This window comes from Microbacterium sp. B19(2022), assembly GCF_012030385.1.
GTDB lineage: Bacteria > Actinomycetota > Actinomycetes > Actinomycetales > Microbacteriaceae > Microbacterium > Microbacterium oxydans_B.
In genome coordinates this window covers 1-51,660 of record NZ_JAAUVO010000025.1, presented here as the reverse complement: position 1 = coordinate 51,660, position 51,660 = coordinate 1, and the positions used below count along the sequence as shown (strand labels likewise).

The window sequence follows — 51,660 nt, the reverse complement described above, 5'->3', positions numbered from 1 at the left end:
GCGGAAGGGTGGGAGCGGATTTCGGTTACGGGATCTGACGCTGCTGCCACACCGTCGGGTAGCCGGGGAGGTTCTCCCCGCCGAACTTGGCGTAGTGGCCGTCGGGCATGCCCTCGTTGGCCTTCAGGTAGTCGTCGAGCTCGGGCTCCGTGATCGGCTTCTGCGGGAGGACCCATTCCTTCGGAACCTCTTCGCCGGCGAAGATCATCTGCGCCGCGAGCAGCGGAGTGCGCCACTGGAAGTTGGAGTACACCGGCGCGAGGCCCGTGAGACCCGTGTCCTTCCACTTGCGCAGGAAGCTCATCTCGTCCTCACCGGTCATGACCGGGTAGTCCGCTCCGGCGTCCTCGAACGCCTCGATGGCCGCGACCGCGCCGTCACCGGCATCCATCCAGATGCCGTGCACGTCGCCCTTGGCGAGCTCGTCGCTGATGATGCTCTTGATCTCGGCGGGGTCGGCACCCGTGAAGTGATCCACGGCCTCGATGCCGGCCTCGTCGAAGAGCTTCTCGGCGGCGGCCCAGCGGTGCTCGAGCACGTCGACACCCGGGAGGATGCGCAGTGCCACGACCTTGTCGCCCTCTTCGAGGTTGTCGATGAGGAACTCGGCGGTGTCGATGCCCCAGGCGAAGCCGCCGATCGGGTGGATGAACGTGACCGGGCAGTCGGTGTTCACACCGCGGTCGAACACGACGACCGGCTTGCCCGTCTCGCAGGCCCGCTCGACGGCCGGGGTCATGGCCGCCGTGCTGTTCGGCGAGATCAGGAAGACGTCACATTCGCCCTCGGCGATGAAGTAGTCGATGTCCGCGATCTGCGTGTCATCGGAGTCCTGCGCGTCGCGGGTCTCCATCTCGCTGATGGCGCCCGCATCCTGCAGCGACTTCAGCTGCTCGTTCATCGTGATCCAGCCGGTCTGGCGCCACGGGTTGGAGATCGACGCGTTGGCGAAGCAGGCCTTCTTGGCTCCCTCGCTCGCGAACTCCGCCGTGTCGACCATCTCGGCGTTGATGTGCTGCAGGTAGGGCTCGTCCTCCGGCCCCTGCGGGGTGACGCCGCGCTCCTCGTCCTGCTTGTCGAAGAGCTCCTGGTCGAACCACTCTGTCGTCTCTGCCGTCTCCTCGGGGTTCTCCGACTCCGCCGGCGCCACGGACGGGTCGGTCGTACACCCGGCGAGCGCGATGAGGCCGAAGAGAGCCACCCCTGCGGTGGCGATCTTCATCGATCGTCGCATTGCTAATCTCCTCTGGTTTCTGTGTTGATGGTGCTGGTGGAACTGGTGGTTTCAGGGATTCTGGGTTCTTCGGGAGGGATGTCCGAGGGCAGCGGCCCGCGCTTGCGCCGCGCCCGGAAGGCGACGGCGGAGTAGGCGACCGCGGCGATGATGATGACGCCCTGCACGGCATCGCGCAGTGTCGAGGGGATGCCCGCGATGTTCAGCAGCATGAACAGGGCCTCGAGGGCGAAGGCACCGGCGACCGCGCCGACGATCCACCCTCGGCCACCTCCCAGCACCACGCCTCCGAGCACCACGGCGGTGATCGCCGTGAACTCGTATCCGCGGCCGACCGAGGGATGCACGCCGGCGTATCCGACGAGGAGCACGGCCGACAGGGACGCGGAGAGCGACGAGATGACGAACGCGCGCGTCGTCACCCAGGCGCGGCGGGCCCCGGCGTAGTCGACCGCACCGGCGTTGTCGCCGACCGCGATCAGCGTCTTGCCCAGCGGGCGCTTGGTGATCCAGATGCCGAGTCCCAGCCACACGATCAGCAGCAGCACCGCCCAGGGGATGAACTCGAGGAACGGCACGTCGCGGATGCCGCCGCGGCCGATCTCGCGGAAGCTGTCGGCCGGGTTCCCGGTGGCCGCTCCCCCGGTCCACCACATCACTCCACCCAGGAGGGCGAGCATCATGCCGAGCGTGACGATGAACGACGGCACCTTCAACAGTGTCGTGATCACCCCGTTCACGAGCCCGACGGCCACAGCGAAGACGATCATGAGCAGCAGGACCGGCACCGTGCGGGCGTCGTCCTGACCGACCAGGTTGCCGGCGATGATCACCTGCGCCGTGATGAGCGAGCCCTGCGAGAGGTCGAACTCCCCCGCGATGATCACGAAGTACTGCCCGATCGCGACGATCGCGATGGGCGCCACCCGCTGGATGAAGCGCATGAACTGACCGGGCTCGGCGAAGCTCGGGTTGAGGATCGTGACGGCCACCAACAGCAGCACGAGCAGCAGGAACACGGCCCCACGGGGACTCACGAGAGTGCGCAGCGCGTTCATGAGCGTCCTCCTTCCGTGGCGGTGCCGATATCGGATGCGGTGTCGGTGTCGGTGCTGACGGCGGCGAGCTGCGATGCGGCGGCGGCCATCTCGGGCGCCGCGGCCTTCGCGGCATCGTCCCCACCGGTGCGTGTGCCTCCGGCACCGAAGCGCGGACGGCGGCGAATGATCGACCGGCGGCTGTAGACGGCCACCGCGGCGACGATGACGACGCCGCGCACGACGTCCTTGAGGAACGGGTTGACCTGCATGACGCTCATGACGTTGTCGACGACCGCGAGGATCGCCACGCCGCCGATCGTGCCCCAGATGGAGCCGCGTCCGCCGAGCAGCAGCGTTCCGCCGAGCACGACCGCCGCGATCGAGAGCAGCGCATAGCCGCCCTGCTGCCCGACGGTCGGGCTGCCGACGCCGAGGCGGCTGGCGAGCAGCAGACCCGCGAGACCCGCGAACACCGAGCAGAGCACGTGCGCCCAGATGAGCGGCATCCGTGTGCGCACGCCGGAGAGCCGGGCGATCTCGGGATCGCCGCCGACGGCGTAGAGGTGGGCGCCGGTGCGGGTGCGGTTGAGGAGCACCCAGATCACGACGGCCAGCACGATCATGATGAGCGTGGAGACCGGGATGGGGCCGACGCCGGTGGCGCCGATGAGCTGGAACGCCCAGGGCACCTTCCCCGCGGATCCCTCGAAGTTCGTGTTGAGGATGCCCTGCAGGATGAGTCCGACGCCGAGTGTGGCGATGAAGCCGTTGACCTTGAGCACCGTGACGATGAGCCCGTTCACGAGACCCACGCCGGCGCACACGAGCAGCGTGACGATCACGGCCACCGGGATGTTCGCCGCGTTGTCGTTCATCATCGTGGCCGCCAGCAGACTCGACAGGCTGATCACGTAGGTGACCGAGAGGTCGAGCGAGGCGCCGAGCACCACGAGCGTCTGCCCGATCGCGACGAGGCCGAGCACGCTCATGCCGGTCAGGATGTCGCGGATGTTGCCGGCGCTGAGGAAGTTACGTCCCACCGTACCGACCAGGATCGCGCCGATGACGAGCACCAGGAGCAGGATGCCGAGCACGATGACCGTGGAGTCGATCTTCAGACGCTTCATCGCACACCTCCGTCCGCCGCGGTGTTCGGATCGTGGGTGCCCGGATGGGCGGCGCCGGTCGCGGCCCCGAGGATCTCGTGCTCGGCGGAGCCCGCCGACAGTTCGGCGACGAGTTCGCCGTCGTGCATGACCAGGATCCGGTCGCTCATGCCGATCACCTCCGGCAATTCGCTCGACACCATCAGCACGGCCTTCCCTTGCGCTGCGAGCTCGCGCATCAGCTCATAGACGGCGTACTTGGCACCGACGTCGATGCCGCGGGTGGGCTCGTCGAAGAGCACGATCTGCGGCTGGGTGAGCAGCCACTTGGCCAGCACCACCTTCTGCTGGTTGCCGCCGGAGAGGAAGCGCACCTCCTGGTCCAGGCCCCGCGAGCTGACCTCGAGCGAGCTCAGGATGCCAGGCACCTCCCGTCGGGATGCGGCGGTACGACCGGCGAAGACACTGCGGACGACGAGGAGCGCGTTGTCGAGGACGGATTGCCCGAGGGCGAGGCCCTGCGCCTTGCGGTCCTCCGAGACGAGGGCGAGGCCGGCACGGACGGCGGCGCGGGCGGTGCCGATCCGCACGGGCGCCCCGTCGATGCGCATCGATCCGCGGGTGAAGGCCTGGATGCCGAACACCCCTTCCACCAGCTCGGTGCGTCCGGAACCCTGCAGCCCGGCGATGCCGACGATCTCCCCGGCGCGGAGCGTGAGGGAAACCCCGTCGACGTAGGCGTTGCCGCAGCCGTCGAGTTCGAGCCGCGCCTTCCCGACCGTCGTGCCCTCGACCGCATCCGGGAAGTACGACTGGATGGAGCGGCCGACCATGCGCCGCACGAGCTCATCCGTGGTCAGGGCGGCGGTCTCGTCGGTCGAGACGAGCGCGCCGTCCTTGAGGATCGTAATGCGATCGCACAGGTCGAAGATCTCCTTCAACCGGTGCGAGACATAGATCACGGCGACGCCGCGGGAGGTGAGCCGGCGGATGATCGCGTAGAGCAGCTCGACCTCGCGGTCGCTGAGGGCGGCGGTCGGCTCGTCCATCGAGATGACCCGAGCATCGAAGGAGAGCGCCTTGACGATCTCGACGATCTGCTGCTCGGCGACCGTGAGCGAACCGACGCGCGCGGTCGGCTCGATGAAGGAGACCCCGAGGTCGGTCAGCAGGTCGGCGGTCCGCGAGTTCATGGCGCGCTGGTCGACGAATCCCCGCCGACGCGGCTCGCGGCCGAGGTAGACGTTCTGCGCCACCGTGCGCTCCGGCAGCAGGGTGAACTCCTGGAAGACCGTGACGATGCCGGCATCCATCGCCTGCCGCGGGTGCGCGTGGTGCACCTCTTCACCGCGATACGAGATGGTGCCCTCGTCGGCCGGCTGCACGCCGGCGATGATCTTCATCAGCGTGGACTTGCCCGCGCCGTTCTCGCCGACGAGACCGTGCACCTCGCCGGGCCGCACGTCGAAGTCGATGCCCTTGAGCACCTCGACGCCGAAGAACGACTTGCGGATGCCGGCCACCTGCAGCACGGGCTCGGTCGTGGTCGTGATCATGCCGTCACCTCCACCCATCGTCCGCCATCGGCCGCCGAGGCGAGCACGGCCTCCGTGAGCACGGCCGAGCGGTATCCGTCGGCGAAAGTCGGGAGCCCATCGGGTTCCGCACCGGCGATCGCCGCATAGACGTCGGCGATGAAGCTGTTGAAGGCATCCTGGTACCCCATCGGGTGTCCCGCCGGAACCCGCTGCAGCCGCGCGGAATCCGGGTCGGCGGTGGCGGGGTCGCGCAGCAGCAGCCGGGATTCCTCGCGCATGCCGATCCACAGCTCCTCGGGGCGCTCCTGCTCGAAGCGCAGGCTCTGCCGCGAACCGTGCAGCTCGAGGGTGAGGGCGTTCTTGCGGCCGGCGGCCATCTGCGAGATGAGCAGCGTGCCGAGGGCGCCCGACTCGGTCTCGACGAGCACCGCGACGATGTCCTCCGTATCGACCGACTGCCCCGAGCGCTCCGAGAAGACCCGACGGGTGCGGGCGCTCAGCGCGTGGATCCGCTCACCGATCACGAACTCGATCAGGTCGCACAGGTGCGAGCCGATGTCGGCGAAGGCGCGGGATGCACCGCCGGACTCGGAGCGCACCCGCCAGTCGTCGTCGCTCGACAGCAGCATCCAGTCCTGCAGATAGGAGCAGTCGAGGGTGAGCAGGTCGCCGGCCTCGCCACGGGCGATCCGTGCCCTGGCCTCGCGCACCATCGGGTGGTAGCGGTAGATGAACGGCACGGCCGCCACCAGTCCGCGGGCCTCGGCCGTCTCGGCGAGAACCCTCGCGTCCGGGGCCGTCGTCGCGAGCGGCTTCTCGCATACGACGTGCTTGCCGGCGTTCAGAGCCTGGAGCGCCAGTTCGGCGTGCGTGGCGTTCGGCGTGCAGATGTGCACGACGTCGATGTCGCCCGCTTCCAGCAGACCGGCCGCATCGCTCTCGGCGCGACCGGCGCCGAGCGCCAGTGCGGCATCGCGGCTTCCTTCGCGAGAGCGGGTGGCGACGGCGCGCAGTTCGCCGCCGGCGTCGCGGGCCGCGGTGCGATGCACGCGGGCCATGAATCCTCCGCCGAGGATGCCGGCTCGGATCGTTCCGAGACCGGTGTCAGTGACATCCGTTGTCATGCGGCGATTCTGACACAGACCTGCAGACTTTTGCTATACCTTCGTCAAAAGTTATCTGACGGAAATCGGAAGTCGATCGGCGAGACGCCGAAGTGCTGTGGTTTACTGACGCAATGGTTGACGTTCTCAGGCCGACTCCGGCGATCGCATCGGGGATCGGAGAGATCTTCCAGATCCTCCGCGACGGCCACGCCAGAACGAAGGCGGAACTCGCCGTCCTCACCGGCCTCGCCCGGTCGACCGTCGCCCTGCGGGTCGACGCGCTCCTCGCCGCCGACCTCGTCCGCCCCGCCGGAGAAGCCGTCTCCACGGGTGGCCGACCGCCCGCACGCGTGGCCTTCAACCCGCGCGCCGGGCTCGTGCTGGCGGTCGACCTCGGCGCCACGCACGCGACGGTCGCGGTCGCCGACCTGGCCGCCGTCATCCTCGATGCCCGCACGCGCACGATCGACATCGGCGACGGGCCGGAGAGCCTGCTCGACACGATCCTCGCCGACGCCGCCGACCTGCTCGACTCGACCGCCGGCGGCCTCCCGCTCGTCGGCGTCGGCATCGGCGTCCCCGGCCCCGTCGAGCACTCCACCGGCCGACCCACCAATCCGCCGATCATGCCCGGCTGGGACCGGTTCGACGTGCCCGCCTACGTGCAGAAGACCTTCGACGTGCCCGTTCTCGTAGACAACGACGTCAACATCCTCGCCCTCGGCGAGCAGGCGATGAGCTGGCCACAGGTCGAAGACCTCGTCTTCGTCAAGGTCTCGACCGGCATCGGCGCCGGCATCATCGCGGGCGGCCAGCTGCAGCGCGGCGCGCAGGGATCCGCGGGAGACATGGGCCACGTGCAGGTGCCCGCGGGCGCGGGGTCGACCCGCGAGCCGGGAGATGAGCGCGATCTCGAGGCTCTCGCCAGCGGCTCCGCTCTCGCGATCGCGCTCCGCGAGGAAGGTCTCGACGTGCACGGCCCGTCGGATGTCGTCGATCTGGTCCGCGCCGGGAACGCCGCCGCGATCGAGGCGACTCGTCAGGCGGGGCGTGACGTCGGCGAGGTCCTCGCGACCGTCGTCAACCTCCTGAACCCGTCGATCATCGTGCTGGGCGGCAGCATCGCCCGTGCCGGTGAGCACCTGCTCGCGGGCGTGCGCGAAGTCGTCTACCGACGCTCGATCCCGCTCGCGACGCAGCATCTGGCGATCGTGCAGTCTCAGGCGGGCGACCGCGCGGCCGTGCTGGGGGCCGCGATCATGGTCGCGCGCGAGGTGCTCTCCCCCGCGAGCGTCGACCGCTACGTGGCGGCGAAGGCGCGCTGATCCGCACCCCCGCCGCCCCGAGCGGCGACCGTCAGAGCGTGCCCTCGAACGGATCGAAGTCGGCGGCGATCGCGCCCACCTGATCCAGCGTGCTCTCGACCGGGACGAAGCTCCGCGACTCGGCCGCCTCCTCGATCGACAAGAGCGTGTCGAGCACGTGGTAGCCGAACTCCCCCGTGGCGACGTGCGGCCGGCCGGCGGCGATCGAGCGCGCCATGTCGAGCAGCCCGACGCCGCGCCCGGAGAGCACACCCTCCTGCGCGATGTCGACGATCTCCTGCGTCATCGGCTCCGGCGGAACGAACTGACGGGTGAGCGGACGCGTGATGGTGATCGGACCGCCGAAGGTATTCGGGTCGGGGATCACGATCGTGCCCTCGGTGCCGGTGATCTCGACGATCCCCTGCCGCAGCAAGGGTGAGTCGGTGCTGTACAGGCTCTGCGCCTGACCGCCCTCCTCGAAGTCCATCAGCACGCTGAGCGTGGAGGGGATCTCGACCGGGAACTCCTGGCCCGCCAGCTCGCCGACCTGCACACGGCGCGTCGGCGTCCCCTGCAGCCCGAGGGCGGCGACCGCGGCGACCGGTCCGAACACGTGCACAAGGGTCGACACGTAGTACGGGCCCATGTCGAGCAGCGGCCCGGCGCCCTTGGCGTAGAGGAACGCGGGATTCGGGTGGAAGATCTCGGGCCCCTGCCACTGGAAGGTGGTCTGCCCGAACAGCGGGCGCCCGATGTCGCCGCGCGCGATCGCCCGCTTGGCGGTCTGCACGCCCGGTCCGAGCACGGTGTCCGGGGCCACGCCGACGCGGAGGCCGGCGGCATCCGCCGTCTCCAGCAGCCGACGCGACTCCTCGCGGCTGACGCCGATCGGCTTCTCGGTCCAGACATGCTTGCCCGCGGCGATGATCGCCTCGGAGACCTCGACATGCACGGCCGGGATCGTCAGGTTCACGACGATGTCGATCTCGGGGTCGTCGAGCACCACGTCGACGCCGCCGGCACGCGGAACGCCGTACTTGGCGGCCTGCGCCTTCGCACGCTCCTCGATGACGTCGGCGACCGCGATCACACGGACGTCCGGGAAGGTGGTGAGATTCGACAGGTACTGGTCGCTGATGTTCCCGGCGCCGATGATGCCGACGCCTACTGGACCCGCCATCAGCCGGCGACCTTCTCGTCGAGGAAGACACGGCTGCGCTCGATCGCGTCGAACAGGTCGCCTTCATAGTGGTCGAACTCGACGATCGCGAGCTCGAGCGCCGGGGCGGCGGCGATGGCTTCGACCAGCGGAACAGTTCCCTCGCCCGCGGCCACCTGGTCGGCGGGCGGGTAGGCGCCGGCGAGCGCCGGGTCGAGCGTGCCGTCCTTCGCATGCACGGCGATCACGCGGTCGCCCAGGCGCTGCAGCAGCGCGACGGGGTCGACGCCGCCGCGAGCCACCCAGTACAGGTCGACCTCGAGCACGACGCGCTCGTCGAGCAGTCCGGCGAGGACCTCGAGCCCGGTCACCCCGTCGAAGACGGCCTCCAGCTCATGGGCGTGGTTGTGATATCCGACGCGGACGCCGACGGTCGCGCCGATCTCGGCGGCCGCGTTCAGCAGGCGGGCCGTCTCCTCGATCTGCGCGATCGATTCCCAGCGTGCGGGCTCGGTGTACGGGTCGATGACCGTGTCCATCCCCAGCACCTTGGCGGCGGCGAAGACGACATCGGGCGTGGGGACGGGGATGGTCGTGCCGCTGCCGTCGGGGTTCACGAACGACTCCGAAGCGAGGAAGGCGTGCCCGGACGGGGCGGTGAGCCCGGCGGCCGAGAGCGCGGCGGCGAGTGGCTCGGCACGGCGGACGAAGTCGTAGGGCTCCACGGCGGTGAAGCCGCGTGCGGCGACCGCCGAGAGCGTGCCCTCGAGGTCGGCCTCCAACTGCTCCTTGATCGTGAACAGCTGCAGGGAGGTCTGAATCGTCATCGGTCGTGCTCCTTCGGTCTTCGGTGACATGTGGGGGTCACTACCCCGTGCAGGCACGCTACCACCAAATACCTCCACGTGGAAGTTTTGATTCGCTAGACTCCCCCCATGCCCGCCGACACGCCAGAGCCTGCCGAGCAGCCCCGCCCGCGGGGCACCTACGCCAAGGGGATCGCTCGCCGACAGGAGATCCTCGATCGCGCCATCGAGGTCTTCGCCGAACGCGGTTCCGACCGCACGAGCCTGCGAGCGATCGCGCGCGAAGTGGGCGTCACGCACGCCGCCCTCACCCACTACTTCGGGTCTCTCGAAGAGCTGCTCGTCGCCGTCTACGAAGAGAGCAACGCCCCGGGACGGCAGCCGGATCCTCCGTCGGCCGACGCGACGCCGGTCGAGATGATGATCGAGTCGGCACGCTTCAACCGCGCGATCCCCGGTCTCGTGCAGTTGTATTCCACGCTCGTCGCATCGGCGCTCGAGGAGGGCCACCCGGCGGCGCGCACGTTCGCCACCGGCCGTTTCGCACGTCTGCGCGAACGGCTCGCCGAGACCGTTCGACGACAGCAGGAAGACGGGCAGATCCGGAAAGACGTCGACGCGGATGCCGTCGCGGCTCTCGTCGTCGCGGCGTCGGACGGCCTCCAGACGCAGTGGCTGCTCGATGAGACCGCACCACAGCACGAGGCGCTCGCGCTGCTCGATCGGCTCCTGCGCCCACCCGCCTGAGCGGCGGCGGACCGGCCGGGCGCACCCACCGTCGAGCTAGGCTCGAAACGTGACGCCCGTGCCGCAATCCCCCTACGCCCGGGCACTCGGCGAGCGCATCGACGAGCTGCACCCTCGGCTGCGCGCCTACTTCTCGGCGGTCCCCGACGGCGCCGTCGGCATCGGCGAGGGCGTGTTCCACGTCGTCGGTACGCCGCGGCGGTGGCTCTGGCTCGTCCTCCGCGTCCTCGAACGTCGCGGCGTCGTCGCCGCCGTCTGGGAGCGCGACGTACCGTTCCGCGTCGAGAACCGCACGATCGCGTCCCGAGCCATCGGCGAGCGCACGTTCCATTTCGCCCGCGGCCCGTGGGTCATGCGCGATGCGGTCGCACTCACCCGGCACGGCCGCGTGCTCGACGAACTCGGTGAACCCGGACTCATCGCGGCCTGCTTCGACGTCGATGTGCGCGACGGCGCGCTCCGGCTCACCAGCCGGGCCGTCGGTGTGCGACTGGGGCGGCTCCGAATGCGCATCCCCCGCCTGATCGCACCCGTCGTCCGCCTCACGGAGCGCTTCGACGACGACATCGACCGGCAGCAGGTGGCGCTCACGATCGACGCGCCTCTCCTCGGCCGCGTGTATGAATACCGCGGCGATTTCGAGTACCGCGTCCCGCCCCTCGCGGAGGTCCCCCGCATCGCAGATAAGGAGCAGTCCGCATGAGCGCAGGCCGAGTCGTGATCGGTGGATCCACGGGCTTCATGGGCAGCCACCTCGTCTCCCGGTTCCGCGCCGAGGGCCGCGAGGTCGTCACGATCTCCCGCTCCGGCGCCGACATCCGCTGGGGCGATCAGGTCGAGATCGACCGCGCGGTCGACGGCGCATCCCTGGTCATCGGCCTCGCCGGCAAGAGCGTCAACTGCCGGTACACGCCGGAGAACCGCGCGGAGATCTTCCGGTCGCGGCTCGACACCACCACCTCGCTGAGCACGGCGATCGCCCGCGCGTCGGCACCCCCGGCGCTGTGGGTGAACTCCTCGACGGCCACGATCTACCGGCACGCCGAAGACCGTCCGATGACCGAGTCGACCGGCGAGCTCGGCACCGGCTTCTCGGTCGAGGTCGCGAAGGCCTGGGAGAAGGCACTGTTCGCCGACGAGCTGCCCGCCACCCGTCGCGTCGCCCTTCGCAGCGCGATCGTGCTCGGCCACGGCGGCGTGCTCGGGCCCCTGAAGAACCTCGCCAGGCTCGGGCTCGGCGGCCCGCAGTACGACGGCCGGTGGCCCGCGAGTGCGGCGCGACGCCGGGCCGGTACCGTTCACCACTTCCGCGCGCGCCGCGGGAGTCAGCAGTTCAGCTGGGTGCACATCGACGACGTCGCGCGCATCATCGACTTCATCGAGCAGACGCCGTCACTCGACGGTCCCGTCAACGTCGCATCCCTGAATCCGGTCGACAACGTCGAGTTCATGGCGACGATCAGGCGAGTGCTGGGTGCTCGCATCGGCCCGCCGCTGCCCCGCTGGATGCTGGAGCTCGGGGCCATCGGCATCCGCACCGAGACCGAACTCGTGCTGAAGAGCCGATGGGTGCTGCCGGAGAAGCTCACCACCGCGGGCTTCGAGTTCCGTCACCCGCAGCTGGAAGAGGCGATCCGCGAGTCGTTCGACCGCGGCGAGGTCTCCGTCTAGGAGGCGGCGCCGGCGGAACCGGAGGGGGCGTCCCCCTCGCGGCGACGCCTCTCGACCTCTTCGCGGAGCCGCCATTCCTCGATCTCGCGGTCGAGATCGGCGATCTGCTGCTCGGTCGTTCGGGTGTCCGCCGGCGGCGAGGGGCGCACGTCGGTGCGGGTGGCGGTCGGTCGCTCGGCGCGGCGCACGCGAGGGATGGAGATGCCGGCCTCGCCGTACTCGCGTCCGATGGCGAACCACAGCACACTGCCGACGAACGGCAGCAGGATCACGATGATGATCCACACCATCTTCGGCAGGTGCTTCACCAGGGCGCTGTCGCGGGTGATGATGTCGATCAGTGCGCCGATCATCAACGCGATGACGAGGAGCGAGAACAGGAACGGCATGAGTTCAGGGTAGACGACGGTGTGACGTGGCGCGCGGGCCGAGCCGGTTCTACGGCAGCAGGTGTCCGGCGGCGCGGAACAGTTCGTACCACTCGGGCCGGGTGAGCTCGAGGTCGGCGCCCATCGCGGCCTCGTGCACGCGCTGAGGTGTGGTCGTGCCCAGGACCACCTGCATGCCGGCGGGGTGACGGGTGATCCAGGCGGTCGCGATGGCGATCGGAGTCACGCCGTACGACGCCGCGAGGCGATCGATCACCGCGTTCAGCTCGGGGTACTCGGGATTGCCGAGGAACACCCCGTGACCGCGGCCGTCCTGGAACGGCGACCAGGCCTGGATCGTGATGCCGTTGATGCGGCAGTGCTCCACGATGCCGCCACCGTCGCGCACGGCGCTCTGCTCGTGGCCGGCGATGTTCGCCGCGACCGGCTGAGCGAGGATCGGCGCATGGGTGATCGACAGCTGCAGCTGGTTGGCGACCAGCGGCTGCCGGACGGCCGTGCGGAGCAGGTCGATCTGCCGCGGCGTGTGGTTCGAGACGCCGAAGGCGCGGACCTTGCCCGCGGCCTCCAGGTCGTCGAACGCGCGGGCGACCTCTTCGGGCTCGACGAGGATGTCGGGGCGGTGGAGCAGCAGCACGTCGAGGCGGTCGGTCTGCAGGGCGGCGAGCGACCCTTCGGCCTGGGCCACGATGTGCTCGTACGAGAAGTCGAACATCCCCTGCGCCGGCACGATCCCGCACTTGGTCTGCAGCACGATCTCGTCGCGCTCGGAGGCGCTGAGCTGCAGGGCACCGGCGAAGCGCGCTTCGCAGTGGTGCATGCTCCCGCCGTAGATGTCGGCGTGGTCGAAGAAGTCGATGCCGGACTCCCGCGCGGTGGCGTAGAGCGCCCGGATGTGCGCCTCGTCTTTGTCGTTGATACGCATCATGCCGGCGATGACGGCGGGGGCGGTGGACGATCCGAACGGCACGGTCTTCATGCGCACCACGCTACTGTGCGCCGCCGACGTCAGCCGTCGTCGGTGGTCGACGCCGGGAGGAGTCTCGTGATCGGGATGTCGAGCGCAGCGGCGATGGCGGCGAGGTCGACCACCGTGAAGTCGGCCTGACCCTCCAGCAGCTCCGCGAGCGCGTCCGGAGCGATGCTCGAGAGGTCGGCCAGTCGAGAGAATGACAGCCCCGCGTGAATTCGCGCGCCGTTCACGGTCGATGCCAACATCTGACGCAGTTCTGTCCCCATACGCCTACGCTAGTACCCCGCACGGACACGCAGACCTGTCGATTGCACCATAATGGCAGCATTCTGGAGTCGGCGCGCTGCTATCGTGAGCCGGGTGAAGACACCGGCCGAGGAATTCAACAACGCCGTGGGGCGCCAGATCCGCGGCGAGATCGCCGCCTCCAGGAGCAGCATCGCGGCGATGGCGCGGACCATCGGCATCGCGCGCAGCGCCCTGGACAACTACGTCACCGGCAAGCGCGCCATACCGGTCCCGGTCGTCTACTCGGTCTGCGCCGCTCTCGACCTCGAGCCCCACGTGCTCTTCGCTCGCGCAGAGGAACGCCTCAGAGCAGACGGGGAGACGACCGCGCGCATCACCCCGATCCGCCCCACCCCCGATGTCGCCGGTCCGCGAGAAGATACCCGCGAGGTCGCCTTCGAATCCCGCACGTCGCACGACTCGGATACGGACGACCTCTACGACTAGCGGCGCACACACTGCCGCCCCGGCACGGTGAGGAGGAGAGCGATGGACGACCTTCTCCACCTCGCCGAGGAACAGCGACTGCGCATCGTCGAGCGACCCGGCCGCACGCGCGGCGGCTTCGATCCCCTGACCCGCACGATCCGACTCAGTCCCGGCATGAGCGCGCGCACCACACGCAGCGTGCTCGCCCATGAGCTCGGGCACGCGCAGTTCGGGCACACTCCCGCGCGCGTGCCCGTCATCCGTGCGCAGCAGGAGCGCCAGGCCGACGAGTGGGCGGCCTGTCGGCTGATCACCCCGCGTGCCTATGCCGAGGCAGAAGAGCTCCGCGGGCCGCACCTGGCCAGCCTGGCCTTCGAGCTGGGAGTCACCATCGAGCTGGTCACCGCCTACCAGCAGCTCCTGCGTCAGGGAGCCGTCCCGGTCGCTGGTTGAATACCGTCATGGCTTTTCTCGTCACTCCCGCCCCCGTCACCCTCACCGGCGAACTCGTCGAACTCCGTCCGCTCGAACGCTCGCACGTCGACGGTCTCATCGATGCCGTGCAGGAGGGCGACCTGTGGAAGACGGCCTGGTACACCTCGGTTCCGGCGCCGGACGGCGTGGCCGCGGAGGTCGACCGACGCCTCTCGCTCATCGAGAAGGGCGAGATGGTGCCGTTCACCGCTTTCGGTGCCGACGGACGCGTTCTCGGGCTCACCTCGTACTACGACATCGTCGCGGATGTCCCGCGGCTGCACATCGGCTATACCTGGAACCGTCCGTCCGCTCACGGCACGGGCACGAACGCGGAGTCCAAGCTGCTGCTGCTCCGGCACGCCTTCGAGACGCTCGGGGTGTTCCGCGTCGGCCTGACCACACAGTGGGTCAATTTCCAGTCCCGCACGGCGATCGAGCGGCTCGGAGCCAAGCAGGACGGCGTGATGCGGGCCATGAGCCGCTACCGCAACGGCGCGCTGCGCGACAGTGTGGAGTACTCGATCATCGAACCGGAGTGGCCCGCGGTAAGGGCCAACCTCGAGGCGCGGCTCGCTAAACGACGCTGAGCGGACGGCGTTGCCGTCCGCGACGGATCACTCGGTGGCGTTGCCCGACCAGTTGTTCGCCCGACGCGTGGCCGAGCCCCGCTGGCGGAAGATGAATGCCATGGCCAGCGTGACGAGCAGGAGGCCGCCGCAGAAGGCGAGCGCGTTGAGGGCCGGCAGCCCGAACGAGATGCCCATCAGCAGGATGCCTCCGATGAAGAGGATCATGAAGAAGAGGAAGCTGAGGATCACGGGATCTCCTGTCGTCGGTACCATCTACCAGGATAGCCCCGACGCGGAAACCCCCTGTGCACGCGTGTGCTCGCCTGCTCTGCTGTGATCATGAAGACACCACTGACCGCGGTCGCCGTCTCGTGCACGCTGAAGCCGTCGCCCGCCTCCTCCAGTTCCGACCTCCTCGCGACGCAGCTGCTCGATGCACTCGCCGGGCACGGCGTCACGGGAAGCCTCGTGCGCGCCGTCGACCTGTCGATCAGCCCCGGAGTGCAGAAGGACATGGGTGACGGCGACGAGTGGCCGGGCGTGCGCCGACGCATCCTCGACGCCGACATCCTCGTGTTCGCCACTCCCACGTGGATGGGACAGCACTCCAGCGTCGCGCAGCGCGTGCTCGAACGCCTCGACGCCGAGCTCGGCGAGACAGACGCGCGAGGACGGCCCACCCTCTTCGACAAGGTCGCGATCGCGGGCATCGTCGGCAACGAGGACGGAGCCCACCACATCGCGGCGATCCTCTTCCAGTCGCTGAACGACGTCGGTTTCACCATCCCGGCCCAGGGCTCGGTCTACTGGAACGGGGAGGCGATGCACACCACCGATTACAAGGACCTCGACGAAACCCCCGAGAAGGTCGCCTCCTCGATCGGGACGGCGGCGCGGAACGCCGCGCACCTCGCCCGGCTGCTCAAGGCACAGGAGTACCCGGCGAGCTGAGGTCGAGCACCCACTCGTTCTCGGAGAGGTCGGCGCCTCGGAACTCCTCCGTCTTCGTGCCGACCAGCGCGAATCCGTTCCGACGACAGACGCCGTTCGACGCGGGGTTGTCGACGCCGGGGAATGCCGTCAGGAAGCGCCTGTCCCCTCGATGTGCGCGGGCATCGTCGATGAGCAGGGCGAGGGCTTTCGATGCGACGCCGCGCCCCTGCGCCTCGGGGCGGACGAACCAGCCGGTCTCGAGGGCGGGCTCGCCCCGCCAGTCCATGCGCCAGTAGCCGATCGAACCGAGCGACGCCCCCGCGGCATCTTCGATCACGAACATCCTCGCCTCGCCGGAAGCCACGAGCCGCAGGTAGCGGGCCTGGCGTTCGACGACCTGTTCTTCGGTCTCCGGACCGTTCAGATGGGCCGTCATCTCCGGGGTATTGGCGGCATGCAGCAGTTCGAGGTCGTTCTCGGACCAGAGTCGGAGCCTGAGGGATTCCATGCACGGATGGTCCCACGAGGCACCGACGTATCGCGGGTCGGATCACCGACGGAAGGTGATGACCTCATCCCGGCGCGATTTCTCGAGCGTCAGACCAGCGAGCTCGAGGCGGCGATACACCCGCTTCGGCAGTGGCGGAAGCTCGGCGGAGAACCCTCGGGGCGGCTTCGCGATCCCGGTGACCACGGAGAGGTCGACGCCCGACCCGTCGCGCACTTCGAAGCGTGCGTAGTCGCTCCGGGTCCGCCAGCGCAGGAGCTCGAGTTCGCGGAACGGGATGGTGTGGTGGGCCTCACCCACGCGCACGCGGAGTTCGTCGTTGCCGAAGGCGACCGCGCACTGCTGCGTGCGGCGGCGCAGGATCGCCGTGAACGCCAGGTACACGGGCAGTCCGACCACGATCCCGAGGAGGAGGATGGCGATCCGCGGCCCCATCCGCATCACGATGTCATCGAGCGCGATCAGCGCGACGACGCCGAGGAGCCCGAAGACCAGGACGATCGCCACGATCGCCTGGGTGAGACTGCGCATCCGCAGCTCGATGCCGGGGAACCGCACGACCGAACCGTCGCCGCTCTCCTCGCGTTCCCACTCCGGGGTCACGGGCAGCGGCCGCTTCTTCGCATCGCGGCGCGCGAACAGATCGGTGACGCGACTGAGCAGCCCGAGCCAGATCCACCCGACCGCGGGGATCGCCGCCATCTGCAGCACCACGGCGACACCGCGAACAGCGTTCGGGAACGGGTCGAGCAGGTCTCCCCCGAACTCGATCACCGAGGCGACGAGCACGCCCAGAACAACGGCCACGATCACGTGGAGGATCGCGCCGTTGCGGGCGGGCACCATGTCGAACGTCGCATTCACGAACGCGAAGCCGAAGCACCAGCCGCCGATCAGCATGAGCAGGAAGGGGAAGAAGCTCAGATCGTCGCCGGCGAGCGTGAAGCCGACGGCGGCGAGCAGCAGCACCGCGCCCCAGAGGAGCGGGTTGCGCACCAGTTTCCGGGTCACTGTGGTGCGCACCCGCGCGTCGGCGGTGGTGTTCTCCGTCATCGGGATCAGCGCCCCTGCCCTCGTGCCGAGCGGACGATCTCCTCGAGCCGGCGGAGATAGGCGTCGAAGGACTCCCGCCCCGCCTCGGTCAGGGCGATGCGACGGGCCCGCTGATCGGTGGGGCTGTTCGTCACGACGACCACTCCCGCATCCGTCAGAGCCGATACATGCTTCGACAGCGCCGACTTGCTCACGCCGACCAGGCGGAGCAGCGTCGAGAACTCGATGTAGTCCGCGGGGGCCAGTGCGGAAAGAACGCTCAATCGCACCGGCTCATGCAACAGCGGATCGAGCCGCGGCGCCACCGCGTCCTCTCCCTGCGCCTCACTCATCTCGCTTCCCGGATGCCGCCGCGGCCGGAACGCTCGCGAGGCGCTGCAGACCCGGTCGGCAGACGAGGAGGATCACGACGACGGCAGCCAGCGCTCCGATGGTGTTGGGGAGGACCCATCCCGCCGCCCGGACCGGGAGCTGTACGGCGGCGAATGCGGCGAGCGCCAGCAGGGCACCACCCCAGACCAGCCATGCGCCGCGACGGTCGGACCAGGTCAACCGCAGCCGGATCGACAGCATCGAGAAGAGACCGACGATCCCCAGCACGATGAACGCCGAGAGGTAGACCATATCCATGTCGAGCATCAGCCCGATCGCCAGTGCTCCCGCCGACGCCACGAGGGAGGCGATCCATGCCCCGTTCCGCACTGACACGCTCTTCGTCTGCTTCACGGCCGCGAGGCGGGCCGCCGCTTCGTTGCTGTCCATGATTCCCCTCTCGAAGTTCGTTTCCTGTAAAGAAACTAACATGTGGTTTCCTCACAGGCAATCACTGCGGAGCGAGTCAGCACGAGGCGGGTCGGAAGCGGGTGAAGGTGCGGGTGGCACCCGGGTGAGCGTTACGGGTGATTTCGCGTCGTCGCCACGTTCGCACGGGCGCGCGCGACCAATAATCACCAGAGAGCCCGTGACCCCTCCGGCCGCGGGCGAATCATCGACGAGAGGACGTGCGGCGCTCATGTGCACACGAGTTGTCTGGCCCGATGCCAATGGTGCAGTCATCGTTGGCCGAAACATGGACTTCCATATGGACCTGCTCTCCAACCTCTGGAAGCTCCCCCGTGGCATCGAGCGCTCCGACGGCGTCCATGGCACACTCACCTGGAAGGCCAAGTACGGAAGCATCATCGCGACGGCGTTCGACCTCATCGCGTGCGACGGCATGAACGAGAAGGGGTTCGCGGGTCACATCCTGTGGCTTGCCGAATCCGACTACGGCAAACCGGAAGCGGATGCGACTCAGCTGAGCCAGGCGGTGTGGCTGCAGTACTATCTCGACAACTTCGCCACGGTCGCCGAAGCCGTCGCGTGGACGAACGAGTCGCAGGTGCAGATCGCTCAGCTCTTCGACCCGACGGGGCACCTCGTTCCCACGCTGCACCTGGCGATAAACGACGCGAGCGGCGACTCGGCGATCATCGAGTACACCGACGGTAAGCCGAAGGTCTACCACAGCCGCGAGTACCAGGTGATGACCAACTCCCCGACGTTCGACAAGCAGCTCGAGCTCGTGAAGGAGGTCGAAGGTCTCGGCGGTGACAAGCCGCTCCCCGGATCGACCTTGGCCAGCGATCGCTTCGCGCGCGCCTCCTTCTATGTGGCTCACCAGAAACAGCCGAAGACGCAGATCGAGGCGATCTCGGCGATGTTCAGCATCATCCGCAACGCCGCACAGCCGTTCCGCACGCCGGAGGAGGGCAAGCCCGACGCGTCGCAGACCATCTGGCAGGTCGTGCTCGACCTCACCAACATGCGCTACGCATTCGAGTCGACGACCCGACCGAACATCGTGTGGGTCGATTTCGCCGACATGAGCTTCACGGAGGGCACCAAAGTCCTCAAGCTCGACCTGGTGGGGCGACTGGCGTTGGAGGGCGGCCTGGTCGGCAACGCCAGCCACCATTTCGCGGATGTCGGAGAGCTCGGCCAGCAGGTGCTGGCCACCGGGACCGAAGCACTCGAGTTCGTGGCGCGCAAGCAGGACGAGTTCGCCGCGATCACGAAGGCCGTTCAGAGCCTGGTCGGTGAGAAGAAGCCCCACGCCGCATAACGCCCGACACCGCCCGATCGACTCTCGAGGAAACGCCTATGCACGCTGCACCCACGTCCACGAAGACCGCCTTCGACGGCATCCGCATCGCCATCGGCGTGGGGGGATCGCTCGCCCTCATCGTCGGAGTGGTGATCCTCGTCTGGCCGGGCAAGACCGCGATGGCCGTCACCGCTCTCGTCGCCGCCTACGCGATCGTCGCGGGTGTCATCTACGCGGCCATCGGCGGGCTGAGCAGGACGAAGGGCGGATGGGCGCGCGTCGGCCACGTGCTGCTCGGCCTGATCTTCATCGTCGCCGGGGTGATCGCGTTCACGAGCCTCGGTCAGACGGCGGTCTGGCTGGGAGCCTTCCTCGGCGTGCTCGTCGGCATCCTGTGGATCGTCGAGGGTGTCGTCGCGCTGAGCACCCTCTCCCAAACCGGCTCAAGGGTCTGGTCGATCGTCTTCGCGATCTTCTCGATCGTGGCCGGAGCGGTGCTGCTGTTCGCACCGCTGTGGGGCGCCATGGTGCTGTGGATGCTGATGGGTATCTCGCTCATCGTCCTCGGCGTGGTGAACATCGTGCGAGCGATCACGTTCGGTCGCGTTCCGCGTTGATCACGGACGGTCGCGCTGGCTGCAGGTGGCCAGCGCGACCGTCCGTGGTCGATGCGGCGAACGGGATCAGTCGCTCATGGAGGCAGCGAGCAGACGCATGCGCGTCGCGATGCGGATCGCCTCTTCTCGAGTCGAACACCCCAGCTTGCGATAGATCGAGCGCAACTGCGACTTCACGGTGTTCGGCGACACGTGGAAGCTCGATGCCATGTTCGCCGTCGAACGCTGCGCCGGCAGCGCGTTGAGGATGCGGAGTTCGCCCGAGGTCAGGGACGGTCGCGCTTGGAGGTCACGGAACACGATGCCTTCCGTCACCACGACCCACTGCTCGGCGGCTTCCGCATCCAGCACTTCCTTGATGCGATCCACGAGCTGTCGCGGCATGACCTCCAGCAGGCGACGGCGGTCGGCGCGCTGGGAGATCCTCGAGATTTGGCGTGCGGTCTCCGCATCGATCTCGCCCGTTCGCGCGAGCTCGAGCCATCCCGAGAGAAGCACGGCTTCGGCGCGCTGCGCGGGTCCGAGCGTCTGATCCGATGCCAGCGCGCGAAGCTCGTGTGCCGCCGTGTCCAGCCGACCGTCGTGGAGCGCGAGATGGGCGGTCGCCAGCAGGGTGAGCACGCCGACCTTGGGGTTTTCCTTGACGACCGTCCAGGCATACGCGGAGTCACCCGTGGCGATGAGCGCCTCGATGGTCGAGGAGGCGACGACGTCGGCGGCGAACGAGCCCCGCTGAGTCGGATGTCCGTCCGAAGCCAGTCGGATCGCCTCGAGCGCATCCTCCGGCCGATGCCGCGAGAGATAGGCGCGGCAACGGGCCAGCAGAGCGAACGGCCAGTTGAGTTCGATGCTGTCGACCGGGCACGCTCCCGACAGCAACTCGTCGACGTCACCCGACCGGCGGTCCACGGCGATGAGCGCCCTGGCGATGAGCTCGGACGACATCGTCGCGCTCGCATGGAGGGCGGTCACCTCCGGCATCTCTTCGGCCTCGGCGAGCGCGCGTTCCGCCTCGCTCAGAGTGCCGCGGATCGCGTGTGCGAGTGCGGTTCGGGCGAGAGCCATACGTTCGGCGTACTCCTGCCCGGAGAACTTGCCCAGCTGACGAGCCGTCGCGAACTCCAACAGCGCCCGCCCCGAGTCGCCGGCGGCGAGCATCGTGGTCCCGATCTGATGATGGAGGAACCACAGGGGCCCGTCGATGCGTTCCCGACCCTCGGCTGCCGTCTCGAGAAGGCGATCCTCGAGCCGCCGCGCGTAGACCATGGCGGCCGTGACGTCGCCGTTGACGCGGAACGAGAGCATTTGGGCAAGAGTGAGGAAGTCGAGCTCATCGGCGCTCATCAGGCGCGCATCCTGGGCGTGCGGGACCGGCTGATAGGCCCGAGCCCTGCGGGCGAGCACGGCCGTCATCGGATGGATCACTCGAAGAATGGGATGCCGGTCGAGCAGACTGCTCGGCAGCTCGACGACGGCTGCCGTCAATGCGTCGGGATGCGTCGTGTAGAGCGGCCATACGTTGGAGACGACGGTGCGGGCGATGGTTTCTGGATGTCCGGCACGCACTGCCTTCGCGAGCTCATCGCGGGCGCGGTCCGTGTCGGTGAGGTTCATGCGGGCCCCACCCAGGCTCTTTCCGGAGAGGTTCGAGGTGTTCGCACCACGACGGGACGGAGGAGCTCCCGCCGAAGGACAGTCGTGCACTTGTCGTTAAAAGCGGTCGCTCGAAGCATCGTTACCCCCTGCTCTGCCGACGCTCTGGGGAAGCGCCGGTCCTGTAAGACGAGAAACCAACCCCCTCGGTTCCTCGCTGACTCCTTCCTAATATATTGGCGGGCTCGGGGCGCAGATCACCGTCGGACATCACCCGGGTGTTCACCCCGGTGACACCCGGGCGACCACCCGGGCTGTCCGGCATCCGGGCCGCTGAGGACCCGACCCGCACCGCTCATTCCGTGCGAGCCTCCGCCCGCGACAGGGCGAACACCCCGCTCATCGCCACCACTCCCGCCGCCGCCAACGCCAGGAACGCCCACATCGGCGCGCCGCTCGCCTCGCCCAGGATCGCGATCCCCAGCACGACGGCGACCGCGGGATCCACGACGGTGAGCCCCGCGACGACGACCTCCGGGCGGTTGAAAGCGTGGGCCTTCTGCACGAAGTAGATCGAGAGCCCCCCGGCGACTCCGATGCCCAGAATGCAGGCGATGGTCAGAAGGTTGGCGACATCCCACTTCAGACCGCCCGAATGGAAGGCGGACTGCACACGGAGGATGACGGTCTTGCCGAGGGTCGCCACGAAGGCCGAGTAGATGCCGCCGAGAAGCACCCAGACGACCGGAGGCGTGCGCCGGCGCCGCCCCACGATCCCGACCACCGCCGTGGTGACCAGCAGCACGGTCAGCACGACCAGCACCGCGATGAGCTGCACATCGGTGATCGCGTGCTGCGTGCTCACCATCGCCGCGACGGTCACGAACCCGGCCACCCCGAGCACACAGATGGCGATGGCTCGCACCACCTGACGGGAGGGCGCTCTCTTGGCGAACACTGCCGTCAACAGGGCGGTGAACACCAGTGCGACGACGCCCACCGGTTGCACGACCATCAAGGGCGCGAATGTGAGACTGCCCATCTGCAGGAGCACGGTGACTCCGAGGAGGAGAGTGCCGAGCAGCCAGAAGTGGTTGCGAAGGAGGTTCATGGCCTTCGAACCGTCGACTCCGCGCTCCGCTGCGGCCTCCATGGCACGCACACCTCGCGCCTGCAGCAGATTGCCGACCGCGAGCGCAGCGGCAGATCCGACCGCCAGAGCGATGCCGATCAGCGGTGCCGAGTCGAGTTCCATGGTCATCTCTCGCTTTCGAGGTGGAGCTTCACACTGATCTCGAAGGCATCGAGCTCATCGAGCACATATCGGAGGGCGGTCGTGCTGTGGCGTCCGGACCGGCCGAGTTCATGCAGGCGCTCCCGCATGACCGCGATCAGGGCGAGCTGGAACTCGAGCACCTCCGGGGAGTCTGCACCGCCACGGGGATCGAGCGGCGCGACGAATCCCGCCGTCGGGAGCGAAGAGATCGCAGCGGAGAACGGCGTGCGCCCGCGACGCTGCAGAGTGCCACCGTCGATCGCGGCTTGCGCGGCGTCACGCAACTGTTCGTCGATGCTGCGGATCTCGTCGCGCGGCGGGCCGCTCGCCCCTGCCGCCCGGAGTCCGAGGAGGCGTGCCAGCACAGGAAGGGTCATCCCCTGCAGCAGCAGACTGCCCGCCGCGACGAGAAACGCGATGAAGACCAGCAGGTCGCGCGACGGCACGTCTGGGGGCAGCATCTGCGCCGCCGCGAGAGTGACCGCACCACGCATGCCGGCCCACACGATCATCGCATTGTGCTTCCAGGTCAGCGGCGACGCGTCGAAGTACTCGATGTCGGCGCGCATCCGTCCCGCAGTGCGCCTTCTGGAGCCACCCCCGTCTGCGGAGAGGCGACGGCGCATCGATCTCGTCACCCTCGCGGCGTGCACATGCATCATGGGGAAGACGTACGCGGCACGGACCGCGATCAGGATCACGAGCGCCACCGCAGCGATGGTGATGCCGGCGAGCAGCCCTTCTTCTGCTTCGAGATTGCTCTCGACGATCCCCCACAACTCGAGTCCCATGAGAAGGAAGACGGCACCCTCGAGGAGGAACGCGATCGTGCGCCACGTGATCTTGTCGGAGATGCGCTGTTCGGGTGTGAGCCATCGCACGGACCCCTGCCCGCAGACCACGCCCGCCACGACCGCCGCGACGAGGCCGGAACCGCCGAGTGCTTCCGTCGGCAGATAGGCGATGTACGGGATCGTCAGGCCCAGAGCGGTGTTCGCCGTCGCGCTCGTGGTCCATGCCCGCAGGCGCAGCGCCAGCCACCCGGCGACCGCGCCGACGACGATGGCGGAGAGCACCGCCCAGGCGAACGATCCGAGAGTGGTGAGGAACGAGAACCCGGACGCCGCGGCGACGATCGCCGTGCGCAGAAGCACGAGTGCGGTCGCGTCGTTGAGCAGGGATTCCCCCTCGAGCACGGTCACCACGCGTCGCGGCACTCCGAGCCGGCGCACGATCGAGGTCGCGACGGCATCCGTCGGGCTCAGGATCGCACCGAGCGCCACCGCCAGGGGGAAGCCGAGACCGGGTATCGCCCAGAAGAAGAACAGCCCGAGCACCACGGCACTCACGATCACGAGGAGCACGGACAGGCCGCCGATCGCCGCGAGGTCGCGACGGAACTCGATCGCCGGGGCGGAGACGGCGGCCGAGAACAGCAGTGGGGGCAGCACACCGACCAGGATCAGTTCCGGAGGCACGGACACTGCCGCCACCCCGGGAATCAGACTGACGCACACACCGACGGCGACGAGGATCAGCGGCCCCGCGATGCCCGTCCGCTGCGACAGCGAGCTCGCGAACACGATCACGAACACCGCGATGATGACGAAGACGAGGACCTCTACCGGCATCCAGAATCCTCACGAGGGGAATCCACGGCTCACCCTGCCAGGTCGGCGACGCCGGCGCCGATGAGCTTGAAACCGAGGATCACGAAGAGCACCGCCATGATGACGGCGTGATTGGTGACGAGCCAGTTGCGCATGCCGGAGAGGCGCACCTCGACCTTGCTCGGTGAGACGACGCTGATGATCCACGGAATCGCCACAGCCGAGATGCCGAAGATGCCGAAGATCAGCACCACGGCCACGACCTGTTCCACCGGCAGCACGGCCTGAGAGATGCGGCCGCCCGCGGCGGCGAGCAGCGGCAGATCCTTGGGCGACAGCGGTCCCGATATCAGGACGCCGACGAAGAACGCCTTCCACGCGGTCAGCCCGTCGAGACTGGCCATCCATTTGGGAGTCTCGTGCGAAGAACGGCCGCGCCACTGCAGCAGCGCGAGCACGAGCAGCCCCGCACCGAGGACGATCTCGATGACGTCGATCGTGATGTGCGGCCCGGAGTCCGGGTCCTCTGCCCCCGCCGCTCGACCGATCAGCACGAGGACGCCGACGAAGAGGATGCCCCACGCATAACACCCCAGGATGAAGGCCGTGCCGTTCGTGCGCCCCTTGCCCGACGTCGCCATCAGGATGACGGCGACGATCGACAACGGGCTGATCGCGACGGCGACGCCCAGTGTCAGCAGATCGGCGAGGACGGCGATCATGCGCGCACCGCCGGGTGCGCATTACGCAGGAACAGGATGATCCAGCTGAAGATGAGCAGAGCCGAGACGAGCTCGACGGCCGTCAGGTTGTAGATGCCGGCGGAGAAGAGCACCGCGAGGATCACGATCACCCCCACGTAGACGAAGCCCAACGCGACGAAGACCTTCGGCATGGTCGGGATGAGCCAGGGGAGCCCGACCACGAGCACCGCGAACGCGACGCACATGCCGGTGGCGACCGTGTTGTGCACGAGGAAGAAACGGTCGACGGGAAAGAGCCCGACACAGGCGAGCAGCGCGCCGAGCAGCACGAAGAGCCCACGGACGGTACCTCGCCGCCGTCGATCCGCATCCGTCGCCGAGGGCAGAGTCGCGGTCCCGAACCGTGCGATCGTCGTGACGATGACGCCCGACACGATCAGGGTGACGTTGAACGTCAGCGCCGAGATGTCGTGGGTGATGCCGAGCGCCGACAGGTTCATCTGCCACCACTGCGGATCCGTCGCACTCAGCATTGCCGTCACCATGCCGACCACGAGGAACACCGCGAGGACGAGGGACAGATGGCGGGGCGTGAGATTCGCCCCGCTCACGAAGGCGAGATATGCGCTGAGCGCCGTGGATGCCGCCGCGAGCACGACCGCCGGCGACGCGAACACCGTCGCCCCGACGAAGCTGTGATCGAGGATGGTCGCCACGCCGATCCACCCGAGAAGAGCGATGGCAGCGTAGGCGGCCGACAACGCGACGAGGTCGAACCACCAGTACCTGGTGCCGTCGGCGGCGCGCATGTCGGTCGGCCTGTCGCGATGCGGACGCAGACGGGATGTCGCGAAACCGGCAGCGGCGGCCACGGCGCCGGCGATCGCCGCGAACTCGCCGAGAGAGTGTCGGCCATCGATCGGGAGCTCGCGGCCCCAGAACACGAAGATCGCGACGATGGCGCTTCCCGCGAAGGCGAACGCGCCGAAGGTGAGGGCGAAGGACTCGTCATCGAGCGCGCGTCGGACGCGACGACGGGTGCCGGTCACCCCTTCATTCGATCTCGCGTCGATCGATGTCGTGCTGCCCATCGCCATCCTCTCCTCCGTCGCCACTGGCCGCTGCGTGTGCGTCATCGGAGGGCGGGCTCGTTGTCCTGGTCGGAGCCCGCCCGACCCGGATGACGGCGACCCCGATCCCAGAACGGAAGAACGATGAGAGAGGCCAGCAGGAAGCAGAGCGCCCCGACGAAGGTGCCGTAGTTCGCGAGACCGTTGTTGAACGCATCTCCGCTGGGCAGGATGAACGCGCCCACGGCCGAGGCACCGAACGCGATGCATCCGACCATGTTGATGAAGACCGACCACCAGGCACGGCGCCCCAGGTCCCAGAGTGTTCGGGCATGGGCGTAGGCCACGAATGCGAGGATGCCGCTGAGGAGGAAGGCGACGGACCCTCCGGCGTCGGGATTCCAGACGAGCTTCTCCTGTGCAGCGATGCTCCGCGCGTGCAGTGCACCGGTCGTGCTCACGTTGAACAGGATCGTCCCGAACGACTGTGTGGCAGCGGCGAGCCACTCCGCCCGGACCATCCGTCCCGGTGCGTAGGCCACCCTGACGGCCACGGCACCGCTGAGGAACAGTTGGATCAGTCCGGCGCCGGTGAAGAACCAGGCGCCGATGAAGAAGAGCAGATTGGACCCGCTCGAGCCCAATCCCTCGCTCAGGCCGGGTGCGGAGCCGGCGGCGAAGAATGCCGAGCCGATCATGAACCCCCAGCACTGCTTCGTGACGCTGGGCACGAAGAGCCTGCGGGGAGGATCGATGCTGGTGGCGGCAACGGTCATCGTCGCTCTCCTCTCATCTCGGTATGACTCGAAGGCGCGATCGGGGAGGGCGCGCGATGGCGCCCTCCCCGATCGGGCGGATCAGTGGTGGAAGTGCGATCCGCTGCTCGCGGTATCGGGAAGCGGGGTCGTCAGCGCCTCGAGGAACGCCACCTCGCCCCGGATGTCCGCAAGCAGAGCCGATGCGAGGTCACGGCTGAGTCCGACCTTCACGACGATGCGCTGCAGGACGACATCCGACATGTCGTCGGCCATCGGGTAGGCGGGGACGAGCCATCCCTTCATTCGCAGACGATCGGCGAGGTCGTACAGAGTCCACTTGTCGGTGTGTCCGTCCTTGAGCACCCAGGCGAAAACGGGGATCGTGTCGCCCTTGCTGATCAGGTCGAACGGGCCGATCTTCGCGATCTCACTCGAGAGGTAGGTGGCGACGTCGATCGAGTTCTGCTGCACCTCGCGATAGCCCTCGAATCCGAGACGGAGGAACTGGTAGTACTGCAGCAGCACCTGCGCGCCGGGGCGAGAGAAGTTCAGCGCGAGCGTGGGCATGTCCCCGCCGAGGTAGCTCACGTGGAAGATCATGCTCTCGGGCAGCACGGCGGTGTTGCGCCAGACCACCCACCCGACACCGGGGTAGACGAGGCCGTACTTGTGGCCCGACGTGGAGATGGAGTTCACCCGGTCCAGCTGGAAGTCCCACACCAGGTCCGGCTGGCAGAACGGTGCGACCATCGCGCCGGATGCCCCGTCGACGTGGATCTTCACGTCGAGGCCGGTCTTCGCCTGGATCTCATCGAGCTTCTTGGAGATCGCGATGGTGTCGTCGTACAGTCCGGTGAACGTCTGTCCGAGGATCGACACCACGCCGATCGTGTTCTCGTCGACGTAGTCCTCGAGGTTGTAGCCGTCGAGGATGATGTGATCCGGGCTCACCGGCACGTAGCGCGGCTCGACGTCCCAGTAGTTGCAGAACTTCTCCCACACGACCTGGACCGCCGCCGACATGATCAGGTTCGGCTTGTCCGTCGACTTGCCCTCAGCGGTGCGCTTCTCCTGCCACAGACGTTTGAGAGCGAGCCCACCGAGCATGCACGCCTCCGACGAGCCGATCGTCGAGGTGCCGATCGTGTCGCTCTTGTCCGGGACGTTCCACAGGTCGGCGAGAATCCGCCAGCAGCGATCCTCGATCGCCGCGGTCGCCGGGTACTCGTCCTTATCGATCATGTTCTTGTCGGCCGCTTCGAGGTACAGCTTCTTGGCCTCGTCGTCCATCCAGGTGCCGACGAACGTCGCGAGATTGAGTCGCGAGTTGCCGTCGAGAATGGACTCGTCGTGCACGATCTGGTACGCCGTCTCCGGCAGGCTGGGGCCCTTCGGCAGCGTGAACTTGTCGAACTCGGTGGCCTCGCCCGGTCGGACGAAGACGGGATTGATGCTGATGGTCGAGTCGATGTTCGTCGACTGCCGGGCCTTGTGCGTGTTGGTGGTCACTTTTTTCGCTCCTACGAAGAGATCGGACGGGTGAAGTGGGATGAGGTGTCAGGACATGTGGTGAGGGTGACTCTCCTCCTATACCTCGACCGGTGGGTAGAGGCGGTCCATGTTGTACTGCCTGTTGCGCCGGGCGGCCAACGTCGAGATCGCGAGGAACACCACTGTGAGAAGGGCGATCGTGCCGATCGCAACCCACAGCCGGTAATCCGCGCCTCCCAGGATCATGAACCTCAGCCCGGTGACGGTGGCCGTCATCGGATCGATCCAATGGATGTACTGGAACGGCAGGGTCGTCACCGCGACCGGGTACACACCTCCGGCGGAGGTGAGCTGCACCATGAGGAAGGCGAGCGTGAGCACGCGGCCCACAGCCGGCCCGAGGACGGCGTTGAACATCTGGATCATGGCCATGAACATCGCGACCATGAGCAGCATGAACCCGAACGTGCCCCAGGGGTTGGCGTACTCCATTCCCAGTCCGAACCGCACGACCAGGTACAGGATCGTCGCCTGCAGGAAGCCGACCGCCAGCGTGGGTGCATAGGAGGCGAGCACGGTTCGGAAGGATCCGAGCCCCTGCGCCAGCGGACGCGCCTGCAGCGGTGTGAAGAGCATCCACGCGATGATGCCGCCGACGAACAGCGCGAGCCCGAAGAAGAACGGTGCGAATCCGTAGGCGAAGGTCTTCGCCTCGTTGTTCGTGACCTGCTTCATCACGACGGGATCGGCCAGCGTCTTGATGAAGCTGGACTGCTGATCGCTGTTCCAGTTGGGGATCAGCTTCATTCCCGATTCGACGCCGCTGGCCAGTTCCGCGGTGCCGGCCACGAGCGCAGGCATGTTCGCGGAGATCTCGTTCGCACCGTCGCTGAGCTGGACCAGGCCGCTCGCGAGCTGGTCCGCGCCCGATCGCAGTTCGTCGGCCTTCCCCGTGACCTGGTTCAGGGTGTTGTTGATGCCGCCGGACTCCACGGCCCGCAGGATCACATTCACGCGACTGCTCGGGTTGTCGAACTCGCCGGCGAGGGTGTCGACGTCGCTGCGGAGACGGTCGAACGCGATCGACACCTCCTGCCCGACACCGCTCTGCTCGATCGATCGCTGCACGCCCTCCAGCCGCTCAGCCAGCTCATCGTCGCCGGAGGCACGCACGTCGTCGATCACCGCCTGCAGATCTGCCCGCGCCCGCGCGTTCGCCTCGGCGATACCCGCCAGAGCGCCGTCGAGGCTGTCGGTGCTGGTGCGAATGGACGAGGCGAACTGCTGCAGTTCGCCCGTCGTGAGACCGTTGGCGTTGACGGCTCGCTCGACCTGCCCGACGGCACCGTCCACGTTGGCCACGAGTTCGTCGAGGGCTGCGGAGAGCGTCCCCGCGCCCGACTTGGCTGTCACCAGCCCCGTGGCGAGTTGATCGGCCCCTGCGCTGAGTTCGTCGACCCCCGAGTTGAGCGTCTCGATACCCGCTGCGGCCTGACGGATCGTGGGCAGCTCCCCCTTGATCCCGGTCGCGACGGCGAGGAAGACCTGCTCCCCCACCTGCGCGGTGACGTCGTTGATGACCTCAGCGGCAGCATCCTGACCGATCACCGTCGACAGGTAGTTGTTGGCGTCGTTGTAGGTGAAGATCAGGTCGGCCTGGCGGGGGTCCCCCGTCGCCGCCGATGCGATCGCCTCGCTGAAGTCCGCAGGGATCGTGATCGTGAACGCATATCGTCCGTGCTCGAGACCTGCGGTGCCCTCGGCCTCATCTACGACGTGCGTCTCGAGCTGTCCGGAATCGACGATCCCCTTCACGACCTGGGTACCCGCATCGAGCGGCTCGCCCATCGCGTCGGCCCCCTCGTCAAGGTTGACGATGGCGACGGGCAGGTGGTTCACGTTGCCGAACGGGTTCCAGAACGCCCAGAGGTACAGCGCGCCGTACAGGAGTGGCATCAGGATGATGACGGCGACGGCGAGACGCGGCATGCGCCCGCGGTAGTAGCGCTTGAAATCGCTACCGGGTGAGAATGCGGCGATCATCGGCCGGTGACCTCTCGTTCCAGGACCGCGAATTCGTGGTCGGTGAGGTTGTGGACCTCGATCACATCGGTGATGCCGTCCTGCTTCTCGACGCCGTTGACGTCGGCCATGATGACGGTCTGCTCGGCTCCGAGAGCGATGAGGCGCTCACGGAGACGCCGGGAGCCCTCGACGCTGGCGAGGGTGTCGACGCCACCGACGACCAGTAGCGGGGGCTTTCGGATGTTGGCCACGGCGATGCGGAAGAGGGCTGCCGTGAACTCCGGCAGCTCCTCGACCATCGCGTCCATCGTCGGCAGCGAATAGTCACCGAATACCGGGCGGCAGATGCGTTCGAGATCCTCGTCGGTCGACTGCGGCACCCACTGGTACCACTTGGCGGCCCACCGCACCTGTTCGGTCACGATGTCGTGCACGCGGATCGTCTGCGGGATGCCGTCGACCTCGTCGACGTTGGCGATCGCCGCCTGACCGAAGAGATGATGCGGCTTGTCGATGCGTCCGAAGGCTTCGAGTCGTCCGGTGGTCGGCTTCATCCGCCCGCTCAACGTCAGCAGGAGCGCCTGACGGCCGCGGCCTCCTGCGCCGACGAGCACCGTGACGCCGCCGGCTCGGACCGTGAGATCGACAGGTCCGTAGATGTGCCCCCAAGAGGCGTCGACACCGATGCCGGTCGCGGTGATCAGCACCTCGCCGAACGTCTCGCTGTGCCCACTGCGTGTGCCGAGACCCTCATCGGTCTCACCCTGATCCGTCGGAGCTGTCATCGCTCTTCCCCTTCGATTCGCCCTGAGATTGCCGATCGGAGCCGACATGGCCTCAGGCCTCGTTCTTGATGACCTGGCCGCCCTTGACGATGAGCGCGAAGTTCGTGTCAGGGTCGGCGATGAGCGAGAGGTCTTCGATCGGGTCTCCGTTGACCAGGATCAGGTCCGCCCAGGATCCTTCCGCGATGACGCCGAGCTTCGCACCTCGGTAACTGTTGCGCTCCCCCGCGAGCTCGAACAGCGACGCGTTGCTGGAGGTGAGCATCGTGAGGGCGTCCACATTGCTGTAGAAGTCACCGAGGCGCGCGGCCATGACGCTCTGGCGGGCCGCCGACTGCGGCTCGAGCAGCAGATCGGTCCCCCATGCGGTCTTCACGCCGTATTGCTTCGCCCAGCCGTAGACCTCATCGGTGCCGTGGCAGATCTCGGTGTTCTTGGCGGCACGCACCGGGTCGGGGTAGTGGTGGTCGTCCTCGGCGAAGGGCTGCATCGAGAGCCAGGCGCCCTTCTCGGCGATCAGCGCGATCGTCGCCTCGTCCGCGAGGTGTCCGTGTTCGATCGATGTGACGCCGGCATCGAGAGCGCGCGTGATTCCGGCGGGCGTGTAGACGTGGGTGGCGACGTAGGTGCCGTAGTCGGTCGCTGCCTGCACGGCGGCTCGGATCTCATCCGGCGTGTACTGCAGAGTGTTCAGCGGGTCGTACATCGACGCAGCGCCACCGCCGAGGGTGAGTTTGATCTGGCTCGCCCCCATCTTGAGCTGCTCCCGGACAGCCGCCAACACGCGCGGTACTCCGTCGGCGACGCGGGTGAAGTGGATGTCCTCGGTCCGGCTCGGCGCACCGCCGAACTCCTCCGGAACGTCGTAGACGAACGAGAAGTCAGCGTGTCCCGATGTCTGCGAGATCATCGCCTGGCTGGGGAAGATGCGCGGCCCCTCGAATACACCGCGATCGATGAGCGACTTCACCGGAGCGGTGTCACCACCCATATCCCGCACCGTCGTGAACCCGCGCAGCAGCATCCGCTTCGCCTCGGCGATCGTGTTCCCGTACAGCGCGCCTGTCGGCCCCTGGAGGAACTCCATCATGCTGTTGGCGTTACCCATGAGGTGCACGTGGGCATCGCTCAGGCCCGGCATCAGGAAGCGCCCTTTCGCGTCGATCTCGATGACGCCGTCGGAGGCGTCGCCAGCGACGGGAGCCGAGGATACGGCCACGACGAAGGGACCTTCGATCAGGACATCGACGTTGTCCTGTGTCTTCGCGTTCACGCCGTCGAAGACGCGGGCGTTGCGAATGATCATTCTCTGAGGTGCGTGCGTCCCTGGGGCCATGGCGGCGAGACTATGCCGCGGGCCGCGCCGTGGATGCCTGCCGACGAGAGATTTCCCCCGACCCGTCATTCGGGTGATGACCCTCTCCGCCCCCTGCCCTTCACCCGGCTCTCATCCTCTCGTGGAGCGGCACGAAAGGTGAGTAGTCTCCTCCGTGGAGCGGCCCGCGAGCGCGCGGAGCAGGAGGAGGAAACGTATGCCCGAGAAGGAAAGCACGACAGGCAGCGGTACGGAACAGAAGGCGAAAGCGAACGGCGCGAAGGCGATCATCGCCATCATCATCGCCATCGCCGCGCTCTCCTTCGTGTTCTCGAATGTGGCCCCCGCGACGCTGAGATTCCTGTTCCTGGAGTTCACGATGCCCGCCTGGGGCTGGTTTCTCGCGGTTCTGGCTGCCGGCGTGGTCATCGGTTCCCTGTTCCCCTGGTTCCGACCGCGGAAGCGTGGATGACCTTCATTTCCGCTCCGGCATAGAAGCGCAATCTTGCCGATCCCGACGAACCCGAGAGAAAGACACCGACATGTGCACAAGAGTGGTCTGGCCCGACGCCGGCGGAGCGGTGATCGTCGGACGAAACATGGACTACCACCGCGATCTGGGCACCAATCTATGGAAGCTGCCGAGAGGGTCGCGCCGCGACGACGGAGTCGACGGCGCTCTCACCTGGCAGGCCCGGTACGGCAGCATCGTCGCCACGGCCTTCGACATGATCACGGTCGACGGGGTGAACGAAGCGGGGCTCGCCGGGCACGTGCTCTGGCTCGCCGAGTCCTCCTACGGGGAGCTCGATCCATCACGACCAGCGCTGAGTCAGGCCGTCTGGCTGCAGTATTTCCTCGACAATTTCGCCACGGTGGCAGAAGCCGTGGGGTGGATCACCTCGAACCGCGTGCAGGTGATCCAGCTCGCGGACCCCGTCACGGGCGAGGTCCCCACGATTCATCTGGCCCTGGACGACGCATCCGGCGATTCCGCGATCATCGAGTACATCGACGGCGACGTCGAGGTCCACCACGGGGCGGAGTTTCGGGTGATGACGAACTCGCCGAAGTATGACGAGCAGCTCGCGCTGCTTTCACAGATCGACGGGTTCGGGGGCGAGAACCCCCTGCCTGGGACGACGCTCGCCCCCGACCGTTTCGCCCGTGCCGCCCACTACGTCCGTCGTCTGCCGCAGCCGAAGACCCAGCTCGAGGCCATCGCGTCGATGTTCAGCGTGATCCGCAACGCCGCCCAGCCCTTCCGCTTGCCGGACGAAGGCAGACCGGATGCATCGCAGACCATCTGGCAGGTCGTCGCGGATCTCACCCGCCTCCGCTATGTGTTCGAATCGACGACGCGCCCGAACATCGTGTGGGTCGACCTCGCTGATGTCGACTTCGCCGAGGGCAGTCCCCCGCTGGTCCTCGATCTGGGCAGCGGTCTCGCGATCGAAGGAGGCCTGGCGGGCAACGTCTCGACGAAGTTCGAGGAGCGCGGTGATCTGCATTTCCTGTCGCTCACCGATCTCCGTCGTCTCGCCGCCGGACACGGTGCGGTGGCTTCGTCCCGTCCGAGCTGAGTCTCCGATGCCACAGAACGCGCGCAGCGCCTCGGCGCGCGCTGAGACGATGAACCTGACGGACAGCACGCGGGCGATCGAGGCGCTGCGGAGCGCCGTGCTCTCGAAGAGCGGCGAAGCGGTGGCTCACGCGGCCATGATGAACATCTGGCCGTTGTACAGCGTGCACGCCGATGAGCTCGTGTCCGCCGTCGAGTCGCTTCCGACGCCTCTCCTCGAGCGGTACCCGGTGCTGCGCATCGTGCACCGCATGACGCCCGTGCTGGCGCGGACCAACCGCCCGTTCAAACCCCTCATCTATCCGGACGACGCGCGGAGCATGAGCGCGGACGAGCTCGACATCTTCACACTCGTGCAGATGGTGGCCTTCCGCTTGAGCGGAGACGTGGCGGCCGCGATGATCTACGCTCGCCGCCTGCAGGACCGCATCCTGCAGGTCCGTGTCGAATCCCGCGAGCGCCCCGACGGACCGCTCTGGTTCTATCACCAGCAGATCGGGTCGACCCTGCTCGCAGCCGGAGAATCCGCGGCCGCGCTGCTGGAATTCGCCACCGCCCGGGACCTCGGGAGATTGTCGCAGCAGACCGATGCGGAACGGATGGCGCTCGGGCGCACCGCACTCACCCACGCCGTTCGCGGATCGCTCGACGATGCCGAGAGTTCGCTGAACGAGCTCACCGCGTTGCCTGAGCCCACCCGTGCCCATCTGACGGCGACGACGATGACGGAGCGATGCGCGCGCGCCCTCCTCGCCGTCGACAGCATGGCCCCGGACGCGGACGAGCTCCTCAGCCGGCTCGAGACCTATGACAGCATCGAGCTGACCTGGCCCTTCGCGCTACTCGCGCGATCACGGCGACTGCTCGTGCTGCAGCATCCCGACGACGCGATCGAGGCCGTTGCTCTCGCACGCGACGCGCATCCGGATCAGCACGGCTCGTTCGCGACCGACGTCATCAACTCCGTGTCGATCGACGCACTCTGGTCTACCGGAGACACGACCGCGGCCAGACGAATCGCCGAGGAGACCGCTCGCTCGGGACCGCTCACGCGCATGGCGATCATCCGCCACGCACTTCTCGAGTCGCGCCTGGATGTCGCCGCTTCGGGACTGCGTCAGATGTCCACCGCCCGATCGTTGGGGCCGGGTGCACGCGCAGAGTCGATCCTCCTGTCTGCGTGGTTGGAGTGCGCGCTCACCGATGCGGTCGCCTCGGAGACGGCTGCGCAGGTCGCGCGAATCGCTTCGAGGCCAGGGCGGCGGCGACTCGTCTCGCAGATTCCCCTCCAGCTGATCACCCGGGTGCAGGAACGCCTCTCCCCGGAGGAAGCAACCTCCTTCGCGGCCGCGACCGGGGGGCTGGCCGCCACCGACCGCCCACGTCCGCCCACCCTCACCGCGAGTGAACTCCGGGTTCTCCAAGCTCTCCCGCTGCATGCCACGACCGCCGCCCTCGCCGCGTCGTTGCACGTCTCACCGAACACGATCAAGTCGCAGTTGAGGTCGCTTTACCGCAAGCTCGGGTGTTCGACGCGCGACGACGCCGTCAGCATCGCATCCCGACTGCATCTGCTCGCCGCCGAAGTTTCGCCCCGATCATGACACCGCTCGACCGCGAGGCGAATCAGAGTCCAGGGATCATCGGGCGGGCGCGGGGCGCTCTCCAGGCCCTGCGCCCGCGTGCTGTGATCGGGAATGATGCCGAGCCCGGTGCCGACGTGATCGGGATGCTCGGTATGCTCGGCGCCTCGCTGCTGGCTTCGTCGCAGGCGACGAATGACGTGGAGGAGACACTCAACCGTCTCGCGCAGCAATACGACCGCGCAGATCTCCGCGTGTTCGTCCTCCCGACGATCGTGATGGTCGAGGATCCGCGCAACTCGTCATCCGCCACTTCCCTCTTCGCCGTGGGTAGCGCTCCGCTGCGCCTCGACCAGGTCGACGCCGTCGAGCGACTCGTGCGTGAGGCCTCGAGGAGTACGACGCCACCGCAAGACGTCGTCGCCCGACTCGGCGAGATCCGATCGGAATCCGCACGGTTCGGACCGGTGCTCACCGTCTTCGGGTACACCCTGCTCACGGTCGGGTTCGGCCTGGTGCTCAATCCCACCGTGACCGCTCTTCCGGTCTATGTGCTGCTCGGGGTGGTCGTGGGGTCGATCGTTCTGATCGGCAATCGCGTCGCCACGCTGTCCCTCATCCTGCCGGTGCTCACCGCCTTCTCCGTGACACTCCTCATATCGCTGCTCGTTCGTCCCTTCGTGCACGACGACGTGCTCCGGCTCGTGGCGCCGTCGCTGGTCTCGTTCCTCCCCGGGCTCACACTCACGATCGCCGCCGTCGAGCTCACCTCCGGGCAGATGATGGCGGGGGCGAGCCGTTTGGTCTCCGGTATCGCCCGGCTCGGCCTTCTCACTTTCGGTGTGTACGCGGGTATCTCCATCGCCGGGGAGCCTCCGGCTCCCACCACCGCACCGATGCAGCTCGGCGCATGGGCGCCCTGGGCGGGGATCGTCCTGGTCGCACTCGGCTACTACCTGTACTCCGCAGCGCCGCGACGATCACTCGTGTGGATCCTCTATGCGCTCGTCGTGGCCTATTCGGGACAGCTGCTGGGCGACAGGCTGGTCGGCGCCGAATTGTCCGGGCTCATCGGCGCCCTGATCGTCATCCCCGCCGTGATGCTCGCCGGCCGCCTCTCCGCATCCCCCTCGACCGCGGTCATGCTCACCTGTGCGTACTGGCTCCTGGTACCCGGCGCGATGGGGTTCATCGGTCTCAGCGAGGCGGCATCGGGCGCCTCCGGCGCCACCGACACCATCATGCGGACCTTCGGCTCCCTCACTGCCATCGCGATCGGGATGCTGCTGGGAGCAGGCCTGAGCCGTGACGTCGCGGCGATGTCTCGAGGGTGGAGGCAAGCGCGCGGACGGGGTGGCACAAACCGACCGACGAAGCCGAGCGACGGAGAGCGAATGCACCATGACTGATCATCCTGCCGTCGACGAGAATCCGCGCCGGCTTCGCGAGACCCTGACATCGCTCAATCGTCCCTTCTCGTCGGGGTACATCTTGACGTTGGGCGGACTTCTCGCTTTCGGCACCGGTGTGGCGTTCACGCACCTCTCCACAGTGCTGATCTACGTGGCATTCGCTCTTTTCGCCGCCCTCGGACTCGACCCCGTGGTGCGCAAGCTCGAGACCCGCGGGGTACGGCGCGCGGGGGGAATCCTGCTCGTGTATGCGGTCTTCGCTGCGGCGGTGGTCGGCGCTCTGCTCTTGATCGTGCCGACCGCGGTGCGCCAAGTCGCTCAGGTGATCGCCGACGGACCGAAGCTGATCAAGAGTTTCGAAGCATCAAGCTTCTACGGCTGGCTCCACGATGCGTTGGGGAGCGAAGCGACCACCCTCGTGCACGACGTCACGGCTTTTCTCACGCAGCCCTCCCACATCGCGGCGATAGGCCAGGGGGTGCTGCAGGTCGGAGTGTCGATCGTCTCGACGGCCTCCGGCGTGGTCATCGTGCTCGTGCTGAGCTTGTACTTTCTGGCCTCCCTGCCGGCGATCAAGGCGGGATTCAACCGTCTCTTCCCCGCATACAACCGGTCCGGCGTCGACTCGATGACAAGTCAGATCACGGATTCCGTGGGCAGCTACCTCATGGGAATGGTCGTGTTGGCGTTCTTCAACAGTGTTGTCGCGCTCGTCCTGCACCTCGTCCTGAACCTTCCCTTCGCGCTGCTGATGGCGGTCGTCGCATTCGTCATAACCCTCATCCCGCTGGTGGGATCCGTGCTCTACTGGGCTGTCGCGACCGCGCTCGCACTCTTCTCCGGATGGCTTCCAGCGCTGATCTTCGCCGTGGCGTACCTCATCTACATGCAGCTCGAGGCCTACGTCCTGACGCCGAAGGTGATGAATCGGGCGATCGCCGTGCCCGGGGCACTCGTGGTCATCGGGGCGCTCGTGGGCGGCACCCTGCTCGGACTCCTGGGCGCTCTGATCGCGATTCCGGTGACCGCCTCGATCCTCCTCATCGTGAAGCAGGTCCTCATACCGAGACAGGATTCGAGGACAGTATCCCCGTAGCCACGCCCATGATGAACGGCGCAGCTGGCGGCCTCGAACGAGAAAGCCCCCGCACGGTGGTCGATATGACCGCCGGGCGGGGGCTTCGCGGGTGTCAGCGAATCCTACGCTGACACCCGCGTTTCTGTGATCGTCAGCGTTGTTGGCACAGTGTCATCGATATGGCACGACTGCTCTTGCGAGGTTCACATCACACCGAGATTCTTGCGAACTGCGCCGAGATAAATCGGGCCGATCTACGTCACGACGCACTCGCCGGCGGCGTCGAAGCGACTCCTCGCCTCGGTCTCCGCTCGATGCTGCTCCGGTCGACGTCTGGCTGCGCTGCGAGGCGCGGGCCAGCGTCGTCATTGCGACGGCCAACCGCAAGGAGAGCCGCGACATCGTAGGATCCCGCGGCTCGTACACCACAGAGCATGGCGTCTGAGCAACACCCAGAGAACCTACGTCTAACTGAAAGTCGTCGCGAGGCCTGGCCGTTGCTCAACTACTTGATCGACGGAATCCCAGGGTTGCAAACGGAGACTTTCAGAGCTTCTCGCTATTGAAGCTCGACCCGCGCGAACGTTGCGCGGGAGCCCTTGGACACGAGCCCGTGATGCCGCTCGTCAAGCATTCGCGGATTGCGGCACTTCAGCGCCCTGGTCGCTCGTGGAGCTGCCGTCGATTCCGGCGCGCAGTCGAGCAGCCGCAACCCCAACGTCATCCGCGCTGTAGATCGCACTCCCGGCCACAGCGATCAGTACACCTGACTCACGTACCGCGCCGACGCTCGCAGCGTTGACGCCGCTTGCCACAGAGAACGGGTCGCCAGACGCCTTCCCGACGCGCAGGCGGTTCTCGAACGCGCAGCCTTTCTCGGCCTGCTCGTCGAGGCCGGCGTGCATCTCGACGAAAACGGCACCGAGCTTCACGATTTCGTGGAGCATTACGCCTTCATCACGCGACGGAACGGAGCGATCTCCCCGGCGACGGCGCAGTTCATGCGGCTGGCGCACCGGGTTCCGCAAACCATCGCGAGCGACGCACCGTTATCCTAGCGGGCGCTGCCGCTTACAACAGAAAGGCAGGTGCTCGACCAGCTGATCGCCCTGCACGAGCACATCACCGTCACCCAGGGCACGATCTGGGGCATCAGCTCGGCGCGATGCAGATCGCTCCCGCCATCGACGGAGATGCGTCGGCCATCGTTGGGCAGACGCCTCGATCAGGGCCCTGCTCGCGTACCACGCGGCGAACCAGAAGTAGGCAGCGCAGAACTCGCAGATGCCAGTGCGGGCGACGTGTGGGAGGTGTAGGTTGCGGAGATGGAGCCGATCCGCGTGGGCCTCGTGGCCGATCCGGCTTCGCCCACCGCCGTCGCGCGCCGGATGACCGACCTCACGCCACCGCTCGCGGCTGACGCCGACGGCTGGATCGTCGAACTCGTCAGCGAGCCGTTCACCCTCGGCTCCGAAGACGTCGACGTCGCCCTGGAACGGCTTCGTGCGCACGCCGACCAGAACCGGTGGGATATCGTCATCGGCGTCACCGAGCTTCCGCTTCGCGATGATGACGGGCGCTATCTGCTGGCGGCGATCGATCCTCGACGCCTGTGCGCGGTGCTGTCGCTGCCCGCTCTGGGCGGCTTCCGGGTGCAGGCCCGCGCCCGACATGCGGTGCAAGGGCTCGTCAACGGGATGGCCGAACCCGCCTCACCCGAGGAGAAGCGTCTGCCTCTCCCCCGGCTCAGCGCCCGTGGGCGCGTGCTTCTGGGCATGGTGCTGGCCAACCGCCCGTGGCTGCTCGCCGCCGGGCTCAAGTCCGCCCTGGTCGCGGCCCTGGCGACCGGCGCGGTGGCGACGATCGAACCGACGGTGTGGTCGCTCGCCATCTCACTGTCGGGCTGGCGCCTGGCGGCGGCGACCTTGGCTTCCATCGCGATCATCATCGCCTGGATCGTGATCGACGGCAGGCTCTGGGACCGCCCCGACGATGACTCACCTCAAGCGCGGGAGAGATCGCGCCTCTACAACACCTCGACGCTGCTGACCCTGACCATCGGCATCATCATCTGCTACCTGGCGCTGTACGTCGTGAACCTGGCCTGGGCGCTGTTCGTGCTCGACACGACGGTGATGAGCGAAGCCCTCGGCCGAACAGTCGGCGTCGGCGACCTGTTCGTGCTCACCTGGTTCGTCGCATCGGCGGCGACTCTCGGCGGGGCCTTGGGCACAGGCCTGGAATCCGACGATGCGATCCGCGCCGCCACGTACTCGAAGCGCGAGGAGGAGCGGCGCGCCCGCCTGGCCGACGGGCGCGCCTGAGCTCATCTCGGACGGGTCAGAAGTCCCAGTCGTCGTCTTCCGTGGCCTCGGCCTTGCCGATGACGTACGACGAGCCCGACCCCGAGAAGAAGTCGTGGTTCTCGTCGGCGTTCGGCGAGAGCGCCGACAGGATGGCCGGGTTCACGTTCGTGACGCTGGAGGGGAACATCGCCTCGTAGCCCAGGTTCATGAGGGCCTTGTTGGCGTTGTAGTGCAGGAACTTCTTGACGTCTTCGGTCAGACCGACGCCGTCGTAGAGGTCCTGCGTGTACTGCACCTCGTTGTCGTAGAGCTCGTACATGAGCGAGAACGTGTAGTCCTTGAGCTCATCGCGGCGCTCTTGGGTCTCGTTCTCGAGACCCTTCTGGAACTTGTAGCCGATGTAGTAGCCGTGCACGGCCTCGTCACGGATGATGAGGCGGATCAGGTCGGCCGTGTTCGTCAGCTTCGCCTTCGACGACCAGTAGATCGGCAGATAGAACCCCGAGTAGAAGAGGAACGACTCCAGCAGGGTGGAGGCCACCTTGCGCTTGAGCGGGTCGTCTCCCTGGTAGTAGTCCATGATGATCTGAGCCTTCTTCTGAAGGTTCGGATTCTCCGTCGACCAGCGGAACGCCTCGTCGATCTCCTTCGTCGACGCGAGCGTCGAGAAGATCGAGGAGTAGCTCTTCGCGTGCACCGACTCCATGAACGCGATGTTCGTGTACACGGCCTCTTCGTGAGGCGTGATCGCGTCAGGGATCAGCGACACCGCACCCACGGTGCCCTGGATCGTGTCGAGCAGGGTCAGACCGGTGAACACCCGCATGGTGAGCAGCTGCTCGTCGGGGGTGAGCGTGTTCCACGACTGCACGTCGTTCGACAGCGGCACCTTCTCCGGCAGCCAGAAGTTGTTCACCAGACGGTTCCAGACCTCGAGGTCCTTGTCGTCCTGGATGCGGTTCCAGTTGATCGCCTGCACGCTGGAGACCAGCTTGAGTCTTTCAGGAGTCATTTTCTTCGTCGTTTCTCGGGTTCAGCGGTCAGCAGCGGGTCAACAGGTCAGAGCATGCACGAGACGCACTCGGCCATGTCGGTGCCCTCGAGCGCCAGCTGACGCAAGCGAATGTAGTAGATCGTCTTGATGCCCTTGCGCCATGCGTAGATCTGCGCCTTGTTGATGTCACGCGTGGTGGCGGTGTCCTTGAAGAACAGCGTCAGCGACAGGCCCTGGTCGACGTGCTGCGTGGCAGCGGCGTACGTGTCGATGACCTTCTCGTAGCCGATCTCGTATGCGTCCTGGTAGTACTCCAGGTTGTCGTTCGTCATGAACGCCGCCGGGTAGTAGACGCGACCGAGCTTGCCTTCCTTGCGGATCTCGATCTTCGACGCGATCGGGTGGATCGACGACGTGGAGTTGTTGATGTAAGAGATCGAGCCGGTCGGCGGGACGGCCTGCAGGTTCTGGTTGTAGATGCCGTGCTTCTGGATCGACGCCTTCAGCTCGGCCCAGTCGTCCTGCGTCGGGATGTGCTTGCCGGCGAAGAGCTCCTTGACCTTCTCGGTCGCGGGGACCCACGCCTGCTCGATGTACTTGTCGAAGAACGTACCCGACGCGTAGGTCGAGTCCTCGAACCCGTCGAACGTGGTACCGCGCTCGATGGCGAGGTTGTTCGACGCACGCAGGGCGTGGAACAGCACCGTGTAGAAGTAGATGTTCGTGAAGTCGATGCCCTCTTCGGAGCCGTAGTACACGTGCTCGCGGGCGAGGTATCCGTGCAGGTTCATCTGGCCGAGGCCGATCGCGTGCGAGCGGTCGTTGCCGTCTTCGATCGAGCGCACCGAGCCGATGTGGCTCTGGTCGCTGACCGCGGTGAGGGCGCGGATGGCGGTCTCGACCGTCTGACCGAGGTCATCGGCATCCATCGACAGCGCGATGTTCATCGAACCGAGGTTGCAGGAGATGTCCTTGCCGATGTTGTCGTACGACAGGTCGTCGTTGTACGTCGTCGGCGTGTTCACCTGCAGGATCTCACTGCAGAGGTTGGACATGTTGATCCGACCCTTGATCGGGTTGGCCTTGTTCACCGTGTCTTCGAACATGACGTACGGGTAGCCGGACTCGAACTGGATCTCGGCGACCGTCTGGAAGAACTCACGCGCGTTGATCTTCGTCTTCTTGATGCGCGGGTCATCGACCATCTCGCGGTACTTCTCGGTGACCGAGATGTCGCCGAACGGCACACCGTAGACCTTCTCGACGTCGTACGGCGAGAACAGGTACATGTCCTCGTCGTTCTTGGCGAGCTCGAACGTGATGTCGGGAACCACGACGCCCAGCGACAGCGTCTTGATGCGGATCTTCTCGTCGGCGTTCTCACGCTTGGTGTCGAGGAAGCGCATGATGTCGGGGTGGTGCGCGTTGAGGTACACCGCACCGGCACCCTGACGGGCACCGAGCTGGTTGGCGTAGCTGAAGCTGTCTTCGAGCAGCTTCATCACGGGGATGATGCCCGAGGACTGGTTCTCGATCTGCTTGATCGGCGCACCCGACTCGCGGATGTTCGAGAGAAGGAGTGCCACGCCGCCGCCGCGCTTGGAGAGCTGCAGCGCGGAGTTGATGCCGCGGGCGATCGACTCCATGTTGTCTTCGATGCGCAGCAGGAAGCAGCTGACGAGCTCGCCGCGCTGCGCCTTGCCGGCGTTGAGGAAGGTCGGGGTGGCCGGCTGGAAGCGACCGGAGATGATCTCCTCGACGAGGGCGACGGCGAGCTTCTCGTCACCGTCGGCGAGGCCGAGGGCGGTCATGACGACGCGGTCCTCGAAGCGCTCGAGGTAACGCTTGCCGTCGAAGGTCTTCAGCGTGTAGCTCGTGTAGTACTTGAACGCGCCGAGGAACGTCTCGAAGCGGAACTTCTTGCCGTAGGCGAGGTCGTTGAGCTTCTGGATGAACTCCATCGAGTACTGCTCGATGACGGCACCCTCGTAGTACTCCTTCTCCACGAGGTAGTCCAGACGCTCCTTGAGCGAGTGGAAGAACACCGTGTTCTGGTTCACGTGCTGCAGGAAGTACTCCCGCGCGGCGCGCTTGTCGGCGTCGAACTGGATCTTCCCGTTCGCGTCGTACAGGTTGAGCATCGCGTTGAGGGCGTGATAGTCGAGACCCTCGTAGGAGGGGTTCGCCTTGAATGCCACTGTCTCGGTCACTGAAGCTGCCACCGTCGTTCCAATCCGTCGCTCACGCGATCCACATCGTCTTGTGTGCCGAAGATCTCGAGCCGATACAAGTGCGGCACGTGGCACTTGCGGCTGATGATGTCACCGGCGAGGCAGAACGCATCGCCGAAGTTGGTGTTGCCCGCGGAGATCACTCCGCGGATGTGGCGCCGGTTGCGCTCGTCGTTGAGAAACCGGATCACCTGTTTGGGGACGGCGCCCTTCTCGACGCCGCGCCCCGCACCCCCGCCATAGGTGGGGGTGACCAGCACGAAGGGCTCGTCGATGACGAGATCTTCTTCGTGCCGGTGGAGGGGGATGCGTCGGGACGGGAGCCCGAGTTTCTCGATGAACCGCGCGGTGTTACCCGAGACGCTCGAGAAGTAGATCAGGAGCGGCGCAGCGGTCGCGACGGCGCTCATGGGGCGTCACGCCAGACGGGAGGCGAGCTCGTCGATCTTGTCGGGACGGAAGCCCGACCAGTGACCCTCGTCGGTGACGACGACGGGTGCCTGCAGGTAGCCCAGCGCCTTGACCTGCTCGAGCGCCGTCGGGTCCTCGGAAAGGTCGAGGATCTCGTACTCGATGCCCTTGGCATCGAGCGCACGGTAGGTGGCGTTGCACTGAACGCAGGAAGGCTTTGTGTAGACCGTGATCGACATCTTTTCGTAACCCCTCAAATCTCTGGCCTGCTTCTCATCAGGCTGTTTCCCGGTAGACCCCCTGCCGGGACTTCAATACTACATATGGGGACCGACATTGGGGGCGACCACAAGGGGTAGTAGTTACATCCGTGTAGTTATCCACCGTTCTCTACAGATACAACACAGGTTCTCCACCGTTTCTTCCACAGGCTGAGGCCCCTTGGCGAGGCTCACGAACCGCGAGAAATCGCGGCTGGGAAGCCCCTGTGAACGATCCATCCACAGGGGGCACGCTACGCCGCCCCTCAGACATTTCGTTTCCTGTGGAATCGGGCTTTCGGCGTGTCGTGGGCGTGTCGCCGCACGGCCTCTTCCACGACCGCGCTCGAGGCCCGGTACCGTTGTCTGGTGGCGGGATATCGGGACCTTCTTCGCACGCCCGGAGTGGCGCGCATGATCGCGGCTCAGCTGACCGCGCGCTTCCCCAACGGGATGATGTCCCTCGCGATCCTGCTGCACGTCGAGCAGCAGACCGGGTCGTACGGATCCGCCGGCCTCGTCCTCGCCGCGACCAGCGTGGGGCAGGCGGTCGCCGGCCCCATCACGAGTCGGTGGATGGGCGTCTGGGGCATGCGACGCGTGATCACCCTCACCCTGTCGGTGTGCGTCGTCACCGTGCTCGGACTCGCTCTGCTTCCGCTCGGCGTGCCGGGCTACATGCTGCTCGGGATGGTCGCGGGTCTCTCGACCCCGCCCGTGCAGGCCGCCGTGCGCACGATCTACCCGAAGCTCGTGAACTCCTCGAACCTCACGCCGCTGTTCTCCCTCGACGCCTCGCTGCAGGAGATCATCTGGGTGCTGGCGCCGGTCGTCATCACCCTGGTCTCCACCCGGATCGGCACGGCGGAGGGCCTGCTGCTGGTGGCGATCATCCTCGTCGGCGGCGGCGCCTGGTTCATCCTCTCCCCCGAAGTCGGCCGGGTGCGCATCCCGCGCAGCCGCAATGCGCTGGGCAAGGTCGTCCTCAAACCTCCCGTGCTGCTGGCGACGGTGATCGGCTTCCTGCTGATCGGCGCCTGCTCCGCGGTGGAGGTGGGCGTCGTCGCGACCTTCGAGCACGGCAGCCTCGCCGCCGGACTCGTGCTCGCCGTGTTCTCGGCGGGAAGCCTGGCGGGCGGTCTGGCGTTCGGCCACATCCCGATCGGGCCGTGGGCCATGGCCCGCCGCCTGCTGATCGTGACGATCGGCCTCGGCCTGACGATGGTCATGCTCAACGTGTTCTGGCTGGGCGGCACCCTGATCCTCGCCGGCATCGGCATCGCCCCCGCCCTCGCCGTGCTCTTCGCCATCACCTCGGCCAGCGTGAAGTTCAGCGAGACCGCTGAAGCCTTCGGCTGGGCGGGCACCGGGCAGCTGATCGGCGCGGCGGCCGGATCCGCCGTCGCCGGCTTCCTCGTCGATGCCAGCGACTGGCGAGGCGCCTACCTGGCCGCCACGATCTTCGCCGCTGTCGGCCTGCTCGTCTCCATCGTCTTCGTCCGTTCCTTCCCCGACCTGCGTCATCGCGACGCGCGCCCGTATCCCGACACCGAACCCCTGGCGGTCACCCCCTCATGAGCTCCACCTCCTCCCCCGTCTCTGCACCCGAGATCGTCTGCGTCGGCGAGACCATGGCGCTGATCACACCGACCGACGCCGAACTCGCGACAGCCGGTCACGCGACGATCGGCATCGCCGGGGCGGAGTCGAACGTCTCGGCCGGGGTCGCCGCGACCGAGCACCGCGTGGCCTGGGCATCCCGCCTCGGCGCCGATCCGCTCGGCGACCGCATCGCGTCGGAGCTCGAGCGCCGCGGCGTGGAACTGTGGGTCGAGCGCGACGACACCACCCCGACCGGCGTGATGTTCAAGGATCCGGGCGTCGAGTCCTCCTCCGTCTACTACTACCGCCGGGGCTCCGCGGCCTCTCACATGCAGGCGGGGTTCCTGACGTCGGAGCGGCTCGATGGCGTACGCATCGTGCACACCACCGGGATCACGCCCGCGCTCTCCGCATCCTGCCGCGAGATGGTGGACCGGCTCTTCGCCGACGCGCGCACGGCCGGCGCGCTGGTCTCCTTCGACGTGAACGACCGCCGCCCGCTGTGGAGCCGGGAGGACGCGGCCGAGACCCTCGCCCGCCTGGCGGACGCCGCCGACATCACCTTCGTCGGACGCGACGAGGCCGAACGCATCTGGGGCACCGCGACGGCGGCGGAGATCAGGGCCTTCCTGCCGAACTGCGCACTGCTCGTCGTCAAGGACGGCGACATCGGCGCGACCGCATACGACGGCGACGCCGAGCCGGTGTTCGTCCCCGCTCCGGTGGTCGACGTGGTCGAGCCGGTCGGCGCGGGCGATGCTTTCGCCTCCGGCTTCCTGGCGGCGACCCTCGACGGCGCCGACCTCGCCGCGCGCCTCTCCGCGGGCCACGCCGCCGCCGAAAGAGTGCTGCTGATCGCGGCGGACCTGCCGGCCCTGCCGCCGCTCGACTGACACTCGGGATCGCTTCTGGGGAAGACTCTCCCCTTTCACTGAACGCTCGTTCAGAGATCGCCGAGCGGCGTCAAGCGACCGCTCGATGAACGCTCGTCGCCTTTCGATGAACGACGGATGACGGGTGGCAGGAACCGCCGTTTCGCTGCGCCCCGCGCTAGTAGCTTCGCGAATGGCGCCTCCTCCACCCTGTTGCAGCGCGCCATCACCCCTCTCGAATCCCGACGAAAGGTGCTGCCTGCGATGGCGCGCTTGCCACGATCCCTGACCCTGCGGCGCAGTGCCGCTTTCACCGCGGGCGGCCTCGCCGCCGCTGTCGGCCTCACGTTCCTCGGAGGCGGCGTCGCCGTCGCCGCGGGAGGCCTCAACCCGCCTGCCGTCGCCCCCGCGACGGTGTTCGTCCCGTCGGCCGTGCCGGATCGCGTGATCCTCACACCGACCGCGACGCCCGAGACGAGCCAGAGCGTCAGCTGGCGCACGTCCTCGGACGTCACGTCGCCGCAGATGCAGCTCGCCCCTCTCACCGCGACGCCCGTCGACGTGGCCGCAGCGCGCACGATCACCGCCACCACCACCGGATTCGAATCGAACTTCGGCTACGAAATCGCCCACCACTCGGCCACCGTCGATCAGCTGAAGGCCGCGACGACGTACCTCTACCGCGTCGGCGACGGCACGACCTGGAGCGAGTGGCTCGAGTTCACCACGGCGGATGACAAGCCCGGCAACTTCAGCTTCCTCGTGCAAGGAGACGCGCAGAACGACAACAAGGCGTTCACCTCGCGCGCCCTCCGCGCCGCGTTCGAGGCCCGCCCGTACGCGCGCACGGTCGTGCACGCCGGCGACCTGATCGACACCGAGACCTCGGATGCCGAATGGGGAGAGTGGCACGAGGCCGCCGCCTTCTCGAACCAGTACCTCAACGTGATCGCCGCCACCGGCAACCACGAGTACTACCCGGGACCGGAGCTCTCGAAGCACTGGGACGCGCAGTTCGAGTACCCGGCCAACGGCCCCGAGGGCGCTGACCTGGGCGAGACCGTCTACTCGGTCGACTACCAGGGCGTGCGCTTCATCACGCTCAACAGCACCCAGGCGTTCGACCCCGCGAGCCTGTCGGCGCAGACCGAATGGCTCGAGGGCCAGCTCGCCGAGAACCCGAACACCTGGACCGTCGTGGCCTTCCATCACCCGGTCTTCTCGGTCACGTCCGGCCGCGACAACGCGGTGCTGCGCGAGGCGTGGATGCCGATGTTCGAGAAGTACGGCGTCGACCTCGTCGTCCAGGGCCACGACCACGCCTACGGTCGCGGCAACCTGATCGCCAATGAGAAGGACCTGCCCGCGGGCGCCGACCCGGCGAAGAGCCACACCGGACCGGTGTACCTCGTCTCCGTCGCCGGACCGAAGATGTACATCCCGGACCCGGAGGATGCCAACAACTGGACCGCCAACGACGCGAACCTCCGCGTCGTCGGACGCGACGTGCAGCTGTTCCAGACGGTCGACGTCACCGACGACGAGTTCCACGTCGAGGCCCGCACCGTCGACGGCGCCCTGTTCGACTCCTTCACGATCGAGATGGCGAAGGACGGCAGCAAGCTCGTGAGCGACGACACGGCGTGGGCGGCCGGCCCCGGCTCGACGCGTGACGGCCTGCCGGGCGCCATCGACCCGGTCGATCCCGTCGACCCGGTCGATCCCGTCGACCCCGTCGACCCGGTTGACCCCGTGGATCCCGTGGATCCGGATGGCGTCTCGATCACCCTCTCCACCGCGCAGGTGGCTCCCGGCGACGAGATCCAGCTGCAGGCGAAGGGCCTCGAGCCCGGCGAACGCGCCTCGATCGAGCTGCACTCGACACCCGTGCAGCTGTCCGTCGCCTCGAGCGACGCGAACGGCGCACTGGCGGCGACCGTCCGCATCCCCGCCGACACCGCCCCCGGCGAGCACGAGATCGTCGTGACGGGTCTCGGCTCCGACGCCACCGGACGCATCGCGATCATCGTCACCCAGCCCACGGACGGCGGCGGCTCCCTCGCCGCGACCGGGTGGGCCGGCGGCGGCCTCGCCCTGTTCGGCATCCTCATCACCGCGGCCGGTGCCGTCGTGATCCTCCGCGCCCGTTCCCGCTCCGCCGCGTGACCGGCCCCTTCCTCTCTTCCCGAAAGGCATTGATCTCGATGACCACCCCCTTCACGCGGCGCCGCACCCCGTGGCGGCTCGTCGCCTGCGCCCTCGCCGGAGCCGTGCTCCTGTCGGGCGGCGTCCTGGCCGCCCCAGCGCCCAGTGCGCAGGCCGCGGAGGACACCCCCTCCCGCTGGGAGCCTTCCGCGATCCCCGACCGGATCGTCCTCACTCCCGCCGCCGACGCCACCACGCAGCAGAGTGTGACCTGGCGCACTTCGGCGAGCACCGAGCGCGGACTGGTGCAGTACCGCACAATGACGCCCGCCCCCTACCCGGGCGGCGTGCTCGAGGCGGAAGCCGCCCACACCGAGGTCACCACCGACATCGGCTACACCCAGAACATGCACACCGCCACCATCACGGGCCTGCAGCCCGGTGTCGAGTACATGTACCGCGTGGGTGACGGGACGAACTTCTCGGAGTGGCAGGACTTCGCCACGGCCAGCGCGACCGACAAGACGACCTCGTTCATCTTCCTCGGCGACATCCAGAACGGCATCCTCAGCGACGGCTCGCGCGTGCTGCGCAATGCCTTCCGCGACCGGCCGAACGCGGATGCGGTGGTGCAGATCGGCGACCTCGTGAACGACGCGAACTCGGACCAGGAGTGGGGTGAGCTGTTCGACGCCTTCTCCTACTCACTGGGCACGCAGAACCTCATCACGACGCCCGGCAACCACGAGTACGACGGCGGCCTGTCGCGCACCTGGCGCGCACAGCTCCCCTACCCGGACAACGGTCCGAGCGGCGAGGGCGGCATCTACGACGAGCTCGCCGGCACGGTGTATTACACCGACCGTGAGGGGGTGCGCTTCATCTCCCTCAACAGCAACATCTCGTCCGAGGAGGGCCTGCGCGTCCAAGCCGAGTGGCTCGAAGGGGTGCTCGCCGACAACGCGAACGAGTGGACCGTCGTGCTGTTCCACCACCCCGTGTACTCCCTCGACGAGGGCCGCAACAACCTGGGCATCCGCACGGTCTGGGGTCCGCTCCTGGAGAAGTACAACGTCGACCTGGTGCTCCAGGGCCACGACCACGCCTACGGCCGGGGCAACACCCTCGCCGCGGAGGAGAACCTTCCGGCCGGCGCCGACCCGAAGAAGAGCGCGACCGGACCGGTGTACGTCGGCTCGAGCGCGAGCGTGAAGCTGTACGAATACGGCCCGCGCCTGTGGAAGGAGAACGGTGCGCACCTGCGTCGCCTCGACGGCGGCAAGCAGTTCTATCAGCTCGTCGATGTCACCGAGGGTACGCTGCGCTACGAGTCGCGCACGGCCGACGGCGAGTTCTTCGACGGTGTGACCATCAAGAAGGACGAGAAGGGCAAGCTCGTCACCGACGGCGTGGACCCGCAGGAGATCCCGACCGGACCCGTGCAACCGTGCCTCGGCTGCGGCGGCAACCCCGACCCCGGTGAGGTCACGCCTGATGTGCCGACCGGCGAGGTCGACTACGAGGTCACCGGGAACCTGGCGTCGGTGGATCGTTCGAAGGCGAGCCTGCCCGCGGGCATGGCCTACTCCGAGTCCCGCGACCTGCTGTACCTGGGTGACCAGAACAGCCGGAAGATCTTCGAGATCGACCCCGACACCGACAAGGTCCTGGGCGAGATGACACTGCCGGAAAACATCCGCGACATCGGCATCGACGACGAGAAGAACCTCCTCTACGTCGGACAACAGAACCGCAACTGGCTCGTCGTGTCCATCGCCCCCGACACCTTCGGACAAGTCGTCCGAGGCCCCTTCCCCACCATCGAGTCCAACCGCTCGATCGACGTCGACCCGAAACTCGGACACGTCTACGTCGCCGTCCCCTCCCGCGGCATCGAAGTCCTCGACGCCGAGACCGGAGCCTCCCTCGGAGTCATCAACGGCACCGCAGACGCCTACTACGTCGCCGCCGACCCCACCACCGGCACCGTCGTCAGCACCAAGTTCCACGACCTCACGAATGTCGTGAACGTCGAGGCCTTCGACGCCGACAACGGCTTCAAGAAGCTGTGGTCCAAGGCCACTCGCGCGAACCCGCGGCAGCTCGACATCGACTCCACGAACGGTCTGCTCTACGTCGGCTACACCGGCACAGGCAAGGGCGCGGGCGGATTCTCGGTGCACGATCTCACCACCGGGAAGGCGCTCGGCGACTTCGCGGATCCGAAGTACGGCAAGGACGGTTACGGCATCGCGGTCGATGAAGAGCACCAGCGCGTGTTCGTCTCCAACCGGGACTTCCGCCTCAACCCGCCGGGAGAGGAACTCACCTCGGCCGCCGTCACCGTCAGCGAACGGGTGCTTCCGGAGACGCTGAGCTACGAATCGGCGGGGCACCTGGCGTCGGTGGATCGTTCGAAGGCGAGCCTGCCCGCGGGCATGGCCTACTCCGAGTCCCGCGACCTGCTGTACCTGGGTGACCAGAACAGCCGGAAGATCTTCGAGATCGACCCCGACACCGA

Annotated in this window: 50 protein-coding genes; 20 read left to right on the top strand and 30 right to left on the bottom strand. The window is 67.3% G+C overall.

Going from position 1 to position 51,660, the window contains the following annotated elements:
• Positions 1 to 25 precede the first annotated feature (25 nt).
• From HCX50_RS17990 to HCX50_RS17970, 5 genes are read right to left on the bottom strand one after another with little or no spacing between them, the layout of a single operon-like run.
• Positions 26 to 1,234: a substrate-binding domain-containing protein gene (locus HCX50_RS17990; RefSeq protein WP_029262663.1), complete on the bottom strand. Its 1,209-nt coding sequence runs from the start codon at positions 1,232 to 1,234 to the stop codon at positions 26 to 28.
• Between the two features lie 2 nt (positions 1,235 to 1,236).
• A complete protein-coding gene (locus HCX50_RS17985) occupies positions 1,237 to 2,292 on the bottom strand; it encodes an ABC transporter permease (RefSeq protein WP_029262664.1) in 1,056 nt (351 codons plus the stop codon).
• The gene (locus HCX50_RS17980) at positions 2,289 to 3,401 is read right to left on the bottom strand and encodes an ABC transporter permease (protein WP_167635270.1); all 1,113 of its coding nucleotides are present in this window, start codon (positions 3,399 to 3,401) and stop codon (positions 2,289 to 2,291) included. Before HCX50_RS17980 ends, HCX50_RS17985 begins: the two co-directional genes overlap by 4 nt.
• Entirely contained in the window at positions 3,398 to 4,936 is a 1,539-nt protein-coding gene (locus tag HCX50_RS17975; protein WP_167635269.1) for a sugar ABC transporter ATP-binding protein, read from the bottom strand. Before HCX50_RS17975 ends, HCX50_RS17980 begins: the two co-directional genes overlap by 4 nt.
• Positions 4,933 to 6,042, bottom strand: coding sequence for a Gfo/Idh/MocA family protein (locus HCX50_RS17970; protein ID WP_105710965.1), 1,110 nt, complete (start codon positions 6,040 to 6,042; stop codon positions 4,933 to 4,935). The genes HCX50_RS17975 and HCX50_RS17970 overlap by 4 nt, the downstream gene beginning before the upstream one ends.
• 113 nt (positions 6,043 to 6,155) lie before the next feature.
• Between HCX50_RS17970 and HCX50_RS17965 the strand changes: the two genes are divergently transcribed.
• Positions 6,156 to 7,349 carry an ROK family protein gene (locus HCX50_RS17965; protein WP_167635268.1) on the top strand — a complete coding sequence of 398 codons (1,194 nt, stop codon included), beginning with the start codon at positions 6,156 to 6,158 and terminating at the stop codon, positions 7,347 to 7,349.
• Positions 7,350 to 7,380: 31 nt separating this feature from the next.
• On the opposite strand, the gene HCX50_RS17960 is transcribed toward HCX50_RS17965, so the two are convergent.
• Positions 7,381 to 8,511 (bottom strand): Gfo/Idh/MocA family protein, encoded by a 1,131-nt coding sequence (locus tag HCX50_RS17960; RefSeq protein ID WP_167635267.1) that lies wholly within the window; start codon positions 8,509 to 8,511, stop codon positions 7,381 to 7,383.
• The gene (locus HCX50_RS17955; RefSeq protein WP_167635266.1) at positions 8,511 to 9,317 is read right to left on the bottom strand and encodes a sugar phosphate isomerase/epimerase family protein; all 807 of its coding nucleotides are present in this window, start codon (positions 9,315 to 9,317) and stop codon (positions 8,511 to 8,513) included. The genes HCX50_RS17960 and HCX50_RS17955 overlap by 1 nt, the downstream gene beginning before the upstream one ends.
• A gap of 108 nt (positions 9,318 to 9,425) precedes the next feature.
• Here HCX50_RS17955 and HCX50_RS17950 point away from each other — a divergent pair, with 108 nt between their 5' ends.
• The 3 genes from HCX50_RS17950 to HCX50_RS17940 are packed head-to-tail and all read left to right on the top strand — an operon-like array spanning position 9,426 to position 11,714.
• Positions 9,426 to 10,043, top strand: coding sequence for a TetR/AcrR family transcriptional regulator (locus HCX50_RS17950; RefSeq protein ID WP_091031171.1), 618 nt, complete (start codon positions 9,426 to 9,428; stop codon positions 10,041 to 10,043).
• Positions 10,044 to 10,092: 49 nt separating this feature from the next.
• Positions 10,093 to 10,746 (top strand): DUF4166 domain-containing protein, encoded by a 654-nt coding sequence (locus HCX50_RS17945; RefSeq protein ID WP_167635265.1) that lies wholly within the window; start codon positions 10,093 to 10,095, stop codon positions 10,744 to 10,746.
• Positions 10,743 to 11,714, top strand: a complete 972-nt coding sequence (locus HCX50_RS17940; RefSeq protein WP_167635264.1) for an epimerase — start codon at positions 10,743 to 10,745, stop codon at positions 11,712 to 11,714. Before HCX50_RS17945 ends, HCX50_RS17940 begins: the two co-directional genes overlap by 4 nt.
• Here HCX50_RS17940 and HCX50_RS17935 read toward each other — a convergent pair.
• Genes HCX50_RS17935 through HCX50_RS17925 form a run of 3 tightly spaced genes read right to left on the bottom strand, consistent with a single transcriptional unit; the run spans position 11,711 to position 13,342 of the window.
• Complete coding sequence (locus HCX50_RS17935) at positions 11,711 to 12,103, bottom strand: PLD nuclease N-terminal domain-containing protein (RefSeq protein ID WP_167635263.1); 393 nt, start codon at positions 12,101 to 12,103, stop codon at positions 11,711 to 11,713. The two genes, HCX50_RS17940 and HCX50_RS17935, sit on opposite strands and share 4 nt — an antisense overlap.
• Before the next feature lie 49 nt (positions 12,104 to 12,152).
• Positions 12,153 to 13,082 carry an aldo/keto reductase gene (locus tag HCX50_RS17930; RefSeq protein ID WP_167635262.1) on the bottom strand — a complete coding sequence of 310 codons (930 nt, stop codon included), beginning with the start codon at positions 13,080 to 13,082 and terminating at the stop codon, positions 12,153 to 12,155.
• A 29-nt stretch (positions 13,083 to 13,111) separates the two neighbouring features.
• A complete protein-coding gene (locus HCX50_RS17925) occupies positions 13,112 to 13,342 on the bottom strand; it encodes an XRE family transcriptional regulator (RefSeq protein WP_237682571.1) in 231 nt (76 codons plus the stop codon).
• A gap of 94 nt (positions 13,343 to 13,436) precedes the next feature.
• Between HCX50_RS17925 and HCX50_RS17920 the strand changes: the two genes are divergently transcribed.
• Genes HCX50_RS17920 through HCX50_RS17910 form a run of 3 tightly spaced genes read left to right on the top strand, consistent with a single transcriptional unit; the run spans position 13,437 to position 14,857 of the window.
• The gene (locus HCX50_RS17920) at positions 13,437 to 13,811 is read left to right on the top strand and encodes a helix-turn-helix domain-containing protein (RefSeq protein WP_244175917.1); all 375 of its coding nucleotides are present in this window, start codon (positions 13,437 to 13,439) and stop codon (positions 13,809 to 13,811) included.
• Positions 13,812 to 13,853: 42 nt separating this feature from the next.
• A complete protein-coding gene (locus tag HCX50_RS17915) occupies positions 13,854 to 14,246 on the top strand; it encodes an ImmA/IrrE family metallo-endopeptidase (RefSeq protein ID WP_167635261.1) in 393 nt (130 codons plus the stop codon).
• An 8-nt stretch (positions 14,247 to 14,254) separates the two neighbouring features.
• Positions 14,255 to 14,857: a GNAT family N-acetyltransferase gene (locus HCX50_RS17910; RefSeq protein ID WP_167635260.1), complete on the top strand. Its 603-nt coding sequence runs from the start codon at positions 14,255 to 14,257 to the stop codon at positions 14,855 to 14,857.
• Between the two features lie 27 nt (positions 14,858 to 14,884).
• Here the strand turns inward: HCX50_RS17910 and HCX50_RS17905 are convergent, their stop codons facing one another.
• Positions 14,885 to 15,088 carry a hypothetical protein gene (locus HCX50_RS17905; RefSeq protein WP_091031186.1) on the bottom strand — a complete coding sequence of 68 codons (204 nt, stop codon included), beginning with the start codon at positions 15,086 to 15,088 and terminating at the stop codon, positions 14,885 to 14,887.
• Positions 15,089 to 15,178: 90 nt separating this feature from the next.
• Between HCX50_RS17905 and HCX50_RS17900 the strand changes: the two genes are divergently transcribed.
• Positions 15,179 to 15,790, top strand: coding sequence for a flavodoxin family protein (locus tag HCX50_RS17900; RefSeq protein WP_167635259.1), 612 nt, complete (start codon positions 15,179 to 15,181; stop codon positions 15,788 to 15,790).
• On the opposite strand, the gene HCX50_RS17895 is transcribed toward HCX50_RS17900, so the two are convergent.
• The 4 genes from HCX50_RS17895 to HCX50_RS17880 are packed head-to-tail and all read right to left on the bottom strand — an operon-like array spanning position 15,762 to position 18,095.
• The gene (locus HCX50_RS17895; RefSeq protein ID WP_167635258.1) at positions 15,762 to 16,280 is read right to left on the bottom strand and encodes a GNAT family N-acetyltransferase; all 519 of its coding nucleotides are present in this window, start codon (positions 16,278 to 16,280) and stop codon (positions 15,762 to 15,764) included. The two genes, HCX50_RS17900 and HCX50_RS17895, sit on opposite strands and share 29 nt — an antisense overlap.
• A gap of 42 nt (positions 16,281 to 16,322) precedes the next feature.
• Positions 16,323 to 17,333 (bottom strand): hypothetical protein, encoded by a 1,011-nt coding sequence (locus HCX50_RS17890; protein WP_167635257.1) that lies wholly within the window; start codon positions 17,331 to 17,333, stop codon positions 16,323 to 16,325.
• 5 nt (positions 17,334 to 17,338) lie between these two features.
• On the bottom strand, positions 17,339 to 17,665 hold the full coding sequence (locus HCX50_RS17885) for a transcriptional regulator (RefSeq protein WP_091031193.1): 327 nt from the start codon (positions 17,663 to 17,665) through the stop codon (positions 17,339 to 17,341).
• A complete protein-coding gene (locus HCX50_RS17880; RefSeq protein ID WP_167635256.1) occupies positions 17,658 to 18,095 on the bottom strand; it encodes a hypothetical protein in 438 nt (145 codons plus the stop codon). The genes HCX50_RS17885 and HCX50_RS17880 overlap by 8 nt, the downstream gene beginning before the upstream one ends.
• On the opposite strand from HCX50_RS17880, the gene HCX50_RS17875 reads away from it, so the two are divergent.
• The gene (locus HCX50_RS17875) at positions 18,094 to 19,437 is read left to right on the top strand and encodes a linear amide C-N hydrolase (protein ID WP_337750123.1); all 1,344 of its coding nucleotides are present in this window, start codon (positions 18,094 to 18,096) and stop codon (positions 19,435 to 19,437) included. The genes HCX50_RS17880 and HCX50_RS17875 overlap by 2 nt on opposite strands.
• 38 nt (positions 19,438 to 19,475) lie before the next feature.
• The gene (locus tag HCX50_RS17870) at positions 19,476 to 20,036 is read left to right on the top strand and encodes an HdeD family acid-resistance protein (protein ID WP_167635254.1); all 561 of its coding nucleotides are present in this window, start codon (positions 19,476 to 19,478) and stop codon (positions 20,034 to 20,036) included.
• Positions 20,037 to 20,102: 66 nt separating this feature from the next.
• Here HCX50_RS17870 and HCX50_RS17865 read toward each other — a convergent pair whose 3' ends face one another.
• The 10 genes from HCX50_RS17865 to HCX50_RS17820 all read right to left on the bottom strand — a co-directional run bounded on the left by HCX50_RS17865 (position 20,103) and on the right by HCX50_RS17820 (position 32,654).
• Positions 20,103 to 21,650 (bottom strand): helix-turn-helix transcriptional regulator, encoded by a 1,548-nt coding sequence (locus tag HCX50_RS17865; RefSeq protein WP_091031201.1) that lies wholly within the window; start codon positions 21,648 to 21,650, stop codon positions 20,103 to 20,105.
• 334 nt (positions 21,651 to 21,984) lie between these two features.
• Entirely contained in the window at positions 21,985 to 22,890 is a 906-nt protein-coding gene (locus HCX50_RS17860; RefSeq protein WP_140403307.1) for a DMT family transporter, read from the bottom strand.
• Positions 22,887 to 24,536 (bottom strand): cation:proton antiporter, encoded by a 1,650-nt coding sequence (locus HCX50_RS17855; RefSeq protein WP_167635253.1) that lies wholly within the window; start codon positions 24,534 to 24,536, stop codon positions 22,887 to 22,889. Before HCX50_RS17855 ends, HCX50_RS17860 begins: the two co-directional genes overlap by 4 nt.
• A gap of 29 nt (positions 24,537 to 24,565) precedes the next feature.
• Positions 24,566 to 25,237 (bottom strand): GAP family protein, encoded by a 672-nt coding sequence (locus HCX50_RS17850; protein WP_091031208.1) that lies wholly within the window; start codon positions 25,235 to 25,237, stop codon positions 24,566 to 24,568.
• A complete protein-coding gene (locus HCX50_RS17845) occupies positions 25,234 to 26,310 on the bottom strand; it encodes a hypothetical protein (RefSeq protein WP_167635252.1) in 1,077 nt (358 codons plus the stop codon). The genes HCX50_RS17850 and HCX50_RS17845 overlap by 4 nt, the downstream gene beginning before the upstream one ends.
• A gap of 41 nt (positions 26,311 to 26,351) precedes the next feature.
• Positions 26,352 to 27,065, bottom strand: a complete 714-nt coding sequence (locus HCX50_RS17840) for a hypothetical protein (RefSeq protein WP_167635251.1) — start codon at positions 27,063 to 27,065, stop codon at positions 26,352 to 26,354.
• 81 nt (positions 27,066 to 27,146) lie between these two features.
• On the bottom strand, positions 27,147 to 28,556 hold the full coding sequence (locus HCX50_RS17835) for a glutamate decarboxylase (RefSeq protein WP_167635250.1): 1,410 nt from the start codon (positions 28,554 to 28,556) through the stop codon (positions 27,147 to 27,149).
• A 78-nt stretch (positions 28,557 to 28,634) separates the two neighbouring features.
• Complete coding sequence (locus tag HCX50_RS17830; protein ID WP_091031215.1) at positions 28,635 to 30,581, bottom strand: YhgE/Pip domain-containing protein; 1,947 nt, start codon at positions 30,579 to 30,581, stop codon at positions 28,635 to 28,637.
• Complete coding sequence (locus tag HCX50_RS17825; protein WP_205829366.1) at positions 30,578 to 31,348, bottom strand: hypothetical protein; 771 nt, start codon at positions 31,346 to 31,348, stop codon at positions 30,578 to 30,580. Before HCX50_RS17825 ends, HCX50_RS17830 begins: the two co-directional genes overlap by 4 nt.
• Before the next feature lie 52 nt (positions 31,349 to 31,400).
• Positions 31,401 to 32,654 (bottom strand): metal-dependent hydrolase family protein, encoded by a 1,254-nt coding sequence (locus HCX50_RS17820; protein WP_091031217.1) that lies wholly within the window; start codon positions 32,652 to 32,654, stop codon positions 31,401 to 31,403.
• Between the two features lie 226 nt (positions 32,655 to 32,880).
• Between HCX50_RS17820 and HCX50_RS17815 the strand changes: the two genes are divergently transcribed.
• The 5 genes from HCX50_RS17815 to HCX50_RS17795 all read left to right on the top strand — a co-directional run bounded on the left by HCX50_RS17815 (position 32,881) and on the right by HCX50_RS17795 (position 38,336).
• Positions 32,881 to 33,135 carry a LapA family protein gene (locus HCX50_RS17815; protein WP_029262697.1) on the top strand — a complete coding sequence of 85 codons (255 nt, stop codon included), beginning with the start codon at positions 32,881 to 32,883 and terminating at the stop codon, positions 33,133 to 33,135.
• A 70-nt stretch (positions 33,136 to 33,205) separates the two neighbouring features.
• Positions 33,206 to 34,246, top strand: coding sequence for a linear amide C-N hydrolase (locus tag HCX50_RS17810; RefSeq protein ID WP_091031220.1), 1,041 nt, complete (start codon positions 33,206 to 33,208; stop codon positions 34,244 to 34,246).
• A 7-nt stretch (positions 34,247 to 34,253) separates the two neighbouring features.
• Positions 34,254 to 35,849: a helix-turn-helix transcriptional regulator gene (locus HCX50_RS17805; protein WP_167635249.1), complete on the top strand. Its 1,596-nt coding sequence runs from the start codon at positions 34,254 to 34,256 to the stop codon at positions 35,847 to 35,849.
• Positions 35,846 to 37,237 carry a threonine/serine ThrE exporter family protein gene (locus HCX50_RS17800; protein ID WP_167635248.1) on the top strand — a complete coding sequence of 464 codons (1,392 nt, stop codon included), beginning with the start codon at positions 35,846 to 35,848 and terminating at the stop codon, positions 37,235 to 37,237. Before HCX50_RS17805 ends, HCX50_RS17800 begins: the two co-directional genes overlap by 4 nt.
• Positions 37,230 to 38,336, top strand: coding sequence for an AI-2E family transporter (locus tag HCX50_RS17795; protein ID WP_167635247.1), 1,107 nt, complete (start codon positions 37,230 to 37,232; stop codon positions 38,334 to 38,336). Before HCX50_RS17800 ends, HCX50_RS17795 begins: the two co-directional genes overlap by 8 nt.
• 608 nt (positions 38,337 to 38,944) lie before the next feature.
• On the opposite strand, the gene HCX50_RS17790 is transcribed toward HCX50_RS17795, so the two are convergent.
• On the bottom strand, positions 38,945 to 39,265 hold the full coding sequence (locus HCX50_RS17790; protein WP_167635246.1) for a hypothetical protein: 321 nt from the start codon (positions 39,263 to 39,265) through the stop codon (positions 38,945 to 38,947).
• A 378-nt stretch (positions 39,266 to 39,643) separates the two neighbouring features.
• Between HCX50_RS17790 and HCX50_RS17785 the strand changes: the two genes are divergently transcribed.
• Positions 39,644 to 40,642, top strand: coding sequence for a hypothetical protein (locus HCX50_RS17785; RefSeq protein ID WP_167381549.1), 999 nt, complete (start codon positions 39,644 to 39,646; stop codon positions 40,640 to 40,642).
• A 16-nt stretch (positions 40,643 to 40,658) separates the two neighbouring features.
• On the opposite strand, the gene nrdF is transcribed toward HCX50_RS17785, so the two are convergent.
• Genes nrdF through nrdH form a run of 4 tightly spaced genes read right to left on the bottom strand, consistent with a single transcriptional unit; the run spans position 40,659 to position 44,499 of the window.
• Positions 40,659 to 41,636, bottom strand: a complete 978-nt coding sequence (gene nrdF / locus HCX50_RS17780) for a class 1b ribonucleoside-diphosphate reductase subunit beta (protein ID WP_017828866.1) — start codon at positions 41,634 to 41,636, stop codon at positions 40,659 to 40,661.
• Between the two features lie 47 nt (positions 41,637 to 41,683).
• Positions 41,684 to 43,828: a class 1b ribonucleoside-diphosphate reductase subunit alpha gene (nrdE, locus tag HCX50_RS17775; RefSeq protein WP_167635245.1), complete on the bottom strand. Its 2,145-nt coding sequence runs from the start codon at positions 43,826 to 43,828 to the stop codon at positions 41,684 to 41,686.
• Entirely contained in the window at positions 43,825 to 44,259 is a 435-nt protein-coding gene (nrdI, locus tag HCX50_RS17770) for a class Ib ribonucleoside-diphosphate reductase assembly flavoprotein NrdI (RefSeq protein ID WP_029262703.1), read from the bottom strand. The genes nrdE and nrdI overlap by 4 nt, the downstream gene beginning before the upstream one ends.
• 6 nt (positions 44,260 to 44,265) lie before the next feature.
• Complete coding sequence (gene nrdH, locus HCX50_RS17765) at positions 44,266 to 44,499, bottom strand: glutaredoxin-like protein NrdH (protein ID WP_028503264.1); 234 nt, start codon at positions 44,497 to 44,499, stop codon at positions 44,266 to 44,268.
• Between the two features lie 390 nt (positions 44,500 to 44,889).
• Between nrdH and HCX50_RS17760 the strand changes: the two genes are divergently transcribed.
• The 4 genes from HCX50_RS17760 to HCX50_RS17745 all read left to right on the top strand — a co-directional run.
• Positions 44,890 to 46,098, top strand: a complete 1,209-nt coding sequence (locus HCX50_RS17760; protein ID WP_337750105.1) for an MFS transporter — start codon at positions 44,890 to 44,892, stop codon at positions 46,096 to 46,098.
• Entirely contained in the window at positions 46,095 to 47,015 is a 921-nt protein-coding gene (locus tag HCX50_RS17755; protein WP_167635244.1) for a sugar kinase, read from the top strand. Before HCX50_RS17760 ends, HCX50_RS17755 begins: the two co-directional genes overlap by 4 nt.
• A gap of 243 nt (positions 47,016 to 47,258) precedes the next feature.
• A complete protein-coding gene (locus HCX50_RS17750; protein ID WP_167635243.1) occupies positions 47,259 to 49,160 on the top strand; it encodes a purple acid phosphatase family protein in 1,902 nt (633 codons plus the stop codon).
• Between the two features lie 38 nt (positions 49,161 to 49,198).
• On the top strand, positions 49,199 to 51,660 hold a 2,462-nt coding region (locus tag HCX50_RS17745; RefSeq protein WP_167635242.1), incomplete at its 3' end, for a metallophosphoesterase.

Coding starts and splice junctions, on each gene's coding strand:
- HCX50_RS17815 (WP_029262697.1), top strand. CDS start 32,881: ATGCCCGAGAAGGAAAGCACGACAGGCAGCGGTACGGAACAGAAGGCG.
- HCX50_RS17875 (WP_337750123.1), top strand. CDS start 18,094: ATGATTCCCCTCTCGAAGTTCGTTTCCTGTAAAGAAACTAACATGTGG.
- HCX50_RS17950 (WP_091031171.1), top strand. CDS start 9,426: ATGCCCGCCGACACGCCAGAGCCTGCCGAGCAGCCCCGCCCGCGGGGC.
- HCX50_RS17895 (WP_167635258.1), bottom strand. CDS start 16,280: ATGGAATCCCTCAGGCTCCGACTCTGGTCCGAGAACGACCTCGAACTG.
- HCX50_RS17940 (WP_167635264.1), top strand. CDS start 10,743: ATGAGCGCAGGCCGAGTCGTGATCGGTGGATCCACGGGCTTCATGGGC.
- nrdH (WP_028503264.1), bottom strand. CDS start 44,499: ATGTCGATCACGGTCTACACAAAGCCTTCCTGCGTTCAGTGCAACGCC.
- HCX50_RS17880 (WP_167635256.1), bottom strand. CDS start 18,095: ATGGACAGCAACGAAGCGGCGGCCCGCCTCGCGGCCGTGAAGCAGACG.
- HCX50_RS17845 (WP_167635252.1), bottom strand. CDS start 26,310: ATGGGCAGCACGACATCGATCGACGCGAGATCGAATGAAGGGGTGACC.
- HCX50_RS17970 (WP_105710965.1), bottom strand. CDS start 6,042: ATGACAACGGATGTCACTGACACCGGTCTCGGAACGATCCGAGCCGGC.
- HCX50_RS17860 (WP_140403307.1), bottom strand. CDS start 22,890: ATGACCATGGAACTCGACTCGGCACCGCTGATCGGCATCGCTCTGGCG.
- HCX50_RS17865 (WP_091031201.1), bottom strand. CDS start 21,650: ATGAACCTCACCGACACGGACCGCGCCCGCGATGAGCTCGCGAAGGCA.
- HCX50_RS17840 (WP_167635251.1), bottom strand. CDS start 27,065: ATGACCGTTGCCGCCACCAGCATCGATCCTCCCCGCAGGCTCTTCGTG.
- HCX50_RS17795 (WP_167635247.1), top strand. CDS start 37,230: ATGACTGATCATCCTGCCGTCGACGAGAATCCGCGCCGGCTTCGCGAG.
- HCX50_RS17755 (WP_167635244.1), top strand. CDS start 46,095: ATGAGCTCCACCTCCTCCCCCGTCTCTGCACCCGAGATCGTCTGCGTC.
- HCX50_RS17850 (WP_091031208.1), bottom strand. CDS start 25,237: ATGATCGCCGTCCTCGCCGATCTGCTGACACTGGGCGTCGCCGTCGCG.
- HCX50_RS17990 (WP_029262663.1), bottom strand. CDS start 1,234: ATGCGACGATCGATGAAGATCGCCACCGCAGGGGTGGCTCTCTTCGGC.
- HCX50_RS17925 (WP_237682571.1), bottom strand. CDS start 13,342: ATGGGGACAGAACTGCGTCAGATGTTGGCATCGACCGTGAACGGCGCG.
- HCX50_RS17855 (WP_167635253.1), bottom strand. CDS start 24,536: ATGCCGGTAGAGGTCCTCGTCTTCGTCATCATCGCGGTGTTCGTGATC.
- HCX50_RS17975 (WP_167635269.1), bottom strand. CDS start 4,936: ATGATCACGACCACGACCGAGCCCGTGCTGCAGGTGGCCGGCATCCGC.
- HCX50_RS17980 (WP_167635270.1), bottom strand. CDS start 3,401: ATGAAGCGTCTGAAGATCGACTCCACGGTCATCGTGCTCGGCATCCTG.
- HCX50_RS17790 (WP_167635246.1), bottom strand. CDS start 39,265: ATGCTCCACGAAATCGTGAAGCTCGGTGCCGTTTTCGTCGAGATGCAC.
- HCX50_RS17900 (WP_167635259.1), top strand. CDS start 15,179: ATGAAGACACCACTGACCGCGGTCGCCGTCTCGTGCACGCTGAAGCCG.
- HCX50_RS17890 (WP_167635257.1), bottom strand. CDS start 17,333: ATGACGGAGAACACCACCGCCGACGCGCGGGTGCGCACCACAGTGACC.
- HCX50_RS17885 (WP_091031193.1), bottom strand. CDS start 17,665: ATGAGTGAGGCGCAGGGAGAGGACGCGGTGGCGCCGCGGCTCGATCCG.
- HCX50_RS17910 (WP_167635260.1), top strand. CDS start 14,255: ATGGCTTTTCTCGTCACTCCCGCCCCCGTCACCCTCACCGGCGAACTC.
- HCX50_RS17930 (WP_167635262.1), bottom strand. CDS start 13,082: ATGAAGACCGTGCCGTTCGGATCGTCCACCGCCCCCGCCGTCATCGCC.
- HCX50_RS17810 (WP_091031220.1), top strand. CDS start 33,206: ATGTGCACAAGAGTGGTCTGGCCCGACGCCGGCGGAGCGGTGATCGTC.
- HCX50_RS17750 (WP_167635243.1), top strand. CDS start 47,259: ATGGCGCGCTTGCCACGATCCCTGACCCTGCGGCGCAGTGCCGCTTTC.
- HCX50_RS17955 (WP_167635266.1), bottom strand. CDS start 9,317: ATGACGATTCAGACCTCCCTGCAGCTGTTCACGATCAAGGAGCAGTTG.
- HCX50_RS17785 (WP_167381549.1), top strand. CDS start 39,644: ATGGAGCCGATCCGCGTGGGCCTCGTGGCCGATCCGGCTTCGCCCACC.
- HCX50_RS17800 (WP_167635248.1), top strand. CDS start 35,846: ATGACACCGCTCGACCGCGAGGCGAATCAGAGTCCAGGGATCATCGGG.
- HCX50_RS17985 (WP_029262664.1), bottom strand. CDS start 2,292: ATGAACGCGCTGCGCACTCTCGTGAGTCCCCGTGGGGCCGTGTTCCTG.
- nrdF (WP_017828866.1), bottom strand. CDS start 41,636: ATGACTCCTGAAAGACTCAAGCTGGTCTCCAGCGTGCAGGCGATCAAC.
- HCX50_RS17870 (WP_167635254.1), top strand. CDS start 19,476: ATGCACGCTGCACCCACGTCCACGAAGACCGCCTTCGACGGCATCCGC.
- HCX50_RS17935 (WP_167635263.1), bottom strand. CDS start 12,103: ATGCCGTTCCTGTTCTCGCTCCTCGTCATCGCGTTGATGATCGGCGCA.
- HCX50_RS17825 (WP_205829366.1), bottom strand. CDS start 31,348: ATGACAGCTCCGACGGATCAGGGTGAGACCGATGAGGGTCTCGGCACA.
- HCX50_RS17820 (WP_091031217.1), bottom strand. CDS start 32,654: ATGATCATTCGCAACGCCCGCGTCTTCGACGGCGTGAACGCGAAGACA.
- HCX50_RS17830 (WP_091031215.1), bottom strand. CDS start 30,581: ATGATCGCCGCATTCTCACCCGGTAGCGATTTCAAGCGCTACTACCGC.
- HCX50_RS17960 (WP_167635267.1), bottom strand. CDS start 8,511: ATGGCGGGTCCAGTAGGCGTCGGCATCATCGGCGCCGGGAACATCAGC.
- nrdI (WP_029262703.1), bottom strand. CDS start 44,259: ATGAGCGCCGTCGCGACCGCTGCGCCGCTCCTGATCTACTTCTCGAGC.
- HCX50_RS17915 (WP_167635261.1), top strand. CDS start 13,854: ATGGACGACCTTCTCCACCTCGCCGAGGAACAGCGACTGCGCATCGTC.
- HCX50_RS17805 (WP_167635249.1), top strand. CDS start 34,254: ATGCCACAGAACGCGCGCAGCGCCTCGGCGCGCGCTGAGACGATGAAC.
- HCX50_RS17965 (WP_167635268.1), top strand. CDS start 6,156: ATGGTTGACGTTCTCAGGCCGACTCCGGCGATCGCATCGGGGATCGGA.